Below are 56,643 nucleotides of genomic sequence, written 5' to 3' on the forward strand. Positions count from 1 at the left end.
GCGCGGTCGCCGTCCAGATCGATGCGGGCGTTGGCCCAACCACCGGTTGCGTAGATCAGCGCGTTGCCAGCGTCAAAACCGGCGCGCAGACCCAGGCGGGTCATCTGGTCCAGCTTGCCGTAGTCGTTGCTGATGTCGGCCGCGTTGTAGGAGGCTTCGGCACCCAGGACGAACTGACCGAAGTCATAGTCGAAGCCGATGTGGGCACCGCCCAGCACGCCGTCAAAGTCCTCGTCGAGGCCGTTGTCGTCTTCGGCCGTCGCCCAGCCATAGCCCAGCTGCGCACCGCCGAAGATGCCGGTCCAGTCACGGCCCGTCGCAACGACGACCGGAGCCGGAGCCGCTGCCACCGGGGCGGGCTCGATGATCGGCTGGGTCAGACCGCCCGCAAATGCCGGAGCGGCGAACGCGCCAAGCGCTACGGCCGAAGCGGCGGCGTAAAGGGACTTTTTCATGTCTTTTTCTCCTGTCCTTCATTCGTGCAGCCACAATTCGTAACTGCAGCCTGCGGTTCCTTATGAAGGGTAAAATCCGGAAAGGTGAAGGGAGGAACGGATGGGCTTTCAACGGCTTGCGGCGTTCGGCGGGAAACTGCCATTCGCGCGGGCGCCGATCGGCCAAAACCCGCACAACCCTGGATCATCACGGAAATGTATGCGGCCCCGGCCTTGAAAACAGACCGAACCGTTCAGTTGATTTTGCGCCGGAGTGTCTGCCTCGGGCCTCCGCATCCGGCAGCATCCCGAGCCTGTGCCAGAGCGTTCCGGGCGCCCGGCAGCCCTGGGAGGCATGCGCGCGAAAGGACCACGCCCCTGTCGCCCGTCCAGGCGCCTCCGGTGCGCCTCCGGACCCGGGCGGGCACGATCTTCCCGCGCGGCGCCAGCCACCGGCCGCGCGCGGCGACGCGGCCCGCGCTTCCTGACCGGCCGGGCTCATTCACCGGGCGGGCGCAGGGGCACAGGCGCCCCCCGGCCGCCGCGCCAGACCCATCGCCCGAACCGCAAGCCGCGCGAAGTCTCCGCCGGATCGTCGGTATAATACCGCGACCTGCAGGCCGACTCGTCCTCCTGATTCAGGGCAAGGCACAATGCTGCTCCGGGGCGCATCACCTCCTGCAGTTGTGCAACGCTCTGGCGCAGATCGCCCTGCGCCGTCTCGCCGGCACGGACCACCAGCACCACCGCATCCGCCAGCGGCGCGATATAGCGCGTATCGACAACCGGCAGGACGGGCGGGCTGTCCAGCACGATCACGTCGAAGGCCGCCCGCGCCTCGCCCAGAAGCGCAGCGAATCCCTCCGAGGCAAGCAGCTGGTCGGTCGGGCTTTCGGCCGCGCCCGCGCCGAGAATGACCTCCGCACCGCTCAGCGGATCGCGGGCGCAAAAACTCGTGCCGGCTTCCGCCGGGTCGCGCAGGTAATCCAGCAAGCTCAGATCCGGGACCAGGTCCAGCAGGCGGTGCAGCGAGGGACGGCGCAGATCGCTGTCCACCAGCAGCACGCGCTTGCCGGCAAGCGCGTGGGTTCGCGCCAGCGCGAGCGCGAGGGTGCTCTTGCCCTCCTGAGGCAGGCTTGAGGTCACGAGAATGACCTTGCCGCCCTCGCCGGCCAGCATCCGATCAAGCGAAGCACGGAGGCCCCGGATCGCCTCGGGGAAGGGCGAAAGGGGGGCACAGGCCACCATGTCTGCCGGCCGCGACATGCTGGCGGCCAGCCGCGGCACCGTTCCTGCCATCGGCAGATGCAGGATGTTCTGCAACTGCCGCGCCGAGGTGACGCCGCCGATGAAGTATTCCTTCAGAAGCGCAAGCCCCACACCGGCCACCAGTCCCAGCACCAGCGACAGGGCAAGGATCTGGCGTTTGTCCGGAAAGCTTGGATGCAGCGGCACGATGGCGGCCGATACGATCCGGCTGTCCGCCAGTTGCAGATCGGCCTGCACCTCAAGCGCGCGCAGCCTTTCCAGATGCAACTGATACTGGCGCCGGGCGATCTCGGCCTCTTGCCGCAGGGCGAAGGCGGCCGGATCGGGATCCGGCGCCGCCCGCAGTGCCGCCGCCCGCGCTTCGTGCTGCGCAACACTGGCCCGCAGCGCCTGCACCACGCCGAAGGCCGCGCCCGCATCGCCCCGGGCATGTTCCTCTGACGGCGACGACAGCTCCTGCCAGTCGCCCCGCTCCCATGCCGCCTCGGCTGCGGCAAGCCGCTGGCGTGCGGCGACAAGATCCTGTTCGGCCTCCGCAGCGCTGCGGGCCAGATAATCATCCAGCCGCCGCTCGGCCTCGGAAAGGGTGGCCTGCGCCGCATCCAGTCGCGCCAGCAGAACATCGCGCGCCGCCCGAAGCGCGGTGGATTTTGCGGCGACCTGGCGCGCGATATAGGTTTCGACCGTGGCATTCGCGAGATAGGCCGCCCGCGCCGGATCGGGCGAACGCACAGTCACCCCGATCAGATGCGTCAGGCCGCGCCGGCGCACCGTCGTCGCCTCGCGCAGCTGCCGCAGGAGCATCGCTTCGGACGGCGCGGACGCCGCATCGCGCAGCCCCAGCGCCTGCCCCAGACGTTCGCGCAACCGGGGCCGTGACAGGCCGGGATCGGCGGCCTGCGGATCACGCGCGATGACCGCCAGCACCGTCGCATCGGCGCGCAGGATCTCCACCTCGCTGTCCACGCGCGCGCTGTCGCTTGCCGCCGAGCTGGCGCCGCTTTCGCGCGGGTCAAGCAGGTTCTTGTCGGCGGGATCGATCAGCACCAGCGCCGTCGCCTGATAGACCGGTGTGGCGATCAGCAGGAAGGCCATGCCCAGCGCCACCACCAGGGCCGCCGCCGCAAGCACCAGCCCCGCCTGCCGCCGCACCAGCGCGAGCAGATCCTTCACGTCGGGCTCGCGCTCCTGCATGGTGGCGATCTACCTCTTGCGTAGCCTTGGACAGCCGGTCCGGAGCCACCGGGGCCCCGGACCCTTGCCTGTAACACCCCTGAACCGGACCGCGCCGCCCCCTTCGGGCCGTTCCGCGGCAACCTGCAACCACAGGTAGAAGAACATCAGATTTCAGATAATTTCAAGATGAATCGCACGGGCGGCGCCGATGATCATCCCGCAGGCGTCGAACAGGACGAGGGCCGCGAAGGAGATACCCTCGCGGCCCTGCACTGCGCTGTTGTCTGCTGCCGCGGCGCCGGGTCCGCAGCCGCGGGTCTGGCGACAGGCACCTGCGCCTGCCGGCGCGCTGCGGCCCGACGCGACGCTTGGTCGGCGCCCCGGCCTAAAGCAACGGCATCGAGGCGGGATCGCGGGCGGATCCGGCCCGACCTGACCCGGCCGGGCAGGCGCAGCGATATGCCTCAGTCGGCCTTCATCGCCTCGATCGAGATCCGCACCTCGACCTCGTCGCTGACGAAGGGGGCGAACATGTCAAGGCCAAAGTCGCTGCGCAGAAGCGTCGTGGTGGCATCGAAGCCCGCCCAGGGCTTGCCCTCCATCGGGTGTTCCCCCGCCGCGTTCAGCGTTGCATCCAGCACCACTTCCTGCGTCACGCCATTCAGCGTCAGATCGCCGGTGATCAGCGCCGTGTTCTCGCCCGTCACCTCGATCGCGGTCGAGGTGAAGGTGACGGTTTCATCGGCGCCGCCGAAGAAATCATCGCCCATGAAATGCGCGTAACGTTCTTCCCAGCCGGTCAGCATGGTCGTGACGGGAAAGGAAACGGTGACGCTGGAATTGGCCGGGTCTTCCTGATCGAAGGCGATCTGGCCCTCGAAGCCCGAGAACATGCCCCAGGTGGTCGAATACCCAAGGTGATTGTAGGAGAACAGGATCTGACTGTGGCTGGAATCCAGCACATAGCTTTCGGGCGCGGCCTGAGCGGCGGTTGCGGCAAGAACAAGGGCCGAGGCGGCAAGGAACTGTTTCATGATGTCTCCTGTGAATGATGATGAGGCATGCTGCATCTGCGTAAAGGATCGGGCAGCGACGGGCACTTCACAATTGCGCAAAAGCCAACAGGATCTGTGCGGGGCCAAACAGCCCCCGCCCCTGCTGCGCCTTGCCCTGCATCACCGCTTGCATCATGGGCCGGCCCGTGTATAACGCGCCATCCTTCCGCACTAGCGAAACCGGCGTCTCCTCTCGCAAGCGGGCCGCGGAAGGCAAGCCCGCCTCTGAAGTGCGCCCGATATGACTGGAGTGCTACATGCCGCTTTACGAGCATGTTTTCATCTCGCGCCAGGATCTTTCCAACGCGCAGGCTGAAGGCCTTATCGAACATTTCACCGCAGTGCTTTCGGACAACGGCGGCAAGGTCGTCGAACACGAATACTGGGGCGTCAAGACGATGGCCTACAAGATCAACAAGAACCGCAAGGGCCACTATGCCTTCCTGCGTTCGGATGCGCCCGCCGCCGCCGTGCAGGAAATGGAGCGCCTGATGCGCCTGCATGACGACGTGATGCGCGTTCTGACCGTCAAGGTCGACGAGCATAACGAAGGCCCCTCGGTCCAGATGCAGAAGCGTGACGAGCGCGAGCGCGGCGACCGCGGTGACCGCGGTGACCGCGGCGACCGTCGTCGTTGATCCGGCCCAGGAAAGGACCATAACCATGGCAAACAAACCGTTTTTCCGTCGCCGCAAGGTCTGCCCCTTCTCGGGCGACAATGCACCTGCGATCGACTACAAGGATGTGCGTCTTCTGCAGCGCTACATCTCCGAGCGCGGCAAGATCGTGCCGTCGCGCATCACCGCCGTCTCGGCAAAGAAGCAGCGTGAACTGGCCCGCGCGATCAAGCGCGCCCGCTTCCTCGCCCTGCTTCCCTACGCCGTGAAGTAAGGAGACCCTTCATGCAAGTCATCCTTCTGGAACGTGTGGCCAAGCTTGGCCAGATGGGCGAGGTCGTGAACGTCAAGGACGGTTACGCCCGCAACTACCTCCTGCCGCAGGGCAAGGCGCTGCGCGCCTCGGACGCCAACATCAAGTCGTTCGAGACGCAGAAAGCCCAGCTCGAGGCGCGCAACCTCGAAACCCGCAAGGAAGCCGAGGCCGCCGCCGAGAAACTGAACGGTCAGACCTTCGTCGTGATTCGTTCGGCATCGGACGCAGGGGCCCTTTACGGCTCGGTCACCACGCGTGACGCCGCCGAAGCTGCAACCGAAGCCGGTTTCAGCGTGGCGCGCGGCCAGGTCGTGCTGAACAAGCCGATCAAGGATCTGGGCCTGCACACCGTATCGGTCGTGCTGCACCCCGAAGTCACGGTCGAGATCACGCTGAACGTCGCCCGTTCGCCCGAAGAGGCCGAGGTTCAGGCCTCGGGCAAATCCATCCGCGAACTGGCAGCCGAGGAAGAGGCTGCGGCCGAATACGAGATCTCGGAGCTGTTCGATGATATCGGCGGCGCGCAGGACGACGACGACAACTGATCCGCTGCGGATCGACTCGAGGGGCCGCGCCGGCATCGGCGCGGCCCCTTTTCGTTGCCCCCGGAAAGCCCTGACAGGGGGCCGACGGCCGCAGCCACGGGGCGCGCCTGCAGGTTGCAACGGGCGACGGCGGGGCACGTCCGGAGGGCCGCCCTGCAAGATGCCTTCCCTGGCCGCCCGGGAACTGCCGAAACGGACATGTTCGGGAGCGCGATCCGCCGCATCGCCAGAGGCCCCGCCTGCCGAAGATCGTCCGGAGTCCGGGACGGCACGCGGGCCGCAGCCCGACGCAACCACCGCTGACACGGCGGCGCCCCCGGCCATGACGGGCCACGCGGCGCCAGAGGGTCGCCGGCTGCTACCCGCATCTGCCAAAGCCAGGACCTGAGAAGCTCCTGGCAGGACAGAACGGCCGGCACCACCGGGCGCGCCGTCCGCCCAAGCCCACGGCCGCGGCCGTTCCGCACAGGACGGAAGGATTCGACCGCGCGCGCGCGGGACAGCCCCCATTTCCGCGTGCCACCCATCCGGGGGCGTGGATTCGACCGCGCGCGCGCGGGACAGCCGGCATACTGGATACCCGGCGCTGATCGGCACAGCCTGGACCGCGCGTGCGGGACAGCCTCTTGTGGGAGCCAATGCCAACGGCACGAGCAAGCCTGGACCGCGCGCGCGGGACAGCCTCCGCCTTCCTCGCAGTGTCGCGTGCGATCTGCTCGGGGACTGCGACGCGCGACAGAAGGATCCACCGAATTTCCGTCACGCGGCCGGGAGGAGATCCCGGATGCCAGAGCCGTCAGCACGACGCCCGAGGGTCGCCAGGGCCCGCGCGGGCGCCGAATGGATGGACGGGGCGCATCCGTGGCCGTCAAGAGGTGGCGGCGCCGCCGAGAACAGTCGGCTTCGGGCGCTGCCGCGCGTCCGGCAGCGCGGGGACAGGCGGCCGGGGCCGGTAACTCCGCCCGTTCCCATCGTCGCCTGACCTGCAAGCCGTGGAAGGATTTCCGCCGGGTGACAATCGCGCGCCAGTCTGTCAGCTTGTGAGCAACCGGCCGCGCCCGACCCTGCCCCCTTTACCCGGAGACCACATGACTGGCCCCCTCGGCACCTATGCCCTGCTTTTTACCGCCATCGCCCTCGAGGTGGTCGGCACGACCTTTCTTCAGCGGTCCGAACAGTTCAGCCGTCTTGTGCCGACGGCCCTGATGGTGCTTTCCTATCTTGGCGCCTTCTACTTCCTGTCGCTGGTGCTGCGCGTGATGCCGGTGGGCATCGCCTATGCGATCTGGAGCGGGCTTGGCATCGTGCTGATCTCGCTGATCGGGCTGGTCCTGTTCCGGCAACGGCTTGACCTGGCCGCGGTGGTCGGCCTCGGGCTGATCATCGCCGGGGTTCTGGTGATCAACCTGTTGTCGAAATCGGTTCAGCACTGAGACCAGCCGCCGCCTGATCGAAGCCCCCGCACAGCAAAAGGCCGCCCGAAGGCGGCCTTTTTCGTGGTGCCTTGCGGCGATCACATCTGATCGAGCGCCTCGACAGCTTTCTGAAGATCGTCCTTCGAGACTTCCTTCTCGGTCACCTTGGCGCCGGCGACGATGTGATCGACGACCTTGTCCTCGAAGATCGGGGCACGCAGCTGCTGCTGCATGGCGGCGTTCTTCTGGATGAACTCGAAGAAGGCACGTTCCTGACCCGGATACTGACGGGCCTGAGCCAGAACCGCCTGGGTCATCTCGGCATCCGTCACCTCGACTTCGGCCTTCCGGCCAACTTCGGCCAGCAGAAGCCCCAGACGCACGCGGCGCTCGGCCAGCGTCTTGTGCTCGTCCTTCACCTCGATCTCGCCGTGGTTGTGGTCGTGCACCTCGGGGTTTTCGTCATGCCACAGCTGGTGGGCAATCTGCTTGGCCTCGGCTTCGACCAGGCTCGGCGGCAGGTCGAACTTGACCATCTCGTCGAGCTGATCCAGCAGCGCACGTTTGAGAACCGCGCGCGCGGCGCCATTGTATTCGGCCTCCAGACGCTCGGCGATCTGGGTCTTCAGCGCCTCGAGGCTGTCCGCCCCGAACTGCTTGGCCAGATCGTCATTGATCTCGGCAGCCTTCGGACCCTTCACGGCCTTGATCTTGCATTCAAAGACGGCATCCTTGCCGGCCAGATGCTTGGCACCGTATTCCTGGGGGAAGGTCACGTTGACATTCACCTCGTCGCCCGCCTTGGCGCCGACAAGCTGCGCCTCGAAGCCCGGGATGAACGAGTTCGAACCCAGCACCAGCGGGTAATCCTCGGCGGCGCCACCCTCGAAGGCTTCGCCATCGACCTTGCCGAGGAAGTCGATCACGACCTGATCGCCTTCGGCTGCCGCGCCCTCCTTGTCCTCGAAGGACTGGGCCGTTTCGGCGAGGTTCTTGAGCGCATCCTCGACGGCCTCGGCCTCGGCCTTGACCACAAGGCGTTCCAGCGTCACGACCGACAGATCGGTCTCGGGGATCTCGGGCAGTGCCTCGTAGGACATGGCGACGACGACATCATCGCCTTCCTTCCAGTCCTCGTTGGTCATCTTGACGTCGGGCTGCATGGCCGGGCGGTGGCCGGTCGCCTCGAAGTGCTCACGCATCGCGCCGTCGATCGCATCCTGCATCGCATCGCCCAGCAGGCGCTGCCCGAACTGCTTGCGCAGGATGGCCAGCGGCACCTTGCCCTTGCGGAAGCCCTTGATCTCGATCTCGGGCTGGGCCTCGACCAGTTTTTCCTGCACCTTGGCGTCCAGCTCGGCCGCGCTCACGGTGATCGTGTAGCTGCGCTTCAGGCCTTCGTTCAGGGTCTCAGTGACCTGCATGTGTTCGTCCTTCTTTCCCATCCTGGTGCGGGTGGAGGGACTTGAACCCCCACGCCTTGCGGCGCCAGAACCTAAATCTGGTGCGTCTGCCAATTTCGCCACACCCGCATAACCTGCAAGGCAGCCCGAAGGCCGCCCCGAAAATCCGCGCCCTTCTAGCAAAGCTGCACCCCGGATGCGAGAGGAAAAGCGCGCGGCCTACACGATCTCGCGCAGGACCGCGGGAAGCATCTCGGGCAGATCCTCGGCGGTCAGCCCCGGACCGAAGCGACGCGCGGCCTCGACATGCAGCCAGGCGGCCTGTGTCGCGGCCTGGAAGGGCGCCATTCCCCGCGCCAGAAGCCCTGCGGCAAGGCCCGACAGCACATCGCCCGCGCCGGCCGTGGCAAGCCAGGGAACCGCCCGCCCATAGACGGCGGCACCCAGCCGCACCCGGCCCGCGGGATCGGCGATCACCGTGTCGGGGCCCTTGAAAAGCACGGTGCAGCCGGCCCGCGCCGCCGCGTCCCGTGTGGCATCGACCTTGGAATAGGCCGGGCCCGTCATGGCCGGCGCTTGCAGGCGTTCCGCGATATCGGGAAAGAGGCGGGCGAATTCGCCGGCATGGGGCGTCAGCAGGCAGCCCCCGTGCAGCGCCGCAAACAGCCCCCGGTCGCCGGCCAGCAGCGTTAGCGCGTCGGCATCAAGAAGCGTGGGACGACGGGCCGCCAGCGCCGCCGCCACCAGCCCGCCCTCGCGCGCACCAAGGCCAAGACCGGGGCCGAGGCACAGCGCGCTGATCCGCGGATCCGCGCAGAACGCGGCAAGCGCAGGGCCATCCGCCACCGGTCGCAGCATGATCGCATCCAGCCGGGCAGCATTCTCCGCAATCGCCCCGGGCGGGCAGGCCAGGGTCACAAGCCCCGCCCCGATCCGCAGCGCCCCCCGCGCCGCCAGCCGCGCAGCCCCGCCCCGCCCGGCCGGACCGGCCAGAACAACCGCGTGACCATGCGCATACTTGTGGCTTGCCGGCCCCGCAGCCGCCTTGCGCAGAAGGTCGGGTTCGGCCTTCGCCTCCTGCACCATCATGTCATGCGCGACCGGCGGGCCGGCCGCGTCATCCAGCCCGATATCGCCCGTCACCAGATGGCCACAGGCCCATGGCCCCCGATCCAGCACATGCCCCAGCTTGGGGCGGTGAAAACTCACCGTCAGATCGGCGCGCAGCACCGCGCCACCCGCCAGCACCCGCCCGCTGTCGGCACAAAGGCCCGAGGGGATGTCGATCGCCACCACAGGCGGGCGCCGGCCCGCGCCCCCGGGCTGGAAAGGCGCGAGGATCTCGGGCTGCAGTGGCCGGACAAGGCCGGTGCCGAACAGGCCATCGACCAACAGAGAGCAGCCCTCGGTCTCCACGCGCGCCGCCGGCCAGGGCAGAACCGTGCCGACTGCACACCAGCGATCATGGTTGGCCTTGGCATCCGGGGGCAAGCGGGCGGGATCGCCCAGCAGAAACAGCGTGATCGCCCATCCGCGCGCCTGCAGAAGCCGCGCAACCACGAAGCCGTCGCCGCCATTGTTGCCGGGGCCACACAACACCAGTGCGCGGTGCGCCCCCTGTGCAAGGTCGGGCCAGTGCGCCTCGACTGCCGCGACCACCGCCGCCCCGGCCCGCTCCATCAGCACTCCGCCGGTGACATGGCCACCGGCGATCCAAGCCTCTTCAATGGCGCGCATTTGGGCAGAAGTAAGCAGTTCGGTCATTTCTTGCTCCATATCTGCTTCGCAAACTGCCTTTGCGCTGTGCTTTTTGCACATTTATTGTGCGTTACCATCGGATTCCCGTATGCCGCACCGTTACGTCAATCGTATCCGATTGTCGCGCCGACAGGGAAGTGGTCTGAGGGTCCCAAGCGGTCAGGCGAGGAGTCGAGCATGAAAAAGATCGAAGCGATCATCAAACCCTTCAAACTCGATGAGGTGAAGGAAGCGCTTCAGGAAGTCGGCGTGCAAGGCCTTTCGGTGATCGAGGTCAAGGGCTTCGGCCGCCAGAAAGGCCATACGGAACTGTACCGCGGTGCCGAATATGTGGTCGATTTCCTGCCCAAGGTGAAGATCGAGGTCGTTCTGGCCGACGACCAGGTCGAGGGCGCGATCGAGGCGATCATCTCGGCTGCCCGCACCGACAAGATCGGCGATGGCAAGATCTTTGTCAGCCCCGTCGAACAGGTGATCCGCATCCGCACCGGCGAAACCGGCGAGGACGCGGTCTGAATTCGGGCCTCCCGGCCCAAAGGCTCAACGAAAGGGAAGAAGTTTCATGAGCAAGGAAAAGGTTCTTTCGCTCCTCAAGGATGAGGACGTCGAATATGTGGACATCCGCTTCACCGACCCGAAAGGCAAGCTGCAGCATGTGACGATCGTCGCCGATCTGGTCGATGAGGACTTTCTTGAAGAAGGCTTCATGTTCGACGGCTCGTCCATTGCCGGCTGGAAGTCGATCGATCAGTCCGACATGAAGCTGATGCCGGATACCGAAAGCGCCTATATCGACCCGTTCTATGCGGAAAAGACGCTTTGCCTGCATTGCAACGTGGTCGAGCCCGACACCGGCGAGGCCTATAGCCGCGATCCCCGGTCCACCGCGCTCAAGGCCGAGGCCTATCTGAAATCCTCGGGCATCGGCGATGCGGCCTATTTCGGCCCCGAAGCCGAATTCTTCATCTTCGACGATGTGCGGTTCAGCGTGAAGATGAACAAGGTGTCCTACGAGGTCGATGCGATCGACGGCGCCTGGAACACCGACACGCAGTATGAACAGGGCAACTCGGGCCATCGTCCGGGCATCAAGGGCGGCTATTTCCCCGTCAACCCGATCGATGACGCCCAGGACCTGCGCGGCGAGATGCTCTCGACCATGAAGCGCATGGGCATGAAGGTGGACAAGCACCACCACGAGGTTGCCTCGTGCCAGCACGAACTGGGCCTGATCTTCGGAACGCTGACCAAGCAGGCCGACGAGATCCAGAAGTACAAATACGTCATCCACAACGTCGCCCATGCCTATGGCAAGACCGCGACCTTCATGCCGAAGCCGATCAAGGGCGACAACGGCACCGGGATGCACGTGAACATGTCGATCTGGAAGGACGGCAAGCCGCTGTTCGCCGGTGACAAATACGCCGACCTGAGCCAGGAGGCGCTGTGGTTCATCGGCGGCATCCTGAAGCATGCCAAGGCTTTGAACGCGATCACCAACCCGGGCACCAACAGCTACAAGCGCCTGATCCCGGGCTTTGAGGCTCCGGTTCTGCGCGCCTATTCGGCCCGCAACCGCTCGGGTTGCGTCCGTATTCCGTGGACGGAATCGCCGAAAGCCAAACGTGTCGAGGCCCGCTTCCCCGATCCGTCGGCGAACCCCTACCTTGCGTTCTCGGCGCTGCTGATGGCCGGCCTTGACGGGATCAAGAACAAGATCGATCCGGGCCCGGCGTCGGACAAGGATCTCTACGATCTGCCGCCGGAGGAACTGGCCGAAATCCCGACCGTCTGCGGCTCGCTTCGTGAAGCGCTGGAGGCTCTGGAGTCCGACCACGACTTCCTGCTGGCCGGCGACGTGTTCACCAAGGACCAGCTGGAAGGCTACATGGCGCTGAAGTGGCAGGAGGTCTATGCCTACGAGCATACGCCCCACCCGATCGAGTTCCAGATGTACTACTCCTGCTGACCGGTTATACATGACGGAAAGCCCCCGCCCCGGCGGGGGCTTTTCCTTTGGGCGCCCGCGCTGACCCTTGCAGGGCCGGCTCGACCCGAAAGCCCGCCCCAGCAAAGCCCGCGGCCATTCGCCCGGCGCTGCCAGCTGCCCAAGCCCGCGGGGTGGCTGGAAGGGCGCGCGCCGCGATCTCCGCTTTGCGCCAGGACAGCACGATCTCGGGCAAGGCCCGGGCGGGACGATCCCGAGCAGGTCGCCCGGCGCCTGACGATGCAAGGCCCCCTGACCGTCCTTTCCCGATGGTGGGACGCGCGTGTCCCCTCTGGCCCGGCGCGATCCCGAGGGCCGGAACGGCTGACCCTCTGCCCGATGGTGCGTGTGCCCTTTCCGTCACGCCTCCTCCGGCACTCTGCCCACCGACCGCGACTGGCGGCGAGGGTAGGAATGGGATGATTACCTGCACGGATGCGCATTCGCTCGAGAAGCGTCTGCAGCGGGGCTCGGCCGGCGTCGGAAGAAAAAGGCGCCTGCACGCTCATCTTCCGTTAACCGCTTCCGGTCATCATCACGCGATCAGGAGAGGAAAGGAAACGTGATGTCGCCTTCGGTAAACGAACGGATGCTGATCGAGCAACGCGTCAGCAACGAAATGAAATCGCCCGTGGTGGCCTATCTGCTCTGGTTCTTCACCGGTGGTCTTGGCGGGCACCGCTTCTATCTGGGCCGCACGGGTTCGGGCCTGGCGATGCTCGGCCTCACCCTTGTCGGCCTGCTTGCCAGCGCCATCCTCATCGGTTTCATTCCGCTTGCGATCGTCGGCATCTGGCTTCTGGTCGACGCCTTCCTGATCCCCAAGATGCTGCAGGAGGGACGCAGTGCGCTGCGGGAGAAGCTGATCCTGGAGTTTCGAACCCCCGCACGCTGAGGCCCGGCCGCGGGACTGCCGGGGCCGAGGATCCTAACCGGAAAACCGCTGGCGCAGCGCCCGGTCCACAGCTGCGGGCACGAACTTGGACACGTCTCCGCCCAGGCGGGCGATTTCCTTGACCAGCTTCGAGGCAATTGCCTGATGCCGTGCCTCGGCCATGAGAAACACTGTCTCGACTGACGAATCGAGCGCGCGGTTCATTCCGACCATCTGGAATTCATATTCGAAATCCGCAACCGCGCGCAGGCCCCGGATGATGACGCTGGCGCCCACGTCGCGCGCGCAGTCGATCAGCAGGTTCTCGAACGGATGGGCCACGATCTCGGATCCCGTCGCCTGCGAGAGGGCGGCGCATTCCGCTTCGATCATCGCCACCCGCTCCTCCAGCGAAAACAGCGGGCCCTTGTCGCGGTTGATGGCAATGCCGATCACGAGCCGATCGACCAGCAGCGCCGCGCGCTTGATGATGTCCAGATGACCATGCGTCACGGGATCGAAGGTCCCGGGATAAAGGCCGATGCGCATGCTGCGTCCCCCTGCATTCTGCCCGCGCTGCGGGTCCGGGCACGGCGCCAGCGCCCCATGCTTGGGCCGCACGCAACAATATTGCGAGGCCGAATGCAAGGGGCTAGCCACCTTCGCCGCACACGGGCGCTGCGTCAGTGACCCATGATCATGCCTTCAAGTGCCTCTTTTTCCATGCTGAGTTCGGACAGACGCGCCTTGACCACATCGCCGATCGAGATGATTCCGACCATCTTGCCGGCCTCCAGCACCGGCATGTGCCGGAATCGTCCGTCGGTCATGCGTTGCAGCACCGCATCGGCGCTATCATCCCGCGCGCAGGCCACGACGCGGGTGGTCATCATGCTTGACACCAGTTCCCCAAGGCATTCGGGTCCCCGGCGGCCGATTTCGCGCACGATATCGCGTTCGGAAATGATGCCGGCAACCTCGGTCCCGTCCTCCGAGACGACAAGCGAGCCGATGCGAAGCTCGGACAGGCGCCGCGCGGCTTCGCCCACCGTGGCATCCGGCGCGATATGGGCGACCTGATCGCTGGCTTTCATCCTGAGGATCTGATGGACAAGCATGGCTTCCTCCCGTGTTGCCTGTTCACAAGCGTCGCCCCGGCTGCGACAGTCTGTCAAGTCATCCCTTCGAGTCGCCCCACTTCCCGGCGCACACCCTGGGCCAGCCGCTCGGCAAAGCGGTTGAGCCGCACCAGCCGCCGGTCGTCCACGTGCCGGATCAGATAGAAGCTTCTGGTCAGGCAGAAGGTTCCGGCCAGCACCTTTTCCAGTTCCGGCGCCGATGGTAGCGCGAAGTCATGCACCACCCCGATCCCTGCCCCCGCCCGAAGCCAGTTGAACTGCACCGAAACCGAATTCGATCCGAGCGGAACACCCCGCGCGCCCACCTCGGCCAGATAATCCAGCTCCTTGTCGAAGATCATGTCGGGGATGTATCCGACCAGACGGTGCTGACCCAGATCCGCCAGCGACCGGATCGGCGGGTGACGGGTCAGATAGTCGCGATGCGCCGCAAGATGCAGGCGATAATCCGTCAGCTTCTGAACGCTCAGCCGCCCGCCGCTCGGGGGGCTTACGGCGATGACCATGTCTGCCTCGCGGCGCGACAGGTTGAAGACACGTGGCAGGGCGACAATCTGCACCTCGAGCCCCGGGTTTTCGTCACAGATCGCGGCAAGGACCTGCGGCAGCAAATAGTTCGCACAGCCATCCGGCGCCCCGATCCGCACCTGCCCCGTCAGGCCGGCGGCATCGCCGCGAAGCGCGTCCTGTGCCCCGGCGACAGCCTGTTCCGTGCGCACTGCGTGATCAAGAAGCTGCTGGCCGCGATCTGTCAGCGCGTAGCCCTGCGGTGACTTGGCGAACAGTGGCACCTCCAGCCGCTCTTCCAGCCGGGCGACACGCCGGCCCACTGTCGCCGGATCTATGCGCAACAGGCGGGCAGCACCCGACAGGCTTTCGGCGCGCGCGACCGCGAGAAAAATGCGCAGATCATCCCAGTCGGACAGCTCCATCGTTGCATCCTTGCAAAACGCTTTTGGTGATTTGCCGCTGTTCAGCGCAAAAACGCAAGGCTACCTTGGGGCGGACAAGGAGGATCACCATGCAGGAACTGACCCACTGGATCAACGGCAAGCACGTCAAGGGGACGTCGGGCCGTTTTGCCGACGTGTTCAACCCCGCCACGGGCGAGGTTCAGGCACGTGTGCCCCTGGCAAGCAAGGCCGAGTTGGACGCAGCCGTTGCCGCTGCCGCCGCCGCGCAGCCGAAATGGGCCGCGACCAATCCGCAGCGCCGCGCGCGGGTCATGATGAAATTCGTCGACCTGCTGAACCGCGACATGGACAAGCTGGCCGAAGCCCTGAGCCGTGAACACGGCAAGACCATTCCCGACGCCAAGGGCGACATCCAGCGCGGGCTTGAGGTGATCGAGTTCTGCATCGGTGCGCCGCATCTTCTGAAAGGCGAATTCACCGACAGCGCCGGCCCCGGCATCGACATGTATTCGATGCGTCAGGCGCTTGGCGTGGTGGCGGGGATCACGCCGTTCAACTTCCCGGCCATGATTCCCTTGTGGAAGATGGGCCCGGCGCTGAGCTGCGGCAATGCCTTCATCCTCAAACCGTCAGAGCGTGACCCCTCGGTGCCGCTGATGCTGGCGGAACTGATGCAGGAAGCGGGTCTGCCCGACGGTGTGCTTCAGGTCATCAATGGCGACAAGGAAAGCGTGGACGCGATCCTCGACAACCCCGAGATTCAGGCCATCGGCTTCGTCGGTTCGACCCCGATCGCGGAATACATCTATGGGCGCGGCTGCTCGAACGGCAAGCGGGTGCAGTGCTTTGGCGGCGCCAAGAACCACATGATCATCATGCCCGACGCCGATCTTGATCAGGCGGCCGATGCGCTGGTGGGCGCGGGCTATGGCGCTGCCGGCGAACGCTGCATGGCGATCTCGGTCGCGGTGCCGGTGGGTGACAAGACGGCGGATGCGCTGATCGAAAAGCTGATCCCCCGCATCGAAAAGCTGAAGGTCGGCCCCTATACCGCCGGAAACGACGTGGATTACGGCCCGGTCGTGACCGCGCAGGCAAAGGACAAGATCCTGTCGCTGGTCGAAAGCGGCGTGGCCCAGGGCGCGAAGCTGGTTGTCGACGGGCGCAACTTCAATCTTCAGGGATATGAAAGCGGGTTCTTCGTCGGCCCGCATCTGTTCGACCACGTGACCACCGACATGGACATCTACCGGCAAGAGATCTTCGGCCCGGTGCTGTCGACCGTGCGGGCCAAGACATATGAAGAGGCGCTTGGCTATGCCATGGACCACGAATACGGCAATGGCACAGCGATCTTCACCCGCGACGGCGATACCGCCCGGGACTTCGCGGCCCGGGTGAATGTGGGGATGATCGGGATCAACGTGCCGATCCCGGTGCCGCTGGCCTATCACACCTTCGGCGGCTGGAAGAAGTCGGCCTTCGGCGACCTGAACCAGCACGGTCCCGATGCGTTCCGCTTCTATACGCGCACCAAGACCATCACCTCGCGCTGGCCGAGCGGCATCAAGGAAGGTGGCGAGTTCAACTTCAAGGCGATGGAATGAGCAAGGGGCCCCGCATCTGCGGGGCCTTTTCAACTGCCCTCGATCCGGCGGTAACGCTCGCTCTTGCGGCCAAAGAAGCCTTCGATCCGGCCGAGCGCCGCGCCCAGGGCCGAAAGCCCCTCGACCAACCCGCGCCCCCCCAGTACCGGGATCGCCAGCAGGTTCGCCACGCCCCTGAACCCGCGGCCGAATGCATAGACCGTCGTGCGCATGGCGTGCCGGCCCCGGCTTGCCTTCGTAAATCCGGCCTGGAAATGCGACCGTTCGGCATCCCGCGCCCGCTGAAACACATAGGCCGGCAACAGCCGTGCCTGCGGCACGGTTTCCTCTACCACGGCATCAAGGATACGCCCCAGCCGCCAGCCTCGTCCGATGGCCTGCTGGGAAAACAGCATGTCCTCGCCACCGCCCGCCGCCAGCCGCACATCAAAGCGCAGCCCATCCTCGTGCAGCCGCGTGGCCCGGCACAGCCAGTTCGAGGTTGCGTAAAGATCGGTGGCATCCCCACCCCTTGCGATGCGGCGCACATGCCGGCGATGGCTGCGCGCGGCGCGAAACTGCAGGCCGTCGAACACCATCTTCTGCGTGATGTTCAGGGCACCACCGGGCAGCTTGGGCCAGACGATTCCACCCGCCAGATCAAGGTCGCGCTGTGTGGCGCCGGCGTAAAGGCGCGCGATCCAGTCCGGATGGGCCTCCTCGTCATCATCAATGAAGGCGATCCAGTCCGCGCCCATCTCAAGCGCCGTTTCCAGGGCGCGGTTCCGCGCGGCAGCGATGCCGCGCTGCGGCTCGGTCACCGCGACGATACCGGCGCCGGGGAACGCATCCAGCACCGGCTGGATCGACAGCTCGGGCGCGTTTTCCACCACAAGAAGCCGCAGGCGTGTGCCTTCGGGCACCTCTTGCACCACAAGCGAGGCAAGCGCCGCCTTCAGCATCTGCGGCCTGCCCAGCGTGCACATGGCGATAACGATAAGGGTCATTCTGCATCCCGTGTTCATCCGCTGCCGACTGTGGCGCAGGACGCGGAAAATGCCAACTGCCCGATGCCTTGCAAAACTCTTGCAAGGATTGGAAACTAAACAATCGTTCAATTCTGGCAGGGAGGAAGCCATGGATTTCGCACTGACCGAGGAACAGACCGCGATCTTCGAAATGGCGCATGCTTTCGGAGCCGAGCATATCGCCCCGCACGCGCGGACCTGGGAAGCCGAGGGCACGATCCCGCGCAGCCTGTGGCCAGAGCTTGCCGCACTGGGGTTCGGGGGGCTCTATGTCTCGGAAGAGACGGGTGGCGCGGGCCTTGGGCGGCTGGACGCAACATTGGTCTTCGAGGCGCTGAGCATGGCCTGCCCCTCGGTCGCGGCCTTTCTGTCCATCCACAACATGTGCGCCACCATGATCGACCGTTTCGGCAGCGCCGATCTGAAGGCGCGCCACCTTGGCCCTGCGGTCACGATGGACCGGATCTTTTCCTATTGTCTCACCGAACCCGGCAGCGGCTCGGACGCTGCGGCACTGCGGTGCCGGGCGGTGCGGGATAATGCGGGCTTCCGCCTCACCGGGACCAAGGCCTTCATTTCCGGCGGCGGCTATTCCGACGCCTATATCGTGATGGCGCGCAGTGGCGGCGACGGACCCAAGGGAATTTCCGCCTTCATCGTCGCGGATGGCAGCCCCGGCCTGTCGTTCGGCGGGCTGGAGGACAAGATGGGATGGCGCAGCCAGCCCACGCGACAGGTTCAGCTTGACGATTGCCCCGTGCCCTCGGACGATCTGCTGGGCGAGGAAGGCGCGGGCTTCCGCTATGCGATGGCCGGGCTGGACGGTGGGCGGTTGAACATCGCGGCCTGTTCGCTGGGGGCCGCGCAGTCGGCGCTGAACATGACCCTTGCCTACATGTCGGAGCGCCGCGCCTTCGGGCAGCCGATCAACCAGTTTCAGGCCCTGCAGTTCCGGCTTGCCGACATGGAGATCGAGCTTCAGGCCGCCCGAACCTTTCTGCGGCAGGCGGCATGGAAGCTTGACCAGAAGGCGCCCGATGCGTCGAAATTCTGCGCCATGGCCAAGAAGTTCGTCACCGAAGCCGGCAGCCGCGTCGCCGATCAATGCCTGCAACTTCACGGCGGCTACGGCTATCTGGCGGATTACGGGATCGAAAAGATCGTGCGGGACCTGCGGGTGCACCAGATCCTTGAAGGCACGAACGAGATCATGCGCCTGATCACGGCGCGGCACCTTCTGGCAGAGCAGCGCTGATGGACGATATCCGCATCCGCATCGAAGGCCGCGCCGGGCGCATCACCCTGACCCGGCCCCAGGCCCTGAACGCGCTGAGCCACCCGATGTGCCTGGCCGTCGAACAGGCGCTGGACGGGTGGCGCAGCGATCCTGAAGTCGCACTGGTGCTGATCGATGCCGAGGGGCCGCGCGCCTTTTGTGCCGGTGGCGATATTGCAGACATCTGGCGGGCCGGTCAGCGCGGGGATTACGAACATGCCCGCCGCTTCTGGTCGGATGAATACCGGATGAACCTGGCGCTGCATCGCTACCCCAAGCCGGTGGTCAGCCTCATGCAGGGGTTCGTTATGGGCGGCGGTGTGGGGATCGGCTGTCACGGAAGCCACCGGGTCCTGGGCGAAAGCGCACAGGTCGCCATGCCCGAATGCGGGATCGGCCTGATCCCGGATGTCGGCGGCACCTTTCTTCTGGCCCGCGCGCCGGGGGCACTTGGGGCCTATCTGGGCCTCACGGGCGCGCGGATGGGGCCTGCGGATGCCATCCTGACCGGGTTTGCCGATCATCATGTGCCCGAGGCCGACTGGCCCGGGCTGGTGCGGGCGCTTGTCACCACGGGCGATCCGGCGACAATTCCGGCGGCGGCCACAGCCCCGCCCGAAGGCCGGCTGGAAGGCCTTCGGCCCGTGATCGATCGCGTTTTCTCCGCGGCCAACCTGGGAGCGATCCTTGATGCACTTGCCGTTGATGGAGGCACTTTCGCACAGGGAACCCGTGCGGTGCTGGCAAAGAACTCGCCGCTGTCGATGGCGTGCACCCTGGCCATGATCCGGGCGCTTGGTCCGGAGGCCGATCTGGCCGCGGCGCTGGCCGGGGAGTATCGCTTCACTTTCCGCGCCCAGGAAAAGGCCGATTTTCAGGAAGGCATCCGCGCGGCGATCATCGACAAGGACCGGACGCCGCATTGGCGTCATGCCGGCGCTGCCGATGTGGCCGAGGCCGAGGTGCAGGAACTGCTCGCCCCGCTGGGGGATCGTGAATGGACAGGAGAACAGCAAAGATGAACATCGCCTTCATCGGACTTGGGAACATGGGCGGGCCTATGGCTGCCAATCTTGCGAAGGCCGGGCACAGGGTCGTGGGCTTCGACCTTGTCGCCCCCTGCCCGCCCGGCGTCGCCTCCGCCGCCAGTGCAGCCGAGGCCGTTGCCGGTGCCGAGGTCGTCATCACCATGCTGCCCAACGGCGAGATCCTGCGCGGCGTCGCCGCCCAGATCATCCCGGCCCTGAAGTCCGGCGCGGTTCTCGTGGATTGCTCGACGGTCGATGTGGAGAGCGCACGGGCCGTGGCGGCACAGGCCGGCGAGGCAGGACATATGGCCATCGACGCCCCGGTTTCAGGAGGCGTGGGTGGCGCCACCGCCGGAACGCTCACCTTCATGGCGGGCGGCCCCGCCGAGGCGTTCGACAAGGTGCGTCCGCTGTTCGATATCATGGGCCAGAAGGCCGTCCATTGTGGTGGCGCCGGTGCCGGGCAGGCGGCAAAGATCTGCAACAACATGATCCTGGGCGTGACGATGATCGCGACCTGCGAGGCCTTCGCCCTGGCCGACAAGCTGGGGCTGGACCGCGGCAAGATGTTCGACGTGGTCTCCACCTCGTCCGGCTACAGCTGGTCGATGAACGCCTATTGCCCCGCGCCGGGCATCGGCCCGCAAAGCCCGGCCGACAACGGCTACAAGCCCGGGTTCGCGGCGGAACTGATGCTCAAGGATCTGCGTCTGGCGCGTCAGGCGGCCGAAGCGGCGGATGCCGATACGCCGATGGGCAGCCTTGCCGCCGCGCTTTACGAAACCTTCGTCGAACAGGAAGACGGCCGTGGCCGCGACTTTTCCGCAATGCTCCCGCGGTTCGAGACACGAGGCCGCAGTTAGATATTAATGATTGAATACGTGCATGGAATCCGGGATGATGAGACATCTTTAACAGGAGGTAACCATGTTCGAACGCAATGTCGGCGGCTATGATCGGGCGCTGCGCATTCTCTTCGGGGCGGCGCTTCTGGTCGGCTTCGTGCTGCACACGGATGCGCCTTATCGCTGGCTCTATCTTCTCGGGCTCGTGCCGCTGGCAACCGGCCTTCTGCAAACCTGCCCGCTCTACAGTCTGCTGGGCATGAATACCTGCGCTGCACGAAAATAGGCCAGCCCAGGCGCGGAACCGCCCCCGGTTTGCCGCGTTGCTCCTCCGACCCACAAAAACGTGACCCGTCTTGTCGGAGGACAACATGACACCTCGCAGCCTAGCGATTGCTGCGGCCTGCCTGCTTTTGCCTGCCGCAGCCGCACATGCCAACTGCCCGCCCGGCGATAGCCCCACCGAGGTCTGCGCCGCGGCGCTGGCTGATCTTCCCATCTCGCCGGCCCTGCACGAAATGGAGGCAGGCTATCAGGTCGGCGACACGCTGCCCGCCTATCAATACAATATCCTGTTCAACCCGCAGTATTACGGCCTACCCCCGGTTGACGGCTACTGGCGCTACTATCGCGTCAATGGCGAAATTTTCCGGGTTCATGCCGCGACCATGGAAATTCTCGAACAGGTCACGGCACAAAGCGCTATGCTGCGGTGATGGCGGCCTATTCGGCCGCGACCTTGCGCGGCCGAAGCAACGGCTTGAGGTAATGGCCGGTGTGGCTGCGGCCAATCTCGGCCACCTCTTCAGGCGTGCCGGTCGCCACAACCTCGCCACCACCGTCACCGCCTTCGGGGCCGATGTCGATGATCCAGTCTGCCGTCTTGATCACATCCAGATTGTGCTCGATCACCACCACCGAATTGCCCTGCTCGACAAGCTCGTGCAGGACTTCCAGAAGCTTGCGCACATCCTCGAAATGCAGCCCGGTCGTCGGCTCGTCAAGGATATAGAGGGTCCGACCGGTTGAACGGCGCGACAATTCCTTCGACAGCTTGACGCGCTGCGCCTCGCCGCCCGACAGCGTGGTCGCCTGCTGGCCGACCTTGATGTAGCCCAGGCCCACCCGCATCAGCGCGTCCATCTTCTCGCGGATACCGGGTACGGCCTGAAAGAAGCCCTGCGCATCTTCAACCGTCATGTCCAGAACGTCGGCGATGCTCTTGCCCTTGAACTGAACCTCCAGGGTTTCCCGGTTGTACCGTTTGCCCTTGCAGGTTTCGCAGGTGACATAGACATCGGGAAGAAAGTGCATCTCGATCTTGATGACGCCGTCGCCCTGGCAGGCCTCGCAGCGGCCCCCCTTGACGTTGAAGCTGAAGCGCCCGGGCTTGTAGCCGCGCGCCTTGGATTCAGGCAGCCCGGCAAACCAGTCGCGGATCGGGCCGAAGGCCCCGGTATAGGTGGCCGGATTCGATCTGGGTGTCCGGCCGATCGGCCGCTGGTCGATGTCGATCACCTTGTCGAGCTGTTCCAGCCCCTTGATCGTCTCGCAGGGTGCGGGTGTCTGGCGGGCGCCGTTCAACCGCATCGAGGCGGTCTTGAACAGCGTCTCGATGGTCAGCGTCGACTTGCCCCCCCCCGATACGCCGGTGACACAGACGAACTTGCCCAGCGGGAAATCCACGGTCACCTCGCGCAGGTTGTTGCCCGTGGCCTTGACCACCGTCACCTTCTTGCCGTTCCCTTTGCGCCGCAGCTTCGGCACCGCAATCTCGCGTGCGCCCGAAAGATATTGCCCGGTCAGGCTGGCGGGATCGGCGGTGATCTCGGCCGGGGTGCCCTTGGCGACCACCTGTCCGCCATGGACGCCGGCACCGGGCCCGATGTCAAAGACGTAATCCGCTTCGCGGATCGCCTCTTCGTCATGTTCGACCACCAGAACCGTGTTGCCCTGATCGCGGAGGTTCTTGAGCGTGGTCAGCAAGCGGTCATTGTCCCGCTGGTGCAGGCCGATCGAAGGCTCATCAAGCACATAAAGCACCCCCGTCAGCCCCGAGCCGATCTGGCTTGCCAGCCGGATCCGCTGGCTTTCGCCACCCGACAGGGTGCCCGCGTTACGCGCCAGCGTCAGATAATCAAGGCCTACGTTCACCAGGAACCCGAGCCTTTCGCGGATTTCCTTCAGGATTGCCCGGGCGATTTCGTTCTTCTGCTTGCTCAGGCTTTCGGGCGCGGCCTCGACCCAGGCAAGCGCCTCGCGGATCGACATCTGAACCACCTGCCCGACATGAAGCCCGCCGATCTTGACCGCCAGCGCCTCGGGCTTGAGCCGGTAGCCACCGCAGGCATGGCAGGGACGGTTGTTCTGATAGCGTTCGAATTCCTCCCGCACCCAGGCGCTGTCGGTCTCGCGCCAGCGCCGCTCCATGTTCGGGATCACGCCTTCAAAGACGCGGCTGACGTTATAGACGCGGCCCCCCTCGTCATAGCGGAAGGGGATTTCCTCGTCGCCCGAGCCGAACAGGATCACCTGCTGCACATTCGCCGGCAGATCCTTCCAGGCCTTCTTCTTGTCAAACTCGTAATGCTTGGCAAGCGACTCGATCGTCTGGGTGAAATAGGGGCTTTTGCCCTTGCGCCAGGGTGCGATCGCCCCGTTTGACAGCGACAGCGCGGCATCGGGCACCACGAGGCGTTCATCGAAGAACAGTTCGACGCCAAGCCCGTCGCACTCCGGACAGGCGCCGAAGGGGGCGTTGAACGAAAACAGCCGTGGCTCGATTTCGGGGATGGTAAAGCCCGAGACGGGACAGGCGAATTTCTCGCTGAAGGTGATGCGCTCGGGCTCGCCTTCGGCCGGGGCGGTTTCCAGCACCGCGATCCCGTCGGCAAGGTCAAGCGCGGTGCGGAGGCTGTCGGCAAGGCGCGTCTCGAGGCCCTCGCGCACCACGATCCGATCCACCACCACATCGATATCGTGGCGGAACTTCTTGTCGAGCGTGGGCGGTTCATCCAGATCATGGAACGCGCCATTCACCTTGACGCGCTGGAAGCCCTGTTTGCGCAGCTCGGCGAATTCCTTTTTGTATTCGCCCTTCCGGTCGCGGATGATCGGGGCAAGAAGATAGGCGCGCGTGCCCTCCTCCATCGTCATTACCCGGTCCACCATGTCCTGCACCTGCTGCGCCTCGATCGGCAGGCCGGTGGCGGGTGAAAACGGGGTGCCGACGCGGGCGAACAACAGCCGCATGTAATCATAGATCTCGGTGACCGTGCCCACGGTCGAACGCGGGTTCTTCGAGGTCGTCTTCTGTTCGATTGAAATTGCCGGTGAGAGGCCCGAGATGTGGTCAACGTCGGGCTTCTGCATCATGTCCAGGAACTGGCGCGCATAGGCCGAAAGGCTCTCGACATAGCGGCGCTGGCCCTCGGCATAGATCGTGTCGAAGGCCAGGCTCGATTTGCCGGACCCCGAGAGGCCGGTAATCACGACCAGCTGATCGCGCGGGATGTCCACGTCGATATTCTTGAGGTTATGCTCGCGCGCGCCGCGAACCTCGATCATCTTCTGTTCAGGCATCCCCGGTCCCCATTCGGCAACAGACCCAGAGATAGGCGAGAGCGGCCGAGTCTCCAACCCTAAAATGTGAACAAGAGGTGAACAGGCGTGAATTGGCGCAGGGGTTGAGGCCCCCGCGCCGGGCCTTCAGAAGTGCAGCGCCCTGCCATAGGCGGAAAGCACGCTTTCATGCATCATTTCGGACAGGGTCGGATGCGGGAAGACGGCATGCATCAGGTCCTCCTCGGTGGTTTCCAGCGTCCGCCCGATCACATAGCCCTGAATGAGTTCCGTCACCTCGGCGCCGACCATATGCGCGCCCAGAAGCTCGCCCGTCCTGGCGTCGAAAACGGTTTTCACCAGGCCTTCAGGTTCGCCAAGCGCAATGGCCTTGCCGTTGCCGATGAAGGGGAAACGGCCCACCTTGATCTCATGCCCGGCCTCTTTTGCCTTGGCCTCGGTCAGGCCGACACTCGCGATCTGGGGATGACAATAGGTGCAGCCGGGGATCGAGTTCGGCTTGATCGGATGCGGATGCCCGCCTGCGATCAGTTCCGCGACCATGACGCCTTCATGGCTGGCCTTGTGCGCAAGCCAGGGCGCGCCGGCCACGTCACCGATGGCATAAAGCCCCTCGACACCCGTGCGGCAGTATTCATCGGTCACGACATGGGTGCGGTCGATCGTGACACCCAGGTCCTCCAGCCCGAGGTTTTCCACATTCCCCACGATCCCCACGGCCGAGATCACGGTGTCGAAGTCCTGCGTTTCGACCTTGCCGTTCTGTTCGATATGGGCCGTGACCTTGCCCTGCCCCCGGTCAAGCTTCTTGACGGCGGCCTTTTCCAGGATCGTCATGCCCTGCTTGACGAACTGCTTCCTGGCGAAGATCGCGATTTCCTCGTCCTCGACGGGCAGGATGCGGTCCATAACCTCGACAACCGTGGTCTGCGCGCCAAGCGTGTTGAAGAAGCTGGCGAATTCGATGCCGATCGCGCCGGAACCGATCACAAGCAGCTTCTTGGGCATCCGTTTCGCCACCAATGCTTCGCGGTAGGACCAGACAAGATCGCCGTCCGCCTCGAGCCCCGGAAGCTGGCGCGCGCGGGCGCCGGTGGCCAGGATGATGTTCGGCGCGGTCAGATCCTCGGTGCCCTTGTCGGTTGTGACGGTGACCTTGCCCTTGCCGGTCAGCCGCGCCTCGCCCATCACCACGGTGATCTTGTTCTTCTTCATCAGATGCGCAACGCCCGACGACAGTTGCTTTGCCACCCCACGCGAACGTTTCACCACCGCGTCCAGGTCGAAGCTGATGCCATCGGCCTTCAGCCCGAACTCTTTCGCGCGGTGCATCAGATGAAACACCTCGGAAGATCGCAGCAGCGCCTTGGTCGGAATGCAGCCCCAGTTGAGACAGATCCCGCCCAGATTCTCCCGCTCGAGGATGGCGACGGACAGACCAAGCTGCGCGGCCCGGATGGCGGCCACATATCCGCCTGGCCCCGCACCGATCACGATCACATCATAGGCCTTCGCTGCCATGCCGCATCCTCCGCGCTGAAATTGGTTTAGCGTTAAACCACTTTTTGCCGCTATTCAATCACTCTGCGGCCTCGGCCTGCAGTGCGCTGACGGCCGCGCGATATCCCCCCTGCGCGAGAAAGGCCTCTTCCTCGGGCGTGCTGCTGCGCCCCAGCGCCGCGTTGCGGTACGGAAACCGGCCGAACCGGCGGATGATGCCACGATGGGCGCGGGCATGAACAAGGGTTTCAGCCCCGGTTTCCGGCATCCGCGTCAGCACAAGGCGCACGCAACGTTCCTGATCGGCAAGGATTTCGGAATGCATCAGCGGCAGATAGAAGAACTGCCGCGCGGGTTCGGCAACACGTAGATCCCAGCGCATGTGGATGGCACGTTGTGCCGCCCTGCGGGCCAGCTGATCAGTTGCGAAGGCGCGCGGATCCTCGCGGAACATGTTGCGCGGGAACTGGTCGGTCAGGATGATATAGGCAAGGACCCCTTCGGCGCTGCATGCCCCGCGATCAGGTGCCCCGCGGCGCGCCTGTTCCCAATGCGGCAGAAAGCGCTGGCGAATTTCGTCGTCCAGCGCTTCGCTGCTCTCGTACCAGCCCTTCGGCCCGACGTCCTTCAGCCAGAAATCGAGGATTGCGGCGGTTTCAGGCATGGCGGGTCCTTTCGGTGACGACGTTCCCAAGGGTTGCACGGCACGGCCGCTCTGGCAACCTCTGGTCCCTCACTCTTGCGCGGGTTCGGTTTCGGTCGATTCCTGCGCGACCTCGAACACTGCCTCAAGCGCCACGGCCGAACCGACGGGCGAGACGGTGGCAAATGTGCCGGTCTCCTCGACCGCCGGCGCGGGACGCTGCGTTGCACGCCAGCCGGCATAGCCGGTCAGGGCCGCCAGCAGAACGGCAATGTAAAGGAAGAAACCGTTGGTGCCGACAAGGCCCATCATCCAGGCGGTGATCGGCGGCCCGGCAATCGCCCCCAACCCGTTGATGAACAAGAGCCCGCCCGAAGCCGCTGCCATGTCCCGCTGATCCAGAAAGTCGTTGGTATGCGCAAGAAGCAGCGAATACAGCGGGTTAGACACGCCCCCCACGATCAGGGCCAGCACCAGAAGCAGCTCGAACCGCGGGTTGAACAGCACCGGAAACACCATCGACACCGCCCCCACCAGCGCCACCATCAGGATAAGCTGGCGGCGGTCCATCCGGTCAGAGATCCGGCCAATCGGATACTGGAACAGCAGCCCGCCCAGATAGATCGTCGCCACGAAAAGCGAAATCTGCGCGACGCTGAGCCCGGCCTCGGTTCCCCAGACCGCCGCCATCCCGAAAAGCGCCGAGAACACCCCACCCATCAGGAAGATGCCGATGCAGCCCAGGGGCGATGCGATGAACAGGCGCCGGAAGCTCATGCTCTGGGTGGTCTCGAAGACCGGCGCCGGGCTGACCGACAGAAGGATCGGCGTGAAGGCCAGCGACACGAGCACCGACGGGAGCACGAACAGCAGATAGCCGCCTGCGTCGCCCAGAACCATCAGCCCCTGCGCGCCGATGATGCCGATCATCTGCACGATCATGTAGGCCGAAAGCGCCTGCCCCCGGGTCTCGTTGGTCGCGGAGTTGTTGAGCCAGCTTTCCGCTGTCACATAGACGCCCGAAAAACAGAAGCCCATGATCACGCGCATCAGGATCCAGGCAGCCGGATTGGGTGCGACCGCGTAAAGAACCAGCAGCGCCGAGATGAGCGAACCGAGCGCCGCAAAGACCCGCACATGCCCCACCCGGCGGATCAGTTCCGGCGCAAGCCGCGATCCGAACAGGAAGCCCACGAAATAGGCAGACATGACGATCGACATCTCGAAGGTGCTGAACCCCTCGATCGCACCGCGCACCCCCAGAAGCGTGCCCTGGACGCCGTTGCCGACCATGAGGAGCATGACGCCCAGCAAAAGCGCCCATGAATTGGCCAGCACCGCGAACATGTCGTCCCTCTCTCTTCCTGCCCGGTCTTTCTGCACGCGCCCGCAGGATCCCGCAGCGCGCCACGCGACGCTTCTGCGCCCGATAGCGTCTCCGCGATCCGCCTGCTCAGGGGATCAGCAGCGACGCATCCCCATAGGAAAAGAACCGGTATTCCTTTTCAATGGCATAATCGTAAACCCCCTGCATCCGTTCCCGGCCCATGAGCGCCGAGACAAGCATCAGAAGGGTCGATTTCGGCAGATGGAAGTTCGTCATCAGCGCGTCGGTGACGCGAAAGCGATAGCCCGGATAGATGAAAATGTCGGTTTCGCCCTGCCAGGGCTGCATCCGCCCGGCCTCGTCCGCGGCGCTTTCGATCAGCCGCAGCGCCGTTGTTCCAACCGGGATGATGCGTCCGCCCGCCGCCTTGGTCGCATTCATCTCGGCCGCAGCCTTGGCCGTGACTTCCCCCCACTCGGCGTGCATCCGGTGGGTGGTCACATCCTCGACCTTGACCGGCAGGAAGGTGCCGGCACCGACATGAAGCGTCACCTCGGTGAACTGCACCCCGGCCTCGGCCAGCGCAGCAAGAAGCGGCGCATCGAAATGAAGCGAGGCCGTGGGGGCGGCGACCGCCCCGGTGCGGCGTGCGAAAACGGTCTGGTAATCCTCGTTGTCCTGACTGTCGGCGCGGCGGCGCGCCTCGATATAGGGAGGCAACGGCATGGCGCCCGCCTGGGCGAGCGCCGCGTCGAAATCCGCGCCTTCGAGGTTGAAGACCAGTCGAACGGCCTCGGCATCGCGCGCCGCGACCTGGGCGGAAAGGCCGGCAGGAAAGGTTATTTCATCCCCCGCGCGCAGCTTGCGCAGCGGTTTGGCCAGCGCACGCCAGCCACCTTCGGGGGCAGGATCAAGCAGCGTCACCTCGACCCCGGCCTCGACCGGCCCCTCGGCCGAGATCCGGTTGCGGCGTCCGGACAGGCGCGCCGGGATGACCTTGGTGTTGTTCAGGATCAGCCGGTCGCCCGCGCCCAGGACCGAGGGCAGATCATGCACATGCAGATCGCGGATGCTGTCGCCCTGCGCCACCAGCAGGCGCGCCGAACTGCGCGGCTTGGCCGGGCGCGTGGCGATCAGATGCTCGGGCAGATGGAAGTCGAAGTCGGAAAGCTTCATGGGTTCTCAACGCGATTGGCTGACGGCCGGGCTGTCGGAGAGCGCCGCGGCAGGGCGGCGCAGCAGATCACGGGTCGGACCGGGCAGCAGGATTGAAAGCGGGTTGACGCTGACGGCAGGCGCCTCGACGGGGCCGGCGAGGGCATAGTTGAAACCGAACAGCCCCTCGCCCGGACGTGCGATCAGGCTGCCCATGACGTTGATCAGAAACACGGGCGAAACCACCCCCTGCATGTCAAGCCTCTTGCTGGCAGAATCATAGACCCCCGCGAGGGTCACGCCCAGCGAGGGGCCGGTTGCGGCGCCCCTGATGATCTCGATCCCCTGCGGCGTCAAGCGGAACTGGGCGGTGGTTTCGCTGAAGACGATCCCCTGCCCGTTCAGCTGCTCCAGAAGTCCCACGATGCTCAGCGCACCCAGGATCTCGGCCAGTGCCGGCGCGCGAATGATGCTGAGCGGCCCCAGATGCAGGGCGCCGTCAAAATGTCCGCGCCCGCGCGGCACCAGCCGCAGCGTCATTGCCCCGCCGGCGACCCGATCCGCCAGCCCCGCGGCCGCAAGGACACCGCCTCCGTCCGCAGCCGTGACTTCGATCATGCTGCGGTTCAGGGGCACCCCGTCCGGCGACAGAAGCGGCGTGATCTTTCCGCTGACCGCAGATCCGCCATTTACCCGCGCCTCGAACAGGCCGTTGAGTCCGCCCTGGGTCGACATGCGCCCGTCAAAGCCGGTCAGTGCCAGCCCCTCGGCCACCAGCACCCGATCAAGGCGCAGCCGGATCGGCCCGGCCTGCATCGACTGCCCCCCGCGCCCGGCCCCGTCAAGGGCTGGCAGGCCGTCGCCGCGCAGATCAAGGGTTCCGCCCGTCACCTCGATCCCCAGCGGCTGCCCGGGGCCGCGTCCGCGCAGGACGACCGGCGCATCAAGCCAGCGCCCCAGCCGCACCCGTGACAGACGCAGCGCATCAAGCCCGCCGTTCGCGCCAAGGGCCACCGCCCCCTCGCCCGCAAGGCCCGGCGCCGACAGTTCGATCCGGGTGACATCCGGCTGTGCGCCAAGCGTCGCCGCAAGGGCAAGCCGACCCGGCACCTCTGGCCCCTTCGACCATCCCACCGCGGGGATCGCAAGCCCAAGCCCCAGAAGATCCGAGTCGAGTTCGAACCGGGGGGCTTCATCCGGGCGCAGCACGGCGCGGAAATCGGCGCTCCCGCGCCCCGAGATCAGCCCGGCGGGAAGTGCGGGGGCAAACTGCGCCACGGCCGCGGCAGAAAGCTCGGCACGGCCCTCGAGGCGGCTGCCCATGCCCGCCGCCGCGGGCCCCAATGGCTGGGTCCAGACGGCATCGAAGGGAACCTCACCCAGCCGCCCCGGTCCCGCGATCCGCAGCAGCGCGGGCGTGACCTCGATCGTCATCTCGTCCGATCGAAGCTGTTGCCCCGGCACGATCCGGTCCGACTGCACGTCCGAGAGACGGCCGGTTACATGATATTCAACCTGATCGGGCGGCACGCCCCGCATCAGCGGAAACCGCAGCACCGCCTGCAACTCGGCGCGCCCCTCGGCCAGATCGACGGGCCGGCGCGCCCGGCTGAGAAAGCCGAACGGCGGTTCATCCAGAAAGGCCAGCGCGGCAGTGATGCTGCTTTCGGTGTTCAGTTTCAGCATGGCAGTCGCGGGCCGCTGGGTCACATCGGCCACCTGAAAGACGCTGTCGCGCACGTCGATCAGCCCGCCTTGTGGCGCGGCCACCTGGCCGGCATCCAGCACCATCGTATAGGCCGTGCCCTCGATCGCCGCATAGCCACGCCCCGACAGGATCGGCGGCATGGTGCGCAGGAATCGCACGTCGGCATCGCTGAATTCATAGCCCACCGCCAGCCGCGGCTCTTGCCCCGGCGCAAGCCGCAGCGCGCTCGTGACATTATAGATCAGGCCGGTCTGCACATTCTCGACCAGCCAGTTGCGCATTCCGCGCACCAGTTCGGGCGGCCAGAGCGCAAGCAGGCGGTCGTGGGTGATTTCGTTCAGCGCAAGATCCAGCGCCAGATCCCAGCCTTCGGGCAGCGCCGCAACGCGCCCGGTCGCGGAAAGGCGGCGCCCGTCCTCGATCAGCACCAGCTGGCCCAACGTGGCGGAAAACGGCGAAAGCGCCACCCGAAGATCAACTGCGCCCTCATCAAACCGCACCGGCTCGGCGAACAGGCCCTCGGGGTCGATCTGCACATCCGCAAAACGGAACTGGCCCAGCAGCGTTTCCGGCAGGCCCCGGTCGAAATCCCGCAGATAGGCGTGGCCTTCGGCGCGCAGGCGCAGCGTCGGGCTGTCGATACGCAGGTTGTTGAACGCCAGCCGGTCCGCTTCGGCATCATATTCCAGATCCAGCCGCGCCGTGTCAAAGCCGATCGCCCGCATTCCGGCCTCGGGGCGCAAGGCCCCGGCGCCAAGGCTGAGCCCCCCCTGAAGCGCGCTGATGGCGCCCTTCGCGTCGATCTGTGCCGTCAGCGCCCCCGAGATCGGCGCTTCGAGCACCGAAAGCCAGGCAAGGGCGGCGCTCTGGGCCGCAATATCGCCGGCCGCCACGTCCTGAAACCGGACCTCGAGCGTTGCCTCGGGGCCTGCGCGCTGGCTGACGAACCGCAGTTCCGCCTCGGCCGGGGTGCCCCAGGTCCCCGTCATCCCGAACCCGAGCGAGAGCGAAATGGTGCTGTCGTCCTGCACCACCGCGATCCGTCCGTCCGTCACCTGCCATGTCTCGCCCGCACGCGCATCCTCAAGCGTCAGCGCGAGCTTCTCGGCCTCGATCCGGGTGATCCCGCGCAGCGCGGGCAGCTCGAAGGCACGGTCAACAGCGTCCAGAACCTCGGCAAGCGATCCGGGCCCGCGCAGATCCGCCTGCCCCAGCGCCAGATCGAAACGCCCGTATTCATCCCGGCGCAGCGTCGCGTGCCCCCCCGCCAGGCGCAACACCGTCGGCCGAAGCTGACCGGCCAGCAGTTCGTCCCGCGACAGCCCCGCCTCGAGCACCGGGATCCGCGCGATCGGCTCGCTTCCGCGTTCTGGTGCCAGCAAGACGAGATCACGCAGCACCAGGCGCGGCACAAGCCCGCGATCGATCTGGATCTCGGCCCCGCCAAGACGCAGCGCCAGACGCGTGCCAAGACCCGCGTTCAGCCGGATCTCGGCCTGGGTCAGGATCCAGCCCGGCACCGGGACCGGCCGCCCCGTCAGCGACAGGAACGTGATCCCTGCGGTCAGGGCCAACATCAGCATGCTGGACAGAAGCCAGATGCCGAACCGGGCCCTGCGCCGTCGGCCGCGGGGGGGTCGCCTGGTCTCGGAGTGCCGTGCCTGTGGTTTCACCCGCCCTGCCGCTTTGCGAGAGGTCCCTGCCTCGTCTTTATCTTTGGCTCAGGACAGCTAAAACAGGAAGCAACTTCATTGCACAAGGGACATGACAGGACATGAGCATGATTGCGCCGGGCACCCTCGCCCCCGATTTCACCCTGCCCCGCGACGGCGGCGGAACGGTCACGCTTTCGGCCCTGCGGCCGAAGCCGGTGGTGCTGTATTTCTATCCCAAGGACGATACTTCGGGCTGCACGCGGCAGGCGATCGGCTTTACCGAAGCGGCCGACCAGTTCGAAGCCGCCGGCGCGGTGGTGCTTGGTGTCTCGAAGGACAGCGCCGCCCGGCATGACAAGTTCGTGGCCAAGCACGGGTTGAAGGTCGCGCTCCTGTCGGACGAGGACAGCGATGTCTGCGAACGCTACGGCGTCTGGACCGAAAAGAGCATGTACGGGAAAACCTACATGGGAATCGAGCGGACGACCGTCCTGATCGGCGCCGATGGCACCGTTCTGCGCGTCTGGAACAAGGTCAAGGTGCCCGGTCATGTCGAGGAGGTTCTCGAAGCGGTGCGCGCCCTATGAAGACGCTGACGGAATGCGCGGTCGAGGTGCTGCAAACGGCCGATGGCCGCGCGAAGACCGCCCTCTCGCGCCAGCACGCTGCGCGCTGGTTCGCGGCCCGGGCTGAAGGGGTGCCGCTGCCGGTAGGCACTGCCTGCCCGCCCGACAGGCCGGCGCGACCACTGCGCCCCGAACTGCTTGCGCCGCGCGATGTGCCGCGCCGCCGGCCCGGAACGCCCGAAGGCCGCATCGCGCTGCTGCATGCCGTGGCCCATATCGAGCTGAACGCCGTTGATCTGCACTGGGATATCATCGCCCGCTTTGGCCATGTTCCCATGCCGCCGGGCTTCTATGATGACTGGGTCAAGGCTGCGGATGAGGAATCCAAGCATTTCAATCTGATGTGCGACTGTCTTGAAGCACTTGGCAGCCATTATGGCGCGCTTGCGGCCCATGCGGGGATGTGGCGCGCCGCCGAGGACACCGCCGAGGACCTTCTCGGGCGGCTCGCCGTCGTGCCGATGGTGCTCGAGGCCCGCGGCCTGGATGTCACCCCCGGCATGATCGACGTGTTCCGTCGGGCGGGGGATGACCGCGCGGTTGCCGCGCTCGAAACCATCTATGCCGAAGAGGTCGGTCATGTCGCCTATGGGTCCAAGTGGTTCAACTTCCTCTGTGGACGGGACAATCTTGATCCCAAGGATGTGTTCCATGGCCTCGTGCGCAAATACTTTCATGCGACGCTGAAACCGCCCTTCAATGACGAAAAACGGGCCGAGGCCGGATTGCCACCGGATTTCTACTGGCCCCTGGCCGAGGAGGGCTAGTCACAGCGTCCATGGCGTTCTGGGGGACGGCAGGTGAAGGTCCGCTGCAAGGGATGCAGAGCCCCGATGCAGGCACAGAGGCATTCCGCGGTGTCGGCAGGATTCCGCCCAATTTCACTCTCTTTCCGCGCGAATCCGCCAAGATATTTTTAAGATGTTGCAGGAAAGCCGCCCCCTTTGTAACCACAGCCAAGGTTGCAGACATCCGGAAGCGGAGCGCAGCCTTCAGGGATGGGGCAAACGGGACAGAATCATTGAAAACTCGTCTTAGCAACCGACTGAACGCATCGCTTGAGCGTTGGTTCCCGGAGCGTCGGCTTTTTCTGCGTTCGGATACCGAGACCCGCTTCATCAGGCTGCGGCCGTTGACGCAGATCGGCATCCTTGCCGGAAGCACGGCGGTTGTCGGCTGGGCGATCATCGCTTCCGCAGTGATCATGATGGACAGCATCGGCAGCGGGAACATCCGTGATCAGGCCAAGCGCGAACAGATGGTCTATGAGGCACGTCTCAATGCGCTTTCCGCCGAGCGGGACCGCCGCGCCGAAGAGGCCGCGATGGCGCAGGAACGCTTTGCCATCGCCATGACCCAGATTTCCGACATGCAGTCGGCGCTTCTGGCCTCGGAAGACCGGGGCAAGGAGCTGGAAACCGGCATCGACGTGATTCAGAAGACACTCGGCCGCACCGTGCGCGAACGCGATACCGCCCGTGCCGAGGCCGAGGCCCTGACGCTGGCGCTTGCCGAGCAGACCGGTTCGGCGCGCACCGATACCGCCCGTCTGCACGATATGGAAGAAACGCTCGCCTTCCTCAGCGCCGCGCTCGGTGCGACGGCCGGCGAACGCGATGCCATCGCGCAGCTTGCGGTTCAGGCCCGCAATGAAACCGAGATGGTCGCTCTCGAGAAGCGACTTCTCGAAGAGCGTAACGACGAGATCTTCTCGAAGCTGGAGGAAGCGGTCACCGTCTCGATGGAACCCCTGGACCGCATGTTCCGCGCCGCAGGCCTGTCAACCGAGACGCTTCTGAACCAGGTCCGGCGCGGCTATGCCGGCCCGGATGCGCTGACCCCGATCGGCGTTTCCACCAAGGGCACCGGCGATCTCGACCCGGAGGAAGAACGGGCGAATGCCATTCTCAACAGCCTGGAAGAGATGAACCTCTACCGCATGGCGGCGCAGAAGGCCCCCTTCGCCGCCCCCACGCCCAGCAACGTTCGCTTCACCTCAGGCTTTGGCAATCGCCGTGATCCCAAGACCGGCGGGCGCCGGATGCACGCGGGCGTGGACTATGCCGGCCCCAGCGGGACAGCCATCCTGTCCACTGCCGATGGCGTGGTGGTCGAGGCGGGCTGGAACTCGGGCGGTTACGGCAACATGGTCAGGATCCGCCACGAATTCGGCATCGAAACGCTTTATGCGCATATGTCGCGAATCCACGTGAAGGTGGGCGAAAGAGTCTCGCGTGGCGATCGGATCGGTGATATGGGCAACACTGGACGCTCGACCGGAACACATCTGCACTATGAAGTGCGCCTGGGCGGTCGCGCGGTTGATCCCATGAACTACATCAAGGCGGCACGAAATGTTTTCTAAAAGCAGGATCCAGGAGCCGGGCCCCAAGAAGGCACCCGAGGCCGAATCCCCGGCCACACCCGAAATGCAGACGAGGCCCATGAACGACTACAGCTCTCCCGCCAAGGCGAAACCCGCAGCCTCGATCCTCTCGTCGGATCTGACCATCGTCGGAAACCTCAAGACCACGGGCGACATCCAGGTCGAAGGCACGGTCGAAGGCGATATCCGCGCCCATCTTCTGACGGTCGGCGAACAGGCGACCATTCGTGGGGAGATCGTGGCCGATGACGTGGTGGTGAATGGCCGCGTCGTGGGCCGCGTGCGCGGGCTGAAAGTGCGGCTGACCTCGACTGCCCGGGTCGAAGGCGACATCATCCACAAGACCATCGCAATCGAGTCCGGCGCGCATTTCGAAGGCTCGGTGCAGCGTCAGGAAGACCCGCTCAGCAGCGGCGGACAGGCGCGCCCCGGCCAGCAGCAGGCGCCCAAGCCGCAGCCGCAGGCGCCCCAGTCCTCGCCGGCCGTATCGCAGGCTGTTGCCGCAAAATCGGGCGCGGGCGAGCGCTGAGACGACCAGAGGTCAGCTCAAGGGCGTCCCGTTCGGGCGCCCTTTTTTGCGCCAGCATCAGTGCCCCGGGCGACCCGACGCGTAGCCAGGGGTTTTCAGCCTTCCACGCAGCCTCGCGGCGGCCGCGCCTGGTTCGGCCCACGGCGCGTCGCTGCGCTGCGGGCGCATGTCCTGGGCGCGCGGTGCTTCTGAATGTGGAAGCAACACGATGAGTTGTTCCCCCCAGGACCGAGCGCGCAGCCCAAGAAGCCGCACCAGCCTGCCGCACGCGCCTCTGGGGGCGTCCCCGGGGATGTGGGTCGAGAGACCGCATCCCCGGGCGCGGGATGGGGCATTCCATGCCGAAACACATCGCCGATACATCCGGGGACCCGGAGTTGCCGGGACCCAGCCTCAGAAAACTGCACGGCGATAGAGATGCCAGCTGGCATGGCCAAGAACGGGCAGCGCAACAAACAGCCCCAGAAACACCGGCAGCATCGCCGCAAACAGACAGATCGCGATCACCGCTGCCCAGATCAGCATGACAAGCGGATTGCCCAGCACCACCTGGACACTGGTGATCATCGCAGTGACGAAATCCACCTCGCGGTCCAGAAGCATCGGCAGGCTGACAACCGTTGTTGCAAACAGCACGCCCGCAAAGACCGCACCCACCAGGGTTCCGAAACCCAGCATGGCCAGCCCGTGCGGCGTCAGGAACACGGCATAGGAAGTGCTCACCTCCGTCATTGCCTGCAGCCCCAGGAACAGCGCGAAGATCATGTGCGCAAGAAACATCCAGAACAGGAAGAACACCACGATCACCGCCGACATCGACGGGATCTGACGATCCTTCTGGCTGAGCACGACCCCGAGCACCGGGCCCCAGGCGAGGCCTTCACCGCGTTCGAGCCTGCGGCTGACCTCGTAAAGCCCGACGGCGGCGAAGGGCCCGAGAATCGGAAAGCCCACGGTCACCGGCACCGTCCACCAGACGCGGCCGCTGATCCCCAGCGCCAGCCACAGAACGATCCCGCCGGCAACGTAGACTGCGCTGAAGAACATGCCGAAGGCGGGGGCACGACGATAGTCGTTCCAGCCCTGCCGCAGCGCCCAGACAAGATCATCCAGCGTGATGTGGCAGATATCCGCCGCCTGTCCGGGCGGCACAAGATCGGGATGCGTCATTGGCCCCTCCTCTGGCGATGCGCCACCAGAGGCTAATCGGCGGCCGGAGTTGAAGCAAGATGATCCTGCCCGCGCATCAGATGCACCGAACACGGCGCATGGCGCACCACCTGCACGGCGGTGCTTCCCATCAGGATCCCGCGGAACCCGGCACGGTGCGAGGCGATGACGATGCAGTCGACGTCGTTTTCCTCGGCCCATTCCACGATGCTGCGGCCGGCATTTCCTTCGATCAGCACACCATCGCCGCGCGGAAATCCGGCTGCATGCTTGTCAAGAAGCGCCTCGATCGCCTCGCACAATTCGTCCTGATAGCCCGGGGGCATGTAGGACAGCGCGAAGGGTGGCGCCTCTTCCATGACATGCATGAGCGTGACGCGCGTATCCGGCCCCGAAAGCGCCCGCGCAGCGGCCAGCGGTCCGGCGGGATCGCGATCGTGTTCATCAAAGGCAAGCGGGACGAGAATGTGCTGGTACATGCGGACTCCTCTGGTTTGGCACGATCCTGCCCATCCCGGCATTCCGCGCCTTGATGCAGATCAGCCGCCAACCGGTCTGATCCCGATCCAGCCTTGCACAGCGCTCTGCCCCTGTCACGCATGGCCACGGAACAGCCGGCCCATGGGCGGGTTGATAGCCGTGGCAGGAAAGACGGAGAGCCGAGATGACCAGCGGATTGCGCTTTGGCCCCCTTGGGCACGAGGCTCTGCATCTTTGCATCGACATGCAGCAGCTTTTCGACAGGGGCGCGCCCTGGGCGATGCCCTGGATGGCGCGGGTCCTGCCGACGGTGCACGAGATCGCGAGCCATCACGCCGCGCGGACGGTCTTCACCCGTTTCATGCCGCCCCGCCAGCCCCGGGACATGCCGGGCGCCTGGCAACGCTATTATGAGCGCTGGGCCAATGTAACCCTGGCGCAGCTGGATCCGGCGCTTCTGGACCTTGCGCCGCCGCTGCAGGCGCTTTGCCCGCCGGCGCGGGTGCTGGACAAGGCGGTCTATTCCCCCTGGACCGAGGGGCACCTTGACCGGATGCTCGCGGGCAGCGGCATCAACACGCTGGTCATCACCGGGGGCGAAACCGACGTCTGCGTGCTGGCAACCGTCATGGGCGCGGTGGATCGCGGCTTCCGGGTCGTGCTGGTCGAGGATGCGATGTGCAGTTCGAACGATACGACGCATGATGCGCTGCTTTCGCTTTACCGGTCGCGCTTCGGCGCGCAGATCGAGACGGCCGATGCCGTCTCGGTGCTTCTGAACTGGGATCCCCCAGGCTGATCGCCGTCAGTTTCCGGGTGTGGCCCCGGGCGGCGGCAGCAGCGTCTCGGCATCGACTTCGGGCATGTCGGTGCCCTGGCCCGGCCAGCTGCAGGCGTAAAGCCCCACTGCTGCAAGCAGCAACGCCAGTGCAGCGATGATCCACAACGACCGTTTTGTCTCGGTCCGGTCAACGGGCTTTCGTGGCTGTCTCATGGTTGGTCTCCTGCATCACGTTCCGGTCAGGATCCAAACCCGAACCGGACGGATTTGGATCCATCCGCAGGCCGATTTCCGCGCGCGGTGGTCAGACCAGCGATGTCACCCAAAGCACGGTGGCATCTTCTTCGCTGAGGGAAATGACATTGTGGCCCATGCTGGCGTCATAATAGGCGCTGTCACCGCGGCGCATGTCCACGGGTTCGTAGAATTCCGTATAGAGCCGGATCACACCGGTCAGCACGAACAGGAATTCCTCGCCGTCATGGCGGACCCAGCCGTCGAAATCCTCGAACCGGCGGGCGCGGATCCGGGCGCGATAGGGCAGCATCTGCTTGCGCGTCAGGCTTGGGGCGAGAAGCTCGTGTTCGTAGGTCACCGTGGCATGACCCTGCCCTTCGCCGGCGCGGGTCACGGCCATCCGCCCGTTGACCTGCGCACGACTGGGGGGTGTGAACAGTTGCGGCACCGAAATTGCCAGCCCCTCGGCAAGTTTCTTGAGCGCCTCATAGGTGGGCGACATCTGCCCGTTCTCGATCTTCGAGAGCGTGGAGCGCGCAAGCCCTGCCTGTTTTGCCGCCTGTTCGAGCGTCCAGCCGCGCGCCTTGCGCAGTTCCCGCACCCGCGCGCCAAGGTTCAGCGGCTCCACCGCGACCGGGGCGCCACCCTCGCGGGCGATGCGGATGATGCTTTTGGGCTCGTTCGCGTTCATGCCTGCGCCATAATCCACGGGAGGACGTGTTGCAACGCTCGCAGTCACGCCCGGGATCAGGCCGCGCCCACAGGACCGGCCATAAACGATTGTCGTCGGCCCGCGGCGATGGCAGGTTGGCGCCGGATTCGGGGCCTTCCGCCTTGCCAGCCTTTCCCGCGCGCGCGCCGACCTGCCGTCGCCCGTTGCCCATTCCGCAAGGAGCTTTGTCATGATCCGGCTCGACATCTTTTCCGATCCCGTCTGCCCGTGGTGCCATATCGGCAAGGCACTTCTTGACCGCGCACTGGAAAGGCGGCCCGGCCATCCCTTCACTGTCGAATGGCACCCTTTCCAGCTGAATCCGGACATGCCGCCCGAAGGCATGGACCGGCGCGCCTATCTGGAAGCCCGGTTCGGAAGCCGGATCAAGGCCGCCGAGGCCCATGTGGCCGTGGCCGAAGCGGCCGAGGCGGCGGGGCTGCAACTGGACCTTGGCGCGATCACCCGGATGCCGAACACCCTGGATGCGCATCGCCTGATCCATTGGGCAGGGCTTGAGGGGGCGCAAAGCCGTGTCGTCTCGGCGCTGTTTCGCGCCTATTTCCGCGAGGGGCGTGACATCGGCGCCACAGAAACCCTCGGTCAGATCGCCGCCGGCGCGGGAATGGATCAGGCGGTGGTGACGCGGCTGCTGGCATCGGATGCGGATCGCGAGACGGTGCTTGCCCGTGAAGCGCATGCCCGCGAGCGGGGCGTCCGTGCCGTGCCCACTTTCATCATCGCGAATGCCCATGTGCTGCCGGGGGCGCAACCCGTGGCGCTATGGGAACAGGTGATTGACGAACTTGTCACGCAGCTTGGAACAGATATGCGCTAGCAGCATATCTGATCTGCGCATCGCTCATGCCGTGAGCACAAGCGGCTGCCCGGTCAGGGACTCGGGGCCCTCCGGGTTGAGCGGGCGCAGGCCGATGCGCCTCACGGGATATGGCGCCCCCCGACAACCCGTGCTAGCGGGACAGGATGTCGCAGTTCTTCCGCCCCACCCGCCCGCTGGTCTTTGCCGAATTCGTTGGTCTCATGGCCGCACTTTTTGCGCTGGCAGCGCTCAGCATCGACGCGATGCTGCCCGCGCTGCCGCAGATCGCGCAGGATCTGTCGCCCGAGGCACCGAACCGCGCACAGCTGGTGGTCACAAGCTTCGTGCTTGGCCTCGGTATCGGGATGATGATGATGGGGGCCCTGTCGGACGCGCTGGGGCGCAAGCCGGTGATCGCGCTGGGCATTGGCCTTTACATCATAGGATCGGGCCTTGCCGCCCTTGCCGACAGTCTGCCGCTGTTGCTGGCCGCGCGGATGCTGCAGGGATTGGGTATTTCGGCGCCACGGACCGTCGGCGTCGCCATGATCCGCGACCTGTATCAGGGGCGGATCATGGCGCGCGTCATGTCGATCGTGATGACGATCTTCATCCTTGTGCCGGCGGCCGCCCCCTTCATCGGCCAGACGATCCTGCTGGTCGCGGGCTGGCGGATGATCTTCATGGCCTTCATCGCCTTTGGCCTGTTCGCTCTGGTCTGGATGAGTGCGCGCCAACCCGAAACCCTTGCACCCGAGCGGCGGCGGCCGTTCCGGCTGGGCAGCATCTGGTCATCCCTGCGCGAGGTGATGATCCACCGTCGCGTCCAGCTCTATATCATCGCCATGACACTGGGCTTTGGCCAGTTGTTCGCGCTGCTGTCGGCGGCGCAGCCGATCTATGACGTCTATTACGGCCGCGGCGACAGCTTTGCCGCCTGGTTTGCACTGCAGGCGCTTCTGGCCGGCACGGCCGGGCTGGTCAATGCGGCGCTGGTCGTGCGGCTGGGGATGCGGCGCATCGTGGTGACGGCCTTTGCGACACAGGTGGTCATTTCGTCGCTTGCGACCTTCGCCTGGGCAACCGGGCTGGCCGGCGGCGAAGGGTCGTTTCCGATCTTCTTCCTCTGGACAGTCAGCGTATTCTTCATGGCGGGCGTGACCTTCGGCAACCTCAACACGCTCGCGCTTGAGCCGATGGGCCATATCGCGGGCATGGCGGCAGCGGCCGTGGGCGCCGTTTCGACCGTTCTGGCGGTGCTGGTGGCAGCGCCGATCGGGCTTGCCTTCGACGGCACGCCACTGCCCCTGATGATCGGGGTCCTGTCGGCCTCGGGGCTTGCACTTGCCGCGATGATCGCGGCCGACCGTTTCCCGGGCTGACGGTTCAGCGCGCCGCACCCACCGCCTTGACCTGCGCGGCAAGATCGCGGGCGATACCATAGGCGCCCTTGATCTTGTCGGCCTCGCGCGTCCAGTCGCGCTGGATGATGATCTTGTTGTCCTTGACCCGCGCCTGCCCCTTTTCGGCCTGCAGGAACGCAACCAGACCGGCAGGATTGGCGAACTTGTCGTTGTGGAACTGGATCGTCGCGCCCTTTGGCCCGCCATCAAGACGGGCAATGCCGGCAACCTTGCACATGGACTTGATGCGCACGATCAGAAGAAGCGTGTTCACCTCGCGCGGCAGGTCGCCGAACCGGTCGATCAGTTCAGCGGCAAAGCCCTCAAGCTCGACCTTGGTCGTCAGGGTCGAAAGCCGCCGGTAAAGCCCAAGCCGCACATCAAGGTCGGGCACATAGGCTTCCGGGATCAGAACCGGCACGCCCAGGTTGATCTGCGGCGACCATTCGCCTTCATCCGCCAGGCCGGTCAGCTCGCCTGACTTGATCCGGGAAATGGTCTCTTCCAGCATCGACTGATAGAGTTCGTAGCCCACCTCCTTGATGTGGCCCGACTGTTCCTCGCCCAGTATGTTGCCGGCGCCGCGCAGGTCCATGTCCTGGCTGGCAAGCGTGAAGCCCGCGCCAAGGCTGTCAAGGCTGCCCAGAAGCCGCAGCCGCTTCATGGCCTGCGGGGTCAGCGGCGCGCGCGGCTTGGTGGTCAGGTAGCAATAGGCACGCGTCTTTGCCCGGCCGACGCGCCCGCGGATCTGATAGAGCTGCGACAGGCCGAACATGTCGGCGCGGTGCACGATCATCGTGTTCGCCGTCGGAATATCGAGGCCGGATTCCACGATCGACGTGGCCAGCAACACGTCATACTTGCCGTCGTAGAAGGCGTTCATGCGGTCATCAAGCTCGCCCGCCGCCATCTGCCCATGGGCCACGACATAGCTGACCTCGGGCACCTGGTCGCGCAGGAATTCCTCGATCGCCGGCAGATCGGCGATGCGCGGCACGACATAGAAGCTCTGGCCGCCGCGATAATGTTCCCGCAGCAGCGCCTCGCGGATGGTGACCGGGTCGAACTCGGAGACATAGGTGCGGATCGCAAGGCGATCGACCGGCGGCGTGCCGATGATCGACAGGTCCCGCACCCCGGTAAGGCTGAGTTGCAGCGTGCGCGGAATGGGCGTGGCGGTCAGCGTCAGCACATGGATCTCGCTGCGCATCTCCTTCAGCCGCTCCTTGTGGCCGACGCCGAAATGCTGTTCCTCGTCGATGATCAGAAGGCCCAGATCGCGGAACCGGACACCTTTCGCCAGAAGCGCGTGGGTGCCGATCACGATATCGACCGTGCCATCGGCAAGGCCGGCCCGGGTTGCTGCGGCCTCCTTGGACGGAACGAAGCGCGACAACTGCCGCACATTCAGGGGAAAGCCCCGGAACCGTTCGGCGAAACTCCGGTAATGCTGGCGCGCCAGAAGCGTCGTGGGGGCGATGACCGCCACCTGCGCGCCCGACATCGCCGCGACAAAGGCCGCGCGCATCGCGACCTCGGTCTTGCCGAAGCCCACGTCGCCGACGATCAGCCGGTCCATCGGCCGGCCGGCCGACAGATCGGACAGCACATCCTCGATCGCGGCCAGCTGGTCTTCGGTTTCCTCGTAGGGAAAGCGCGCGGCAAAGGCCTCCCACACCGCCTCGGGCGGATCGAACACCGGGGCGCTGCGCAGGATCCGTTCGGCGGCGATGCGGATCAGCTTGTCGGCGATCTGGCGGATACGCTCCTTGAGCTTTGCCTTCTTGGCCTGCCAGGCGCCCCCACCCAGACGGTCAAGCAGCCCCTCTTCATGCCCATAGCGCGACAGAAGCTCCACGTTCTCGACCGGAAGGAACAGCCGGTCGCCGCCGGCATATTCCAGGGCGATACATTCATGCGGCGCCCCCATCGCGGTGATGGTCTCAAGCCCCGTGTAGCGCCCGACCCCGTGATCGACATGGACGACCAGATCCCCCGGCGAAAGGCTTTGTGCCTCGGTCAGGAAGTTCTCGGCCTTGCGGCGACGCTTGGGCGCGCGGATCAGCCGGTCACCCAGCACATCCTGTTCCGCGATCACGGCCAGCCCCGGCCCGGTAAAGCCGTGTTCAAGCCCCCAGGTCGCCAGGAACAGGCCACCGCGGCCTTCGGGCACATCGCGGATGTCCCGGACAAGCCGCGCGCCCGTGACCTCCTGATCCTCCATCAACCCCTTCAGGCGTTCGCGCGCACCATCGGAATAGCTGGCGATGATCACCTGCCGGTCCCGGCGCAATTCGGCGATGTGGGCCGCAAGCGCGCCGAACAGGCTGATGCTTTCCTGCTGGCGTTCGGGCGCAAAGTTCCGCCCCAGCCGCCCGCCCGCATCCAGCACCCCCGGCCCGGTGCCCTGCGGCAGCGGGTTAAGCTGCAGCAGGCGATGATCGGCCAGCGCCGCCTCCCACTGCGCATCGTCAAGATAAAGCAGCCCGGGGGGGCAGGGTTTGTAGACTGTATCGCCGCGCGTCTTGCTGGTCATCGCCTCGCGTCGGGTGTCGTACTGATCCTCGATCCCTTCCCAGCGGCTGAGACGTTGCGCGGTGATCTGGTCATCCAGCACCACCGAGGCCGTGGGCAGATAGTCGAACAGCGTCTCCATGCGTGCGTGGAAGAAGGGGAGCCAGTGCTCCATCCCCTGCTGCTTGCGGCCGGCGCTGACGGCCTCATACAGCGGATCGTCGGAACCTGCCGCGCCGAACTCGATCCGGTAGTTCTGCCGGAACCGCGTGATCGAGGCCTCGTCGAGAATGACTTCCGACATGGGGGCGAGTTCGATCACATCCAGCTTTTCCGTGGTGCGCTGGCTGACCGGGTCAAATCGCCGCGCCCCGTCCAGCACATCGCCGAAAAGATCAAGCCGGACCGGACCGCCCTCGCCCGGCGGATAGATGTCGATGATCCCGCCGCGGACCGCATAATCGCCGGGTTCGGTCACCGTCGGGGCCTGGGAAAAGCCCATGCGCACCAGAAACTGACGCAGCGCCGTCTCGTTGACCCGCCCGCCGACCCGCGCGGTGAACGAGGCCCCCGCAACCACATCGCGCGCCGGCACCCGCTGCATCGCCGCCGACAGTGTCGTCAGCAGGATGAACGGCCCCGGCACGCCATGCGCCAGCGCCGCCAGCGTCGCCATCCGCACCGAGGAAATCGCGGGGTTCGGCGACATGCGATCATAGGGAAGGCAGTCCCAGGCCGGGAAGCTCAGAACCACCGCCTGCGGGGCAAAGAAGGCCAGGGCGGCGCGCATCGCCTCAAGCCGCTTGTCGTCGCGCGCCACATGGACCACCGGCGCACCGGAGGTTTCCAGTTCGCGCGCCAGAAGCCGCGCGTCAAAGCCTTCGGGCGCGCCGCCCAGGGTGATACGGGATGCCTTGTTCATGCAGCCGGAGGTAACCGTTGACGCGGGGATGTCAATTGCCCAGCACACCAACCGTCAGGCTGTGCCACATCCCCCACAGCACCGTGAAGAAGACCGAGATCATCCCCAGCAACTGCACCATGCCGCGATGCCGCATCAGCGCCTTCACCAGCGCCCCGTCCTCAAGCCCGCGCTCGTGGATCCTGCGCGCCACCCGCACCCGCATCAAGGCCAGAAGGCACATCGGCAGCGCCAGAAAGAACAGGGCCTGCGCCAGTTCAAGCCCGTAGGAAAACCCCAACATGAACAGCATGGTCAGCAGCAGCGCCGCAAATCCCGTGGCCCAGACGCCCGCCTGCCCTGCGGGGATCTGCCGCGGCACCGACAGCGCCGCCATCTGGGCCAGCGCCGCCTGGGCCGTGGCGTCGCGGCGGGCCTGCAGCACCATGTCATAGGGAATGCCCAGCACGCGCACTCCGGCCAGATACCAGAAGGCCAGCAGGGCGATCCAGTACCAGAGGGTGGTGAACGAACGTGTGTCGAGAACTTCGTAAAGATGCTGATAAAGGCTCACGTCCGGCTGGTTCCCTGTGCTCGGCCCCGGTTGGCCGCAGGTTAGCGCCCTGCCACGCCGAAGGCCAGCATCCTCGGCAGCCGGCGGCAGGGCTTGAGCAGGACGGACAAATCTGCGAGGCAGGGCCAGTTCTCGCAAGATCCGGAGGTCCGCCATGCGCCCGACGCTCGCCCCCTTCCCTGCCACCCGGTTGCGCCGCACCCGCCGCAGCCAGGCGCTGCGCGACCTGTGCCAGGAAAACGTTCTGACCGTGAAGGACCTGATCTGGCCGATCTTCATCCGCGAGGGCGAGGATCTGGCCGATCCGATCGCGTCGATGCCCGGCGTCGCGCGGCTGTCGATCGACCGTGCGGTGCGCGCCGCAGAAGAGGCAGCCGAGCTGGGCATTCCGGCCATCTGCCTGTTTCCCTATACCGACATCAGCCTCAAGACCGAGGATTGCGCTGAAGCCTGGAACCCCGAGAACCTGAGCAACCGGGCGATCCGTGCGATCAAGGCCGCCGTGCCCGAGGTCGCCGTCATGACGGATATCGCGCTTGATCCCTACAACATCAACGGCCACGACGGGCTGGTGCGCGACGGCATCATCCTGAACGACGAAACCGTCGAAGCCCTGGTGCGCATGGCCCTTGCCCAGGCAGAGGCCGGCGCCGACATCCTGGGGCCATCAGACATGATGGACGGCCGTATCGGCGCGATGCGCCGCGCGCTGGAAGGCGCAGGGCACACCGATGTGGCGATCCTGTCCTATTCCGCGAAATATGCCAGCGCCTTCTATGGCCCGTTCCGCGATGCGGTGGGCGCCAGCGGGCTGCTGACCGGGGACAAGAAGACCTATCAGATGAACCCCGCCAATACCAACGAGGCGCTGCGCCTGATCGAGCGGGACCTCGCCGAAGGGGCCGACATGGTGATGGTGAAACCCGGGATGCCTTATCTCGATATCTGCCGCCGGGTGAAGGACGAATTCGCCGTGCCGACCTATGCCTATCAGGTGTCGGGCGAATATGCGATGATCCGGGGGGCCGCGGATCAGGGCTGGATCGATGGTGAACGGGCAATGCTGGAAAGCCTGCTGGCCTTCAAGCGCGCCGGATGCGACGGGGTGCTGACCTATTTCGCGCCAGCGGTCGCGCGGCTCCTGCAGCCGGCTGTCTGACGGCGGACTTCGGCACCGGCCATCCGTCGATTGGTCGCCCGTCGCAATTCCGGGCGACCCCATGTTGCCCCAGCCTTCGGCAATCGGCCTGGCTTCGGCACCAGCCCAAGGTCATGGGGCGCAGCGCAGCTTGAACCCCGGCATCCGCACCCCTGTCCACCTTTGGGCTGTCGGGCCTGCTCGCCGATCATGATCGCAGGTTCTGGGCGATCGGCAAACCCCTGCCCAGTTTTACCATGGAACCCGACAAGCCCGTGACATTGCGACAAAAAGCGCCTAGAGTTCTGCATGATGAGGATCGTCTGGCGCCACCAGCCAGACCCTCCCAAGAACGAAAGCCCGGGGGCAGCATGACGTCAGCATATTCGCGCAGAGGTTTCGTCGCGGGGGCCTTCGCCCTTGGCGGACTTGCCGCATGTGGAAATCCGATCGGCAGCGACGGCGCACAACGGCTTGATGCCCGCGTCGATGCCACACGGGACTTCCTGTTCAGCCGTTACCCGGGCACGCAGGATCTGGCGGCGCGCGCACAGGGGATCCTCTACATGCCGCTGATCACCGAGGCGGGGCTGGGCTTTGGCGGAAGCTATGGTCAGGGCGCCTTGCGCATCCGCGATGTGACGGTGGATTACTATTCCGCCGCGCGGGCCACGCTTGGATTCCAGATCGGGGCGCAGCAATATGCCCATGCGCTGTTCTTCATGACCGCCGAGTCGCTGGCCGAGTTCCGCCAGTCGGAGGGCTGGGCCGTGAACGCCGACGTGCGCTATGCCCTGCCCGATGGCGGCGCCGCCGCCGGACTTGACAGCACCACCCAGCAGGCTCCGGTGATCGCGGTGATCTTCGGTCAGTCCGGTCTCATTGCCGGCGCCACCCTGGGGGGAACCAAATATACGCGCATCATCCCCTGAGATCCGAGGTGCCGCCCGCACCCGAAGGGCGGCGGGCGGTTTCTCCACCGCCGGCCACCCGCTGCGGGGCGGGGCAAAGCGGACGGCGCGCCAGCCATCGCAGATCCCGATCAAGGACCCGCGGCCTCGCCTGGATGCGCAACGCGTCATGCCCGATGTCCCAGCATGGACAGCCGCTTCCCGCAGCATTCAAGTCGCCATGGCGGGCCTGTCGGACGCCTTCCCTCCGGCGCGCCACGAGGCGCCGAAACCTCTCCCCCCGACGGTGGGGCACAAATCCTCGCCGTCCGCTGCCCTCCGCTCTGGCTCCTCTCGGCTGGCGCGTCGGTGGTGGTGTCGCGCCCGGCCTTGCGCTGTTCGCCGGCCTGAAATTCGGACATTGCGAAGCCAGCAACTGCGCTCCGGGCTTCCTGCCCCGGCCATTCCGGCGCTGCAGCCGCGCGCGCAAGCGCGCGGCGCGGCCCAACGGGATGAGCCTGCCGCAGGCGGGTGAAGACGGGCGGGAGCGCCTCCGCCCCCACCAAGGGCGCGGCGGAGGCACAGGGCCCCGGACCGCGCGACGCCCCGCCTTGCAAGCGCGCCGGCGCCAGCGAAACCTCCACTCGCAGTCAGGATCGCGCCCTCTGCGACGGCCCGCGATCAGGACAGGTGGCGCAGCCGGCGGATGAGGGATGACGTATCCGACCGGCCGCCCCCCAATGCCTGGACATCCTTGTAGAACTGATCCACCAACGCCGTCATGGGAAGCGGCGCGCCGATTTCTTCGGCCGCCGCAAGGCAGATGCCCAGGTCCTTGCGCATCCAGTCCACGGCAAAGCCGAAATCGAACCGGTCCTCCAGCATCGTCTCGTGCCGGTTGACCATCTGCCAGGATCCCGCGGCGCCCTGGCTGATGACCTCCACCACCGCGCGCCCGTCGAGCCCTGCAAGCTCGCCAAAGCGCAACGCCTCGGACAGGCCCTGCAGAACCCCCGCGATGCAGATCTGGTTCATCATCTTGGCAAGCTGCCCGGCACCGCTGTCCCCAAGGCGACGGCAGATCCGCGCATAGGCCGCAATCACCGGCTCGGCCCGGGCATAGTCTTCGGCATCCCCCCCGCACATGACGGACAGGACGCCGTTCTCGGCCCCCGCCTGCCCGCCCGAAACCGGCGCATCGACAAATCCCAGCCCCGCCGCGGTCGCTTCGGCCTGCAGTTCGCGCGTCACCCGCGCCGAGACCGTCGTGTGATCCACAAGGATCGCCCCGGCCGCCATGCCGGCAAAGGCACCCTCCGTTCCGCAGCAGACCGCCCGCAGATCGTCGTCATTGCCCACGCAGGTCATCACGAATTCGGCACCTTCCGCGGCCAGGGCCGGGGTGTCCGCCCGCGTGCCGCCATAGGCTGCGACCCAGGCCTCGGCCTTTGCCGGGCTGCGGTTATAAACCGTGACGCTGTGCCCGGCCCGGACCAGATGTCCGGCCATGGGAAAGCCCATCACCCCAAGTCCCAGAAACGCCACCTTCGCCATGATCCCGCCCTCTCCTGCGCCGATTGCAACTCGCCGTCTTTCTCTCTAACACCGGGATCACCTCTGCCGTCAACCACGGGCTTTTCATGGTCATTGCCTTCCGCTGGCTTCTGCGTCTGTTCCTTGCCCTTGTGGCCGTCGCGGCACTGATCGTTCTGGGGCTCTACTACTTCGCGACGCGCTCGATACCGGATTACTCGGCCACGCATCGTGTCGGCGGCATTTCGGCCGAAGTCGAAATCGTGCGCAACAATTCGAACGTGCCGCACATCTTCGGGGCCACGGATGATGACGTGTTCTTCGCGCTTGGCTTTGCCCATGCGCAGGACCGGCTCTGGCAGATGAACATGCTGCGCCGCACGGCACAGGGCCGTCTGTCCGAGATCTTCGGGCCGCGCACCTTGCGTACGGATGAGCTGATGCGGCGCCTTGATCTTTACGGGCTGGCCGCCAGTTCGGTCGCCGCGCAGGATGATGCGACCCGAAGCGCGCTCGAGGCCTATGCCCGCGGCGTGAACGCCTGGATCGCCGAGGTGAACGAACAGGCCCGGGGCCGCGGCGCGCCGGAATTCTTCCTGTTCTCGAACGAGATCGCCTTCTGGCAGCCGGCGGATTCCCTCGCCCTGCTCAAGCTTCTGGGGGTGCAGCTTTCGGGCCATCTGGCGCAAGAAGTAACGCGCGCGCGCCTGTCGCTGGTCCTGCCCGAGGATCGGCTGCGCGACCTTCTGCCCGATGATCCGATGGCGCCCATTGCCGCCCTGCCCGATTTCGCCCAGCTGTTCCCCGAAGTGGCGCCAAGCCATGCTGCGCTGGCCTTCGATCAGGAGCCGCTGTCGCCCTTCCCGGCGCCGGGGCTCGCCGGGGCCTCGAACGCATGGGCTGCATCCTCGGCGCGTTCGGCCTCGGGGGGCACGCTTCTGGCCAATGACCCGCATCTGGGTTTCTCGGCCCCTTCGGTCTGGTATCTTGCGCGGCTGGAACTTCAGTCGGGCGGTGTGATCGGCGCGACCATCCCCGGCATCCCCGCGGTGCTTGCCGGACGGTCGGAACGTCTGGGCTGGGCCGTGACCTCGTCCTATCTCGACGATCAGGACGTGTTCATCGAGCGGCTGAACCCCGACAACCCCGAGGAGTATCTGACCCCCGACGGCTGGGCGCCGTTCGAGACACGTCGGTCGATCCTGCGCGTGAAGGACGAAGCCTCGCGCACCCTGACGCTGCGCTGGACGCAGAACGGCCCGATCCTGCCGGGGCATCACTATGATCTCGCCTCGATCACGCCGCCGGGTCATCTGACCAGCGTCAGCTGGACACTGCTTGATCCCAGCGACACGTCGATGACGGCGACCCTGCGCCTGATGCGGGCCCAGAGCCTGGACGAGGCCCTGGCCAGTGCCCCCCTGTTCATCGCGCCGTCACAGAACCTGACGCTTGTCGATCAGAACCGCATCGCGATGCAGATGGTGGGCGCCATGCCCGCGCGCCACCCCCAGCACCAGACCCAGGGGCGCATGCCCAGCCCCGGCTGGATCCAGACGAACCGCTGGCAGGGCCTTTTGCCCCACAGCTCCAATCCTGCCTTCATCGATCCCGAAACCGGCATTCTTGGCAATACCAACAACAAGATCATCGACCGCCCGTTCCCGGAACATGTCAGCCACAGATGGGGCGATACCCAGCGTATCCAGCGGTGGCTGCGGTTGATGCGGATGCGCGATGTCCACACCCGCGACAGCTTCATCGAGGCGCAGCTGGATACAGTCAGCACCACGGCCCGCACGCTTCTGCCGCTGATCGGCGCCGATCTGTGGTTCACCGGCGAAGCGGCACCCGAAAACACGCCCGAACGCCGCCGCCAGCGCGCGCTGATCCTTCTGGCGGAGTGGAACGGCGAGATGAACGAGCATCTGCCCGAGCCGCTGATCTATGCCGCCTGGATGCGGGCGCTGCAGGACCGGCTGATCCGCGACGATCTTGGCCCGCTGGCCGACCAGTTCCGCCGGATCGAGCCTGTCTTCATCGAACGGGTCTATCGGGACACTGACGGGGCCGCGGTCTGGTGCGACATCATCCAGTCCTCGCCCGTCGAAACCTGCACCGATATCGCCCGCATGGCGCTGGACGATGCGCTGGTCTGGCTTGGCGAACGGTTCGGCCCCACGATCGAAAGCTGGCGCTGGGGCGATGCCCATCAGGCCACGCATGACCACCCGGTGCTGGGCGATCTGCGGGTGCTGCGCCATTTCGTCAACATCCGCCAATCGACCAGTGGCGACGATCACACCCTGATGCGCGGCGCAACCTCGGGCCGCGATCCGGACCCGTTTCACAACGTGCATGGCGCGGGCTATCGCGGCGTCTATGATTTTGCCGATCCCGACAGTTCGGTCTTCATCATCTCGACCGGGCAGTCCGGCCATCCTCTGAGCCGGCATTATGATGACCTTGGCGATCTGTGGCGGCGCGGTGAATACATCCCCATGTCGCTTGACCCGGACCTGGCCCGAGCGGCGGCTGTCGGGATCACGCGCCTTGTGCCGGAAGGATGATCCGGAACCATTCCGCACCTGCAGCGTTGGCCATCGTCAACCCATACAGGAGTGCTTGTGATGCTGTATCGACTGTTTCCCGTTCTTGTGATCCTTGGTCTTGCCGCCTGCAACACCGTCGAGGGCGCTGGGCAGGATATTTCTGCCGCGGGCACGGCGATCACCTCCGAGGCGCGTCAGGCGCAGTGAACGCCGCGCAGCACGATCGGCGGGCGGGCCATCGGCCCGCTTCCCGTGATGCCTGGAACCGACCGGAGGTCCGATGACCGGCAGCGACGGTGATGAGAACCGCAAGATCGCCGAAGTCCTTGACGGACTTGACGAGGCGGGTGACGAGGAATCGGTCTCGGTCGAACAGGTAGTCGAGGCGATGGGAGACCGCTCCTTCGCGCCCCTTCTGCTTGTGCCGGCACTGATCATGGTCTCGCCCATCTCCAGCATCCCCGGCACGCCGACCATTTCCGGGCTGATCATCGGGCTGATCGCGGTTCAGATGCTGATCGGCCGCGACAGCCTGTGGCTCCCGGGCTTTCTGCGACGACGCAAGGTGTCCTCCAAACGGATGCACAAGGCGGTCGACTTCCTGCGCAAGCCGGTCAGCTATGTCGATCCCGTGCTCAAGGAACGGCTGACCTTCCTGACCGACAAGCCCGCGAATACAATCGCCCTTCTGACCTGTGTGGCCATCACGCTGGTCATGCCGCTGATGGAGTTCGTACCGATGCTCGCCTCGGTGGCGGCGCTCGCCATTTCGCTTTTCGCGGCGGGCCTGCTGATCCGCGACGGCCTGCTTGTCGGCGCCGGATATGTGGTTGTGGCCATCGGGATCGCGACCACCAACTTCTTCATCTGACAGGATTTTCAGCCGAGAACGGCAGGAAATCGCCAAGGTTCCGGAACCGTCATCACATTTTCGCGTTTTCCGACTGATGCGCGATTGCGCGCCGGCGCAAGCCGGCAGAAGGAGGAGCAGGATGAACCGGCGCGAGCTTCTGGTTCGCGGCCTGATGGCCGGAACAGCGATTGTCATGCCCACGGGGCTTCTGGCGCGCGAACTGTCCCAGACCGGGATGTTGCGCGCCCCGGGTGCGGCCGATCCGCCTTATTTCGGAACCGAGACCGAGGGGTTTCTGACCGCGGCCGAACGGCGGGCGCTGGATGCAATCACTGCGCGGCTGATCCCCGGCGATGCCGACAGCCCCGGCGCACGCGAGGCGGGCGTGGTCACCTTCATCGACCGCCAGCTCGCCGGCTTTTACGGGCGGGCGCAGCACTGGTACATGCAGGGTCCCTTCCCCGAAGCGCTTGAAACCCAAGGGTATCAGTATGACCGCACCCCGGCACAACTGATCCGAACCGGGCTCGAGGCGCTCGGTGCCCACACGCGCACCACCTATCAGGGCGCCGATTTCGCGGATCTGACACCCGAACAGCAGGACGAAATCCTGCACGCGCTGGAAGAGGGCGAGATCCTGTTCCCCGGCATGTCGTCCAAGGGTTTCTTCGAATTCGTGCACGAGATGACGATCGAAGGATTCTTCTGTGATCCGGTCTATGGCGGCAATCAGGGGATGGTGGGCTGGCAACTCGTGGGGTTTCCGGGGGCGCGCTATGACTATCGCGATTTCATCCATCACAATGGCGCCCGCATCGACCTGCCCCCGGTGGGGCTGATGGGCCGTCCCGGCTGGTCCGCCGGCTGAAGCCGCCCCGCCGAAGCAAGTTTCAAGGAGCAAGCCATGGCAGAACGAAAACCCCCCGTGGACGTGGTGCTGGTCGGGTTTGGCTGGACCGGCGCGATCATGGCGCAGGAACTGACCGAGGCCGGTCTCGAGGTGCTGGCGCTCGAACGCGGTGGCTGGCGCGATACGCCCACCGATTTTCCGCCCAGCCATGCGCCGGATGAACTTCGCTACTACTGGCGCCACCAGATGTTTCTGGAAACCGCCCGCGAAACCCAGACCTTCCGCAACAGCACCGGTCAGGTGGCCTTGCCGATCCGGCGCTGGGGATCTTACCTTCCGGGTGTCGGGGTCGGCGGCGCGGGTGTGCACTGGAACGGGCAGACCTTCCGCTTTCTTCCGTCCGATTTCGTCGCGCGCAGCCATAACGAAGAACGCTATGGCCCCCTGCCCGAGGACATGACCGTCCAGGACTACGGCGTCACCTATGACGAGCTGGAGCCGCATTTCGACCGGTTCGAAAAGCTCTGCGGCATTTCCGGGCGCGCCGGCAACATCAACGGCACGTTGCGCGACGGCGGCAACCCGTTCGAGGGCTGGCGCAGCGACGAATACCCCAACCCGCCGATGGAAATGACCTTCTCGCAGCATCGGTTCGAGGCAGCGGCGCGGGGGCTGGGCCTCAACCCCTTCCCGGGCCCTTCCGCGAACATGAGCCGTGCCTATGTCAATCCGCTGGGCCTGCCGCTGGCGCCCTGCACCTATTGCGGGTTCTGCGAAAAATACGGCTGCGGCAACTATTCCAAGTCCAGCCCGCAGACAACCATCATCCCGGTGCTGATGAAAAAGCCGAACTTCACCCTGCGCACCCACAGCGAGGTGCTGCACGTCAACAAGTCCGCAGACGGCACACGCGCCACCGGCGTGACCTATGTGGACACCCAGGGCAACGAATACGAACAGCCGGCCGAGATCGTGATCCTTTGCGGATACCAGTTGTCGAACACGCGGCTGATGATGCTGTCGGGCATCGGCGAGATCTACAATCCCGGCACGGGCGAAGGCCTGGTGGGCAAGAACTATTGCTACCAGGTGATGACCGGCGTGGATGTGTTCTTTGACGAGGAATATACCAATGAATTCGTCGGCGCCGGGGCGCTTGGCATGATCGTTGATGACTACAACGGTGACAACTTCGACCATACGGGCCTTGGCTTCATCGGCGGGGCCTATATCGGCTGCTGGACAACCAACGCCCGCCCGATCGAATCCCACCCGGTTCCCGAAGGCACGCCGGGATGGGGGGCCGAGTGGAAGGCTGCGCTGCAGCACAATTTCCTGCGCCACACCTCGCTTTCGGTGCATGGGGCCTCGATGGCCTATCGCGGCAACTACCTCGACCTCGATCCGACCTACAAGGATATCTATGGCCGCCCGCTGATGCGCATGACCTATGATTTCACCCAGAACGACCGCCGCCTGAGCGAATACATCACCCCGATCGCCGAGGAGATTGCGCGAAACATGGGCGGGCGCGATGTTCACGCCAGCAGCCTGGACGACCATTACGACATCGTGCCCTACCAGACGACGCACAATACCGGCGGCACGATCATGGGCGAAACTCCGGCCGACAGTGTCGTGAACCGCTATCTGCAAAGCTGGGATCTGCACAACCTGTTCGTGATGGGCGCGGGCGTCTTTCCCCAGAACGCCGGCTACAATCCCACCGACACGGTGGCGGCGCTGACTTACTGGTCGGCACAGGCGATCCGCGATCAGTATCTGCGCGCGCCCGGCCCGATGGTGCAGGCATGAGCGCCCGGCCCCTTTCCCGCCCCAGCGCGCTTCGCGCGGCCGGCGTTGCCTCGTGTCTTGCCGTGGCCGCCCTTGCCCCCGACGCCCGCGCGCAGGATCTGTCCACAAGCCAGGTGGAGCGTGGCCGCTACCTCGCCACCGTCGCCAATTGTGTCGGCTGCCACACCGACATCAAGAACCACGGCGCCCCCTGGGCGGGTGGCCGCGAGATGGAGACGCCCTTCGGCCCGATCCTGACCCCCAACATCACCTTTGATACCGATACCGGCATCGGAACCTGGACCCGCGAAGACTTCTGGCTGGCCCTGCACGAAGGGCGGCGTGCGGACGGGGCGCATCTTTATCCCGCGATGCCCTACCCCTATTTCACGCTGATGCCGCGGCAGGATGTCGATGCGATCTATGACTATCTGCGCACGCTTCCCGTCGTCCGGAACGATGTGACCCCCGAAGAGGAACTGCCACTGCCGCTTCAGATCCGCACGGCGGTTCTGGGCTGGAAGATCCTTCATTTCGACGCGGGCGAGTTCACCCCTGATCCGAACCAGTCCGAGGAATGGAACCTCGGGCGCTATCTTGTGGACGGCCCCGCCCATTGCGGCGCCTGCCACACCGGCAAGGCGCTGACCGGGGGCGACGATCCGGATGAATATCTGCGCGGCGGCGTGCTGGAAAACTGGCACGCGCCCAACATCCGTGGCGGCACGGGCGGCGGGTTGCAGCACTGGACCGCAGAGGAAATCGTGGCCTTCCTTGCCACAGGGCGCAACGCGCACACCGGCGCCATGACGCGAATGGGCGAGGTGGTGACGCTCTCCACCCAGTACATGCGCGAAGAAGATCTGTCGGCCATCGCCCTCTATCTCAAGTCGCTTGACGATCGGCTGCCCGATCAGGGCGATACGCCTGATACGGCGGTGATGGAGCGGGGCGCGGCGATCTATTTCGACAATTGCGCCGCCTGCCATGCCAGCAACGGCGAAGGCGTGCCGCATATCTTCGCCCGGCTCGCGGGGTCGAACAAGGTCCGTTCCGATGATCCGACCACGGTGATCCGCATCATCCTTGAAGGCACGCAGGCGGTGGCCACCGATCACTGGCCGGGGCCGCTGGGAATGCCGGCCTATCACTGGAAGCTGACCGATGAACAGATCGCCGATCTGGTGACCTATATGCGCAACAGCTGGGGCAACAGCGCCGGACCTGTGGCTGCGGGCGCCGTGGCCGACCTTCGGGAAGCACTGTCCGAGGATTGGGCCGCCAATCCGGAATAGCCTTGCCCGGCGGAACTGCCCGCCCGGGCCGGCGCGCACCCAGCGTCCGCGTGAAAGCCGACCAGCGGATCACGTGGAGAAGGTCGCCGCAGGGCCGGGCGCCAGATTTGCAGATGTCGAGGCAGTTTGTCCCACAGCCCCCGCCAGCCACGGCATCTTTTGCCACCCCATCACAAGCGGTGCCTTGGCCACGGCCTCTTCCGCTAGGGCGACAGGAACGACAGAAGCCGCCGTTCCGCCGCCAGAAGCCCGCGCGGCGTGGCCGGCACCGGCGTGTCCAGAAGGGCATCACGCTCCTCTGCCGGCAGGTCCGTCAGGGCAAGAACCTCGGGGTGAATGTAGGATTTCCGGCAGATCGCCGGCGTGTTGT

51 protein-coding genes and 1 tRNA gene (2 of these 52 cut by a window edge) are annotated in these 56,643 nt (G+C 65.6%); 28 read left to right on the forward strand and 24 right to left on the reverse strand.

Annotation, left to right across the window (positions count from 1 at the left end):
* The 3 genes from ACFQXB_RS12910 to ACFQXB_RS12920 all read right to left on the reverse strand — a co-directional run.
* Positions 1–455 carry the 5' portion of an outer membrane protein gene (locus tag ACFQXB_RS12910; RefSeq protein ID WP_377404381.1) on the reverse strand. The gene continues 163 nt to the left of window position 1, outside the view, so only the first 455 of its 618 coding nucleotides appear in the window; it begins with the start codon at positions 453–455; its stop codon lies beyond the left edge, outside the window.
* A gap of 477 nt (positions 456–932) precedes the next feature.
* A complete protein-coding gene (locus ACFQXB_RS12915) occupies positions 933–2,897 on the reverse strand; it encodes a polysaccharide biosynthesis tyrosine autokinase (RefSeq protein ID WP_377404384.1) in 1,965 nt (654 codons plus the stop codon).
* Positions 2,898–3,343: 446 nt separating this feature from the next.
* Complete coding sequence (locus tag ACFQXB_RS12920) at positions 3,344–3,913, reverse strand: YceI family protein (protein WP_377404387.1); 570 nt, start codon at positions 3,911–3,913, stop codon at positions 3,344–3,346.
* A 278-nt stretch (positions 3,914–4,191) separates the two neighbouring features.
* Between ACFQXB_RS12920 and rpsF the strand changes: the two genes are divergently transcribed.
* The 4 genes from rpsF to ACFQXB_RS12940 all read left to right on the forward strand — a co-directional run bounded on the left by rpsF (position 4,192) and on the right by ACFQXB_RS12940 (position 6,845).
* Complete coding sequence (gene rpsF, locus ACFQXB_RS12925) at positions 4,192–4,572, forward strand: 30S ribosomal protein S6 (RefSeq protein WP_377404390.1); 381 nt, start codon at positions 4,192–4,194, stop codon at positions 4,570–4,572.
* 25 nt (positions 4,573–4,597) lie between these two features.
* Positions 4,598–4,825 carry a 30S ribosomal protein S18 gene (gene rpsR, locus ACFQXB_RS12930; RefSeq protein ID WP_136392757.1) on the forward strand — a complete coding sequence of 76 codons (228 nt, stop codon included), beginning with the start codon at positions 4,598–4,600 and terminating at the stop codon, positions 4,823–4,825.
* An 11-nt stretch (positions 4,826–4,836) separates the two neighbouring features.
* Positions 4,837–5,412: a 50S ribosomal protein L9 gene (rplI, locus tag ACFQXB_RS12935; RefSeq protein ID WP_377404393.1), complete on the forward strand. Its 576-nt coding sequence runs from the start codon at positions 4,837–4,839 to the stop codon at positions 5,410–5,412.
* 1,088 nt (positions 5,413–6,500) lie between these two features.
* The gene (locus ACFQXB_RS12940) at positions 6,501–6,845 is read left to right on the forward strand and encodes a DMT family transporter (protein ID WP_377404396.1); all 345 of its coding nucleotides are present in this window, start codon (positions 6,501–6,503) and stop codon (positions 6,843–6,845) included.
* Between the two features lie 80 nt (positions 6,846–6,925).
* On the opposite strand, the gene tig is transcribed toward ACFQXB_RS12940, so the two are convergent.
* The 3 genes from tig to ACFQXB_RS12955 all read right to left on the reverse strand — a co-directional run bounded on the left by tig (position 6,926) and on the right by ACFQXB_RS12955 (position 9,994).
* Complete coding sequence (gene tig / locus ACFQXB_RS12945) at positions 6,926–8,251, reverse strand: trigger factor (RefSeq protein WP_377404399.1); 1,326 nt, start codon at positions 8,249–8,251, stop codon at positions 6,926–6,928.
* Between the two features lie 23 nt (positions 8,252–8,274).
* Positions 8,275–8,359: transfer RNA gene (locus tag ACFQXB_RS12950), tRNA-Leu, on the reverse strand.
* 90 nt (positions 8,360–8,449) lie between these two features.
* Positions 8,450–9,994: an NAD(P)H-hydrate dehydratase gene (locus ACFQXB_RS12955; RefSeq protein ID WP_377404401.1), complete on the reverse strand. Its 1,545-nt coding sequence runs from the start codon at positions 9,992–9,994 to the stop codon at positions 8,450–8,452.
* Positions 9,995–10,165: 171 nt separating this feature from the next.
* On the opposite strand from ACFQXB_RS12955, the gene ACFQXB_RS12960 reads away from it, so the two are divergent.
* The 3 genes from ACFQXB_RS12960 (at position 10,166) to ACFQXB_RS12970 (ending at position 12,870) form a co-directional block, all read left to right on the forward strand.
* Positions 10,166–10,504, forward strand: coding sequence for a P-II family nitrogen regulator (locus ACFQXB_RS12960; protein WP_377404404.1), 339 nt, complete (start codon positions 10,166–10,168; stop codon positions 10,502–10,504).
* Between the two features lie 46 nt (positions 10,505–10,550).
* Positions 10,551–11,957, forward strand: a complete 1,407-nt coding sequence (glnA, locus tag ACFQXB_RS12965; protein WP_377404407.1) for a type I glutamate--ammonia ligase — start codon at positions 10,551–10,553, stop codon at positions 11,955–11,957.
* Positions 11,958–12,540: 583 nt separating this feature from the next.
* Complete coding sequence (locus tag ACFQXB_RS12970; RefSeq protein WP_377404410.1) at positions 12,541–12,870, forward strand: TM2 domain-containing protein; 330 nt, start codon at positions 12,541–12,543, stop codon at positions 12,868–12,870.
* Between the two features lie 33 nt (positions 12,871–12,903).
* Here the strand turns inward: ACFQXB_RS12970 and coaD are convergent, their stop codons facing one another.
* The 3 genes from coaD to ACFQXB_RS12985 form a co-directional block, all read right to left on the reverse strand.
* A complete protein-coding gene (coaD, locus tag ACFQXB_RS12975) occupies positions 12,904–13,398 on the reverse strand; it encodes a pantetheine-phosphate adenylyltransferase (protein ID WP_377404413.1) in 495 nt (164 codons plus the stop codon).
* A gap of 134 nt (positions 13,399–13,532) precedes the next feature.
* On the reverse strand, positions 13,533–13,967 hold the full coding sequence (locus ACFQXB_RS12980) for a CBS domain-containing protein (protein WP_377404416.1): 435 nt from the start codon (positions 13,965–13,967) through the stop codon (positions 13,533–13,535).
* A 53-nt stretch (positions 13,968–14,020) separates the two neighbouring features.
* Complete coding sequence (locus ACFQXB_RS12985; protein WP_377404419.1) at positions 14,021–14,920, reverse strand: LysR family transcriptional regulator; 900 nt, start codon at positions 14,918–14,920, stop codon at positions 14,021–14,023.
* A gap of 89 nt (positions 14,921–15,009) precedes the next feature.
* Between ACFQXB_RS12985 and ACFQXB_RS12990 the strand changes: the two genes are divergently transcribed.
* Entirely contained in the window at positions 15,010–16,509 is a 1,500-nt protein-coding gene (locus tag ACFQXB_RS12990) for a CoA-acylating methylmalonate-semialdehyde dehydrogenase (protein WP_377404422.1), read from the forward strand.
* A gap of 29 nt (positions 16,510–16,538) precedes the next feature.
* Here the strand turns inward: ACFQXB_RS12990 and ACFQXB_RS12995 are convergent, their stop codons facing one another.
* On the reverse strand, positions 16,539–17,495 hold the full coding sequence (locus ACFQXB_RS12995; protein WP_377404425.1) for a glycosyltransferase family 2 protein: 957 nt from the start codon (positions 17,493–17,495) through the stop codon (positions 16,539–16,541).
* 130 nt (positions 17,496–17,625) lie between these two features.
* Between ACFQXB_RS12995 and ACFQXB_RS13000 the strand changes: the two genes are divergently transcribed.
* From ACFQXB_RS13000 to ACFQXB_RS13020, 5 genes are all read left to right on the forward strand, one after another.
* The gene (locus ACFQXB_RS13000; RefSeq protein ID WP_377404428.1) at positions 17,626–18,771 is read left to right on the forward strand and encodes an acyl-CoA dehydrogenase family protein; all 1,146 of its coding nucleotides are present in this window, start codon (positions 17,626–17,628) and stop codon (positions 18,769–18,771) included.
* Positions 18,771–19,814: an enoyl-CoA hydratase/isomerase family protein gene (locus tag ACFQXB_RS13005; protein WP_377404431.1), complete on the forward strand. Its 1,044-nt coding sequence runs from the start codon at positions 18,771–18,773 to the stop codon at positions 19,812–19,814. Before ACFQXB_RS13000 ends, ACFQXB_RS13005 begins: the two co-directional genes overlap by 1 nt.
* A complete protein-coding gene (gene mmsB / locus ACFQXB_RS13010) occupies positions 19,811–20,683 on the forward strand; it encodes a 3-hydroxyisobutyrate dehydrogenase (RefSeq protein ID WP_377404434.1) in 873 nt (290 codons plus the stop codon). Before ACFQXB_RS13005 ends, mmsB begins: the two co-directional genes overlap by 4 nt.
* A gap of 64 nt (positions 20,684–20,747) precedes the next feature.
* A complete protein-coding gene (locus ACFQXB_RS13015; protein WP_377404437.1) occupies positions 20,748–20,951 on the forward strand; it encodes a YgaP family membrane protein in 204 nt (67 codons plus the stop codon).
* An 85-nt stretch (positions 20,952–21,036) separates the two neighbouring features.
* The gene (locus ACFQXB_RS13020; RefSeq protein ID WP_377404440.1) at positions 21,037–21,381 is read left to right on the forward strand and encodes a hypothetical protein; all 345 of its coding nucleotides are present in this window, start codon (positions 21,037–21,039) and stop codon (positions 21,379–21,381) included.
* Positions 21,382–21,388: 7 nt separating this feature from the next.
* Here the strand turns inward: ACFQXB_RS13020 and uvrA are convergent, their stop codons facing one another.
* From uvrA to ACFQXB_RS13050, 6 genes are all read right to left on the reverse strand, one after another.
* A complete protein-coding gene (uvrA, locus tag ACFQXB_RS13025) occupies positions 21,389–24,247 on the reverse strand; it encodes an excinuclease ABC subunit UvrA (RefSeq protein ID WP_377404443.1) in 2,859 nt (952 codons plus the stop codon).
* 126 nt (positions 24,248–24,373) lie between these two features.
* Positions 24,374–25,768, reverse strand: coding sequence for a dihydrolipoyl dehydrogenase (gene lpdA, locus ACFQXB_RS13030; RefSeq protein ID WP_377404446.1), 1,395 nt, complete (start codon positions 25,766–25,768; stop codon positions 24,374–24,376).
* 58 nt (positions 25,769–25,826) lie between these two features.
* Positions 25,827–26,411, reverse strand: a complete 585-nt coding sequence (locus ACFQXB_RS13035) for a DUF924 family protein (RefSeq protein ID WP_377404449.1) — start codon at positions 26,409–26,411, stop codon at positions 25,827–25,829.
* Positions 26,412–26,480: 69 nt separating this feature from the next.
* Positions 26,481–27,737: an MFS transporter gene (locus ACFQXB_RS13040; protein WP_377404452.1), complete on the reverse strand. Its 1,257-nt coding sequence runs from the start codon at positions 27,735–27,737 to the stop codon at positions 26,481–26,483.
* A gap of 106 nt (positions 27,738–27,843) precedes the next feature.
* A complete protein-coding gene (gene queA, locus ACFQXB_RS13045; RefSeq protein ID WP_377404455.1) occupies positions 27,844–28,893 on the reverse strand; it encodes a tRNA preQ1(34) S-adenosylmethionine ribosyltransferase-isomerase QueA in 1,050 nt (349 codons plus the stop codon).
* 6 nt (positions 28,894–28,899) lie between these two features.
* Complete coding sequence (locus ACFQXB_RS13050; RefSeq protein WP_377404458.1) at positions 28,900–32,157, reverse strand: hypothetical protein; 3,258 nt, start codon at positions 32,155–32,157, stop codon at positions 28,900–28,902.
* Positions 32,158–32,354: 197 nt separating this feature from the next.
* Here ACFQXB_RS13050 and bcp point away from each other — a divergent pair, with 197 nt between their 5' ends.
* The 4 genes from bcp (at position 32,355) to ACFQXB_RS13070 (ending at position 35,776) form a co-directional block, all read left to right on the forward strand.
* Positions 32,355–32,822: a thioredoxin-dependent thiol peroxidase gene (bcp, locus tag ACFQXB_RS13055; RefSeq protein ID WP_377404461.1), complete on the forward strand. Its 468-nt coding sequence runs from the start codon at positions 32,355–32,357 to the stop codon at positions 32,820–32,822.
* Positions 32,819–33,628, forward strand: a complete 810-nt coding sequence (locus ACFQXB_RS13060) for a ferritin-like domain-containing protein (protein ID WP_377404464.1) — start codon at positions 32,819–32,821, stop codon at positions 33,626–33,628. Before bcp ends, ACFQXB_RS13060 begins: the two co-directional genes overlap by 4 nt.
* Positions 33,629–33,882: 254 nt before the next feature.
* Positions 33,883–35,226, forward strand: coding sequence for a DUF5930 domain-containing protein (locus tag ACFQXB_RS13065; protein WP_377404467.1), 1,344 nt, complete (start codon positions 33,883–33,885; stop codon positions 35,224–35,226).
* Positions 35,216–35,776 carry a bactofilin family protein gene (locus ACFQXB_RS13070; protein WP_377404470.1) on the forward strand — a complete coding sequence of 187 codons (561 nt, stop codon included), beginning with the start codon at positions 35,216–35,218 and terminating at the stop codon, positions 35,774–35,776. Before ACFQXB_RS13065 ends, ACFQXB_RS13070 begins: the two co-directional genes overlap by 11 nt.
* A 393-nt stretch (positions 35,777–36,169) precedes the next feature.
* Here ACFQXB_RS13070 and ACFQXB_RS13075 read toward each other — a convergent pair whose 3' ends face one another.
* Positions 36,170–36,946, reverse strand: a complete 777-nt coding sequence (locus tag ACFQXB_RS13075; protein ID WP_377404473.1) for a DUF2189 domain-containing protein — start codon at positions 36,944–36,946, stop codon at positions 36,170–36,172.
* Between the two features lie 32 nt (positions 36,947–36,978).
* The gene (locus ACFQXB_RS13080; RefSeq protein ID WP_377404476.1) at positions 36,979–37,425 is read right to left on the reverse strand and encodes a universal stress protein; all 447 of its coding nucleotides are present in this window, start codon (positions 37,423–37,425) and stop codon (positions 36,979–36,981) included.
* Between the two features lie 185 nt (positions 37,426–37,610).
* On the opposite strand from ACFQXB_RS13080, the gene ACFQXB_RS13085 reads away from it, so the two are divergent.
* Entirely contained in the window at positions 37,611–38,225 is a 615-nt protein-coding gene (locus ACFQXB_RS13085; protein ID WP_377404479.1) for a cysteine hydrolase, read from the forward strand.
* Between the two features lie 6 nt (positions 38,226–38,231).
* Here ACFQXB_RS13085 and ACFQXB_RS13090 read toward each other — a convergent pair whose 3' ends face one another.
* Positions 38,232–38,420 carry a hypothetical protein gene (locus ACFQXB_RS13090; protein ID WP_377404482.1) on the reverse strand — a complete coding sequence of 63 codons (189 nt, stop codon included), beginning with the start codon at positions 38,418–38,420 and terminating at the stop codon, positions 38,232–38,234.
* A gap of 91 nt (positions 38,421–38,511) precedes the next feature.
* On the reverse strand, positions 38,512–39,135 hold the full coding sequence (locus ACFQXB_RS13095) for a helix-turn-helix domain-containing protein (protein WP_377404485.1): 624 nt from the start codon (positions 39,133–39,135) through the stop codon (positions 38,512–38,514).
* 211 nt (positions 39,136–39,346) lie between these two features.
* Between ACFQXB_RS13095 and ACFQXB_RS13100 the strand changes: the two genes are divergently transcribed.
* Positions 39,347–39,994, forward strand: coding sequence for a DsbA family oxidoreductase (locus ACFQXB_RS13100; RefSeq protein WP_377404488.1), 648 nt, complete (start codon positions 39,347–39,349; stop codon positions 39,992–39,994).
* A gap of 146 nt (positions 39,995–40,140) precedes the next feature.
* The gene (locus ACFQXB_RS13105; RefSeq protein WP_377404491.1) at positions 40,141–41,358 is read left to right on the forward strand and encodes an MFS transporter; all 1,218 of its coding nucleotides are present in this window, start codon (positions 40,141–40,143) and stop codon (positions 41,356–41,358) included.
* Between the two features lie 4 nt (positions 41,359–41,362).
* On the opposite strand, the gene mfd is transcribed toward ACFQXB_RS13105, so the two are convergent.
* The gene (mfd, locus tag ACFQXB_RS13110) at positions 41,363–44,815 is read right to left on the reverse strand and encodes a transcription-repair coupling factor (protein ID WP_377404494.1); all 3,453 of its coding nucleotides are present in this window, start codon (positions 44,813–44,815) and stop codon (positions 41,363–41,365) included.
* A 31-nt stretch (positions 44,816–44,846) separates the two neighbouring features.
* Positions 44,847–45,368: a component of SufBCD complex gene (locus ACFQXB_RS13115; RefSeq protein WP_377404497.1), complete on the reverse strand. Its 522-nt coding sequence runs from the start codon at positions 45,366–45,368 to the stop codon at positions 44,847–44,849.
* Positions 45,369–45,522: 154 nt separating this feature from the next.
* Here ACFQXB_RS13115 and hemB point away from each other — a divergent pair, with 154 nt between their 5' ends.
* Both hemB and ACFQXB_RS13125 read left to right on the forward strand, forming a co-directional pair.
* Positions 45,523–46,527, forward strand: coding sequence for a porphobilinogen synthase (gene hemB / locus ACFQXB_RS13120; protein ID WP_377404500.1), 1,005 nt, complete (start codon positions 45,523–45,525; stop codon positions 46,525–46,527).
* A gap of 350 nt (positions 46,528–46,877) precedes the next feature.
* The gene (locus ACFQXB_RS13125) at positions 46,878–47,438 is read left to right on the forward strand and encodes a lipid-binding SYLF domain-containing protein (protein WP_377404503.1); all 561 of its coding nucleotides are present in this window, start codon (positions 46,878–46,880) and stop codon (positions 47,436–47,438) included.
* A gap of 639 nt (positions 47,439–48,077) precedes the next feature.
* Here the strand turns inward: ACFQXB_RS13125 and ACFQXB_RS13130 are convergent.
* The gene (locus ACFQXB_RS13130; protein ID WP_377404506.1) at positions 48,078–48,950 is read right to left on the reverse strand and encodes an NAD(P)-dependent oxidoreductase; all 873 of its coding nucleotides are present in this window, start codon (positions 48,948–48,950) and stop codon (positions 48,078–48,080) included.
* An 86-nt stretch (positions 48,951–49,036) separates the two neighbouring features.
* Between ACFQXB_RS13130 and ACFQXB_RS13135 the strand changes: the two genes are divergently transcribed.
* The 6 genes from ACFQXB_RS13135 (at position 49,037) to ACFQXB_RS13160 (ending at position 56,273) form a co-directional block, all read left to right on the forward strand.
* Positions 49,037–51,499 carry a penicillin acylase family protein gene (locus tag ACFQXB_RS13135; RefSeq protein ID WP_377404509.1) on the forward strand — a complete coding sequence of 821 codons (2,463 nt, stop codon included), beginning with the start codon at positions 49,037–49,039 and terminating at the stop codon, positions 51,497–51,499.
* Positions 51,500–51,559: 60 nt separating this feature from the next.
* A complete protein-coding gene (locus ACFQXB_RS13140) occupies positions 51,560–51,688 on the forward strand; it encodes an entericidin A/B family lipoprotein (RefSeq protein ID WP_377404512.1) in 129 nt (42 codons plus the stop codon).
* Between the two features lie 73 nt (positions 51,689–51,761).
* Positions 51,762–52,352 (forward strand): exopolysaccharide biosynthesis protein, encoded by a 591-nt coding sequence (locus ACFQXB_RS13145; protein ID WP_377404515.1) that lies wholly within the window; start codon positions 51,762–51,764, stop codon positions 52,350–52,352.
* 121 nt (positions 52,353–52,473) lie between these two features.
* The gene (locus ACFQXB_RS13150) at positions 52,474–53,202 is read left to right on the forward strand and encodes a gluconate 2-dehydrogenase subunit 3 family protein (protein WP_377404518.1); all 729 of its coding nucleotides are present in this window, start codon (positions 52,474–52,476) and stop codon (positions 53,200–53,202) included.
* Positions 53,203–53,238: 36 nt separating this feature from the next.
* Positions 53,239–54,999, forward strand: coding sequence for a GMC family oxidoreductase (locus ACFQXB_RS13155; protein ID WP_377404521.1), 1,761 nt, complete (start codon positions 53,239–53,241; stop codon positions 54,997–54,999).
* Positions 54,996–56,273: a c-type cytochrome gene (locus tag ACFQXB_RS13160; RefSeq protein ID WP_377404524.1), complete on the forward strand. Its 1,278-nt coding sequence runs from the start codon at positions 54,996–54,998 to the stop codon at positions 56,271–56,273. Before ACFQXB_RS13155 ends, ACFQXB_RS13160 begins: the two co-directional genes overlap by 4 nt.
* A gap of 203 nt (positions 56,274–56,476) precedes the next feature.
* On the opposite strand, the gene ACFQXB_RS13165 is transcribed toward ACFQXB_RS13160, so the two are convergent.
* Positions 56,477–56,643, reverse strand: partial view of a DNA topoisomerase IB gene (locus ACFQXB_RS13165; RefSeq protein WP_377404527.1) — the 3' end only. 877 nt of this gene lie beyond the right edge of the window; the window shows 167 of its 1,044 coding nt (coding positions 878–1,044); its start codon lies beyond the right edge, outside the window; the stop codon is at positions 56,477–56,479.

Origin of the sequence: Halodurantibacterium daqingense, assembly GCF_042666235.1 — a bacterium.
GTDB lineage: Bacteria > Pseudomonadota > Alphaproteobacteria > Rhodobacterales > Rhodobacteraceae > Halodurantibacterium > Halodurantibacterium daqingensis.

Bases quoted from the DNA above. Each gene is read 5' to 3' on its own strand.
- ACFQXB_RS12915 (WP_377404384.1), bottom strand. From the start codon at position 2,897: ATGCAGGAGCGCGAGCCCGACGTGAAGGATCTGCTCGCGCTGGTGCGG.
- ACFQXB_RS12920 (WP_377404387.1), bottom strand. From the start codon at position 3,913: ATGAAACAGTTCCTTGCCGCCTCGGCCCTTGTTCTTGCCGCAACCGCC.
- rpsF (WP_377404390.1), top strand. From the start codon at position 4,192: ATGCCGCTTTACGAGCATGTTTTCATCTCGCGCCAGGATCTTTCCAAC.
- rpsR (WP_136392757.1), top strand. From the start codon at position 4,598: ATGGCAAACAAACCGTTTTTCCGTCGCCGCAAGGTCTGCCCCTTCTCG.
- rplI (WP_377404393.1), top strand. From the start codon at position 4,837: ATGCAAGTCATCCTTCTGGAACGTGTGGCCAAGCTTGGCCAGATGGGC.
- ACFQXB_RS12940 (WP_377404396.1), top strand. From the start codon at position 6,501: ATGACTGGCCCCCTCGGCACCTATGCCCTGCTTTTTACCGCCATCGCC.
- tig (WP_377404399.1), bottom strand. From the start codon at position 8,251: ATGCAGGTCACTGAGACCCTGAACGAAGGCCTGAAGCGCAGCTACACG.
- ACFQXB_RS12955 (WP_377404401.1), bottom strand. From the start codon at position 9,994: ATGACCGAACTGCTTACTTCTGCCCAAATGCGCGCCATTGAAGAGGCT.
- ACFQXB_RS12960 (WP_377404404.1), top strand. From the start codon at position 10,166: ATGAAAAAGATCGAAGCGATCATCAAACCCTTCAAACTCGATGAGGTG.
- glnA (WP_377404407.1), top strand. From the start codon at position 10,551: ATGAGCAAGGAAAAGGTTCTTTCGCTCCTCAAGGATGAGGACGTCGAA.
- ACFQXB_RS12970 (WP_377404410.1), top strand. From the start codon at position 12,541: ATGTCGCCTTCGGTAAACGAACGGATGCTGATCGAGCAACGCGTCAGC.
- coaD (WP_377404413.1), bottom strand. From the start codon at position 13,398: ATGCGCATCGGCCTTTATCCCGGGACCTTCGATCCCGTGACGCATGGT.
- ACFQXB_RS12980 (WP_377404416.1), bottom strand. From the start codon at position 13,967: ATGCTTGTCCATCAGATCCTCAGGATGAAAGCCAGCGATCAGGTCGCC.
- ACFQXB_RS12985 (WP_377404419.1), bottom strand. From the start codon at position 14,920: ATGGAGCTGTCCGACTGGGATGATCTGCGCATTTTTCTCGCGGTCGCG.
- ACFQXB_RS12990 (WP_377404422.1), top strand. From the start codon at position 15,010: ATGCAGGAACTGACCCACTGGATCAACGGCAAGCACGTCAAGGGGACG.
- ACFQXB_RS12995 (WP_377404425.1), bottom strand. From the start codon at position 17,495: ATGACCCTTATCGTTATCGCCATGTGCACGCTGGGCAGGCCGCAGATG.
- ACFQXB_RS13000 (WP_377404428.1), top strand. From the start codon at position 17,626: ATGGATTTCGCACTGACCGAGGAACAGACCGCGATCTTCGAAATGGCG.
- ACFQXB_RS13005 (WP_377404431.1), top strand. From the start codon at position 18,771: ATGGACGATATCCGCATCCGCATCGAAGGCCGCGCCGGGCGCATCACC.
- mmsB (WP_377404434.1), top strand. From the start codon at position 19,811: ATGAACATCGCCTTCATCGGACTTGGGAACATGGGCGGGCCTATGGCT.
- ACFQXB_RS13015 (WP_377404437.1), top strand. From the start codon at position 20,748: ATGTTCGAACGCAATGTCGGCGGCTATGATCGGGCGCTGCGCATTCTC.
- ACFQXB_RS13020 (WP_377404440.1), top strand. From the start codon at position 21,037: ATGACACCTCGCAGCCTAGCGATTGCTGCGGCCTGCCTGCTTTTGCCT.
- uvrA (WP_377404443.1), bottom strand. From the start codon at position 24,247: ATGCCTGAACAGAAGATGATCGAGGTTCGCGGCGCGCGCGAGCATAAC.
- lpdA (WP_377404446.1), bottom strand. From the start codon at position 25,768: ATGGCAGCGAAGGCCTATGATGTGATCGTGATCGGTGCGGGGCCAGGC.
- ACFQXB_RS13035 (WP_377404449.1), bottom strand. From the start codon at position 26,411: ATGCCTGAAACCGCCGCAATCCTCGATTTCTGGCTGAAGGACGTCGGG.
- ACFQXB_RS13040 (WP_377404452.1), bottom strand. From the start codon at position 27,737: ATGTTCGCGGTGCTGGCCAATTCATGGGCGCTTTTGCTGGGCGTCATG.
- queA (WP_377404455.1), bottom strand. From the start codon at position 28,893: ATGAAGCTTTCCGACTTCGACTTCCATCTGCCCGAGCATCTGATCGCC.
- ACFQXB_RS13050 (WP_377404458.1), bottom strand. From the start codon at position 32,157: ATGTTGGCCCTGACCGCAGGGATCACGTTCCTGTCGCTGACGGGGCGG.
- bcp (WP_377404461.1), top strand. From the start codon at position 32,355: ATGAGCATGATTGCGCCGGGCACCCTCGCCCCCGATTTCACCCTGCCC.
- ACFQXB_RS13060 (WP_377404464.1), top strand. From the start codon at position 32,819: ATGAAGACGCTGACGGAATGCGCGGTCGAGGTGCTGCAAACGGCCGAT.
- ACFQXB_RS13070 (WP_377404470.1), top strand. From the start codon at position 35,216: ATGTTTTCTAAAAGCAGGATCCAGGAGCCGGGCCCCAAGAAGGCACCC.
- ACFQXB_RS13075 (WP_377404473.1), bottom strand. From the start codon at position 36,946: ATGACGCATCCCGATCTTGTGCCGCCCGGACAGGCGGCGGATATCTGC.
- ACFQXB_RS13080 (WP_377404476.1), bottom strand. From the start codon at position 37,425: ATGTACCAGCACATTCTCGTCCCGCTTGCCTTTGATGAACACGATCGC.
- ACFQXB_RS13085 (WP_377404479.1), top strand. From the start codon at position 37,611: ATGACCAGCGGATTGCGCTTTGGCCCCCTTGGGCACGAGGCTCTGCAT.
- ACFQXB_RS13090 (WP_377404482.1), bottom strand. From the start codon at position 38,420: ATGAGACAGCCACGAAAGCCCGTTGACCGGACCGAGACAAAACGGTCG.
- ACFQXB_RS13095 (WP_377404485.1), bottom strand. From the start codon at position 39,135: ATGAACGCGAACGAGCCCAAAAGCATCATCCGCATCGCCCGCGAGGGT.
- ACFQXB_RS13100 (WP_377404488.1), top strand. From the start codon at position 39,347: ATGATCCGGCTCGACATCTTTTCCGATCCCGTCTGCCCGTGGTGCCAT.
- ACFQXB_RS13105 (WP_377404491.1), top strand. From the start codon at position 40,141: ATGTCGCAGTTCTTCCGCCCCACCCGCCCGCTGGTCTTTGCCGAATTC.
- mfd (WP_377404494.1), bottom strand. From the start codon at position 44,815: ATGAACAAGGCATCCCGTATCACCCTGGGCGGCGCGCCCGAAGGCTTT.
- hemB (WP_377404500.1), top strand. From the start codon at position 45,523: ATGCGCCCGACGCTCGCCCCCTTCCCTGCCACCCGGTTGCGCCGCACC.
- ACFQXB_RS13125 (WP_377404503.1), top strand. From the start codon at position 46,878: ATGACGTCAGCATATTCGCGCAGAGGTTTCGTCGCGGGGGCCTTCGCC.
- ACFQXB_RS13130 (WP_377404506.1), bottom strand. From the start codon at position 48,950: ATGGCGAAGGTGGCGTTTCTGGGACTTGGGGTGATGGGCTTTCCCATG.
- ACFQXB_RS13135 (WP_377404509.1), top strand. From the start codon at position 49,037: ATGGTCATTGCCTTCCGCTGGCTTCTGCGTCTGTTCCTTGCCCTTGTG.
- ACFQXB_RS13140 (WP_377404512.1), top strand. From the start codon at position 51,560: ATGCTGTATCGACTGTTTCCCGTTCTTGTGATCCTTGGTCTTGCCGCC.
- ACFQXB_RS13145 (WP_377404515.1), top strand. From the start codon at position 51,762: ATGACCGGCAGCGACGGTGATGAGAACCGCAAGATCGCCGAAGTCCTT.
- ACFQXB_RS13150 (WP_377404518.1), top strand. From the start codon at position 52,474: ATGAACCGGCGCGAGCTTCTGGTTCGCGGCCTGATGGCCGGAACAGCG.
- ACFQXB_RS13155 (WP_377404521.1), top strand. From the start codon at position 53,239: ATGGCAGAACGAAAACCCCCCGTGGACGTGGTGCTGGTCGGGTTTGGC.
- ACFQXB_RS13160 (WP_377404524.1), top strand. From the start codon at position 54,996: ATGAGCGCCCGGCCCCTTTCCCGCCCCAGCGCGCTTCGCGCGGCCGGC.